This window comes from Mycobacterium sp. IEC1808 (assembly GCF_002101935.1).
Taxonomy (GTDB): domain Bacteria; phylum Actinomycetota; class Actinomycetes; order Mycobacteriales; family Mycobacteriaceae; genus Mycobacterium.
Genome location: NZ_LQPV01000018.1, coordinates 1 through 57,671, shown reverse-complemented (window position 1 = coordinate 57,671; position 57,671 = coordinate 1). Strand labels below are relative to the sequence as shown.

The 57,671-nt window shown below is 68.4% G+C and carries 51 protein-coding genes, 1 tRNA gene and 2 pseudogenes (1 of these 54 running past the window's edge); 31 read left to right on the top strand and 23 right to left on the bottom strand.

From position 1 onward, the window contains the following. The 4 genes from AWB92_RS12005 to AWB92_RS11990 form a co-directional block, all read right to left on the bottom strand. Positions 1-192: the 5' end (the start) of an LLM class flavin-dependent oxidoreductase gene (locus AWB92_RS12005; protein ID WP_085185803.1), read on the bottom strand. 675 nt of this gene lie to the left of the window's left edge; the window shows 192 of its 867 coding nt (coding positions 1-192); its start codon is at positions 190-192; its stop codon lies beyond the left edge, outside the window. 91 nt (positions 193-283) lie between these two features. Further along, entirely contained in the window at positions 284-1,057 is a 774-nt protein-coding gene (locus AWB92_RS12000; protein WP_241523432.1) for an STAS domain-containing protein, read from the bottom strand. A gap of 306 nt (positions 1,058-1,363) precedes the next feature. Then, positions 1,364-2,302 (bottom strand): DUF4873 domain-containing protein, encoded by a 939-nt coding sequence (locus tag AWB92_RS11995; RefSeq protein ID WP_241523435.1) that lies wholly within the window; start codon positions 2,300-2,302, stop codon positions 1,364-1,366. Positions 2,303-2,535: 233 nt separating this feature from the next. Continuing rightward, positions 2,536-3,441, bottom strand: a complete 906-nt coding sequence (locus AWB92_RS11990) for a diiron oxygenase (RefSeq protein ID WP_085185799.1) — start codon at positions 3,439-3,441, stop codon at positions 2,536-2,538. Positions 3,442-3,542: 101 nt separating this feature from the next. Here AWB92_RS11990 and cobF point away from each other — a divergent pair, with 101 nt between their 5' ends. The 4 genes and pseudogenes from cobF to AWB92_RS11975 all read left to right on the top strand — a co-directional run bounded on the left by cobF (position 3,543) and on the right by AWB92_RS11975 (position 5,943). Next, the gene (gene cobF, locus AWB92_RS11985) at positions 3,543-4,295 is read left to right on the top strand and encodes a precorrin-6A synthase (deacetylating) (protein WP_085185836.1); all 753 of its coding nucleotides are present in this window, start codon (positions 3,543-3,545) and stop codon (positions 4,293-4,295) included. A 5-nt stretch (positions 4,296-4,300) separates the two neighbouring features. Next, positions 4,301-4,543 (top strand): annotated as a pseudogene (locus tag AWB92_RS30485) (DNA-formamidopyrimidine glycosylase family protein); the annotation flags it as partial. 150 nt (positions 4,544-4,693) lie between these two features. Then, positions 4,694-5,164, top strand: coding sequence for a zinc finger domain-containing protein (locus AWB92_RS30480; protein ID WP_231982093.1), 471 nt, complete (start codon positions 4,694-4,696; stop codon positions 5,162-5,164). A 29-nt stretch (positions 5,165-5,193) separates the two neighbouring features. Next, positions 5,194-5,943: an SDR family oxidoreductase gene (locus AWB92_RS11975; protein ID WP_085185795.1), complete on the top strand. Its 750-nt coding sequence runs from the start codon at positions 5,194-5,196 to the stop codon at positions 5,941-5,943. A gap of 78 nt (positions 5,944-6,021) precedes the next feature. Here AWB92_RS11975 and pgi read toward each other — a convergent pair whose 3' ends face one another. Together pgi and AWB92_RS11965 are read right to left on the bottom strand one after the other, a co-directional pair. Beyond that, on the bottom strand, positions 6,022-7,686 hold the full coding sequence (pgi, locus tag AWB92_RS11970; protein WP_085185793.1) for a glucose-6-phosphate isomerase: 1,665 nt from the start codon (positions 7,684-7,686) through the stop codon (positions 6,022-6,024). Positions 7,687-7,791: 105 nt separating this feature from the next. Next, on the bottom strand, positions 7,792-8,109 hold the full coding sequence (locus AWB92_RS11965) for a chorismate mutase (protein ID WP_085185791.1): 318 nt from the start codon (positions 8,107-8,109) through the stop codon (positions 7,792-7,794). A 367-nt stretch (positions 8,110-8,476) separates the two neighbouring features. Here AWB92_RS11965 and AWB92_RS11960 point away from each other — a divergent pair, with 367 nt between their 5' ends. Continuing rightward, entirely contained in the window at positions 8,477-11,860 is a 3,384-nt protein-coding gene (locus tag AWB92_RS11960; protein WP_085185834.1) for a pyruvate carboxylase, read from the top strand. A 223-nt stretch (positions 11,861-12,083) separates the two neighbouring features. Then, positions 12,084-14,411, top strand: a complete 2,328-nt coding sequence (gene pcrA / locus AWB92_RS11955) for a DNA helicase PcrA (protein ID WP_085185789.1) — start codon at positions 12,084-12,086, stop codon at positions 14,409-14,411. Here pcrA and AWB92_RS11950 read toward each other — a convergent pair. Then, positions 14,408-14,959 (bottom strand): hypothetical protein, encoded by a 552-nt coding sequence (locus AWB92_RS11950; protein ID WP_173817405.1) that lies wholly within the window; start codon positions 14,957-14,959, stop codon positions 14,408-14,410. The two genes, pcrA and AWB92_RS11950, sit on opposite strands and share 4 nt — an antisense overlap. 1 nt (position 14,960) lies before the next feature. Then, positions 14,961-16,019, bottom strand: coding sequence for a M23 family metallopeptidase (locus AWB92_RS11945; protein ID WP_241523434.1), 1,059 nt, complete (start codon positions 16,017-16,019; stop codon positions 14,961-14,963). Between the two features lie 326 nt (positions 16,020-16,345). On the opposite strand from AWB92_RS11945, the gene sucC reads away from it, so the two are divergent. Together sucC and sucD are read left to right on the top strand one after the other, a co-directional pair. Next, entirely contained in the window at positions 16,346-17,509 is a 1,164-nt protein-coding gene (gene sucC, locus AWB92_RS11940; RefSeq protein ID WP_085185785.1) for an ADP-forming succinate--CoA ligase subunit beta, read from the top strand. 66 nt (positions 17,510-17,575) lie between these two features. Continuing rightward, entirely contained in the window at positions 17,576-18,478 is a 903-nt protein-coding gene (gene sucD, locus AWB92_RS11935; RefSeq protein WP_085185783.1) for a succinate--CoA ligase subunit alpha, read from the top strand. Positions 18,479-18,598: 120 nt separating this feature from the next. Here the strand turns inward: sucD and AWB92_RS11930 are convergent. Then, positions 18,599-19,804, bottom strand: a pseudogene (locus tag AWB92_RS11930) (PE family protein); the annotation flags it as partial. 80 nt (positions 19,805-19,884) lie between these two features. Next, the gene (locus AWB92_RS11925) at positions 19,885-20,733 is read right to left on the bottom strand and encodes an LLM class F420-dependent oxidoreductase (protein WP_085185779.1); all 849 of its coding nucleotides are present in this window, start codon (positions 20,731-20,733) and stop codon (positions 19,885-19,887) included. Between the two features lie 216 nt (positions 20,734-20,949). Here AWB92_RS11925 and AWB92_RS11920 point away from each other — a divergent pair, with 216 nt between their 5' ends. The 7 genes from AWB92_RS11920 (at position 20,950) to AWB92_RS11890 (ending at position 29,861) form a co-directional block, all read left to right on the top strand. Next, positions 20,950-21,855: a DUF5336 domain-containing protein gene (locus AWB92_RS11920; RefSeq protein WP_085185777.1), complete on the top strand. Its 906-nt coding sequence runs from the start codon at positions 20,950-20,952 to the stop codon at positions 21,853-21,855. Between the two features lie 39 nt (positions 21,856-21,894). Then, positions 21,895-23,229 carry a DUF6350 family protein gene (locus tag AWB92_RS11915; protein WP_085185775.1) on the top strand — a complete coding sequence of 445 codons (1,335 nt, stop codon included), beginning with the start codon at positions 21,895-21,897 and terminating at the stop codon, positions 23,227-23,229. A 90-nt stretch (positions 23,230-23,319) separates the two neighbouring features. Further along, a complete protein-coding gene (purN, locus tag AWB92_RS11910) occupies positions 23,320-23,967 on the top strand; it encodes a phosphoribosylglycinamide formyltransferase (protein ID WP_085185773.1) in 648 nt (215 codons plus the stop codon). Beyond that, positions 23,964-25,532, top strand: a complete 1,569-nt coding sequence (gene purH, locus AWB92_RS11905) for a bifunctional phosphoribosylaminoimidazolecarboxamide formyltransferase/IMP cyclohydrolase (RefSeq protein WP_085185771.1) — start codon at positions 23,964-23,966, stop codon at positions 25,530-25,532. The genes purN and purH overlap by 4 nt, the downstream gene beginning before the upstream one ends. Positions 25,533-25,574: 42 nt before the next feature. Beyond that, positions 25,575-26,960 (top strand): ATP-binding protein, encoded by a 1,386-nt coding sequence (locus AWB92_RS11900; protein WP_085185769.1) that lies wholly within the window; start codon positions 25,575-25,577, stop codon positions 26,958-26,960. Next, positions 26,953-28,941, top strand: a complete 1,989-nt coding sequence (locus AWB92_RS11895; protein WP_085185767.1) for a VWA domain-containing protein — start codon at positions 26,953-26,955, stop codon at positions 28,939-28,941. The genes AWB92_RS11900 and AWB92_RS11895 overlap by 8 nt, the downstream gene beginning before the upstream one ends. 71 nt (positions 28,942-29,012) lie before the next feature. Next, positions 29,013-29,861 carry an aldo/keto reductase gene (locus tag AWB92_RS11890; RefSeq protein WP_085185765.1) on the top strand — a complete coding sequence of 283 codons (849 nt, stop codon included), beginning with the start codon at positions 29,013-29,015 and terminating at the stop codon, positions 29,859-29,861. 31 nt (positions 29,862-29,892) lie between these two features. On the opposite strand, the gene AWB92_RS11885 is transcribed toward AWB92_RS11890, so the two are convergent. The 7 genes from AWB92_RS11885 to AWB92_RS11855 all read right to left on the bottom strand — a co-directional run bounded on the left by AWB92_RS11885 (position 29,893) and on the right by AWB92_RS11855 (position 39,002). Continuing rightward, positions 29,893-30,501, bottom strand: a complete 609-nt coding sequence (locus AWB92_RS11885) for a DUF1707 domain-containing protein (protein ID WP_068187686.1) — start codon at positions 30,499-30,501, stop codon at positions 29,893-29,895. Between the two features lie 115 nt (positions 30,502-30,616). Beyond that, positions 30,617-31,387: an enoyl-CoA hydratase family protein gene (locus tag AWB92_RS11880; protein WP_085185763.1), complete on the bottom strand. Its 771-nt coding sequence runs from the start codon at positions 31,385-31,387 to the stop codon at positions 30,617-30,619. Continuing rightward, complete coding sequence (locus AWB92_RS11875) at positions 31,387-32,553, bottom strand: acyl-CoA dehydrogenase family protein (RefSeq protein WP_085185761.1); 1,167 nt, start codon at positions 32,551-32,553, stop codon at positions 31,387-31,389. The genes AWB92_RS11880 and AWB92_RS11875 overlap by 1 nt, the downstream gene beginning before the upstream one ends. Then, positions 32,550-34,547, bottom strand: a complete 1,998-nt coding sequence (locus AWB92_RS11870; RefSeq protein WP_085185759.1) for a biotin carboxylase N-terminal domain-containing protein — start codon at positions 34,545-34,547, stop codon at positions 32,550-32,552. The genes AWB92_RS11875 and AWB92_RS11870 overlap by 4 nt, the downstream gene beginning before the upstream one ends. 5 nt (positions 34,548-34,552) lie before the next feature. After that, positions 34,553-36,148 (bottom strand): acyl-CoA carboxylase subunit beta, encoded by a 1,596-nt coding sequence (locus AWB92_RS11865; protein WP_085185757.1) that lies wholly within the window; start codon positions 36,146-36,148, stop codon positions 34,553-34,555. Continuing rightward, positions 36,145-37,293: an acyl-CoA dehydrogenase family protein gene (locus AWB92_RS11860; RefSeq protein WP_085185755.1), complete on the bottom strand. Its 1,149-nt coding sequence runs from the start codon at positions 37,291-37,293 to the stop codon at positions 36,145-36,147. Before AWB92_RS11860 ends, AWB92_RS11865 begins: the two co-directional genes overlap by 4 nt. After that, positions 37,290-39,002, bottom strand: coding sequence for an acyclic terpene utilization AtuA family protein (locus tag AWB92_RS11855; protein ID WP_085185753.1), 1,713 nt, complete (start codon positions 39,000-39,002; stop codon positions 37,290-37,292). The genes AWB92_RS11860 and AWB92_RS11855 overlap by 4 nt, the downstream gene beginning before the upstream one ends. Positions 39,003-39,230: 228 nt before the next feature. Here AWB92_RS11855 and rpmF point away from each other — a divergent pair, with 228 nt between their 5' ends. The 5 genes from rpmF to AWB92_RS11830 all read left to right on the top strand — a co-directional run bounded on the left by rpmF (position 39,231) and on the right by AWB92_RS11830 (position 43,921). Continuing rightward, positions 39,231-39,404: a 50S ribosomal protein L32 gene (rpmF, locus tag AWB92_RS11850; protein ID WP_066942127.1), complete on the top strand. Its 174-nt coding sequence runs from the start codon at positions 39,231-39,233 to the stop codon at positions 39,402-39,404. A gap of 63 nt (positions 39,405-39,467) precedes the next feature. After that, positions 39,468-40,154 carry a two-component system response regulator MprA gene (gene mprA, locus AWB92_RS11845; protein WP_067013606.1) on the top strand — a complete coding sequence of 229 codons (687 nt, stop codon included), beginning with the start codon at positions 39,468-39,470 and terminating at the stop codon, positions 40,152-40,154. Positions 40,155-40,170: 16 nt separating this feature from the next. After that, entirely contained in the window at positions 40,171-41,763 is a 1,593-nt protein-coding gene (locus AWB92_RS11840) for a HAMP domain-containing sensor histidine kinase (RefSeq protein ID WP_085185751.1), read from the top strand. Positions 41,764-41,852: 89 nt separating this feature from the next. Then, positions 41,853-43,361 (top strand): trypsin-like peptidase domain-containing protein, encoded by a 1,509-nt coding sequence (locus AWB92_RS11835; protein ID WP_085185749.1) that lies wholly within the window; start codon positions 41,853-41,855, stop codon positions 43,359-43,361. Beyond that, positions 43,361-43,921, top strand: a complete 561-nt coding sequence (locus tag AWB92_RS11830; RefSeq protein WP_068104220.1) for a molybdenum cofactor biosynthesis protein B — start codon at positions 43,361-43,363, stop codon at positions 43,919-43,921. Before AWB92_RS11835 ends, AWB92_RS11830 begins: the two co-directional genes overlap by 1 nt. Before the next feature lie 7 nt (positions 43,922-43,928). Here AWB92_RS11830 and mscL read toward each other — a convergent pair whose 3' ends face one another. From mscL to AWB92_RS11810, 4 genes are all read right to left on the bottom strand, one after another. Then, the gene (gene mscL / locus AWB92_RS11825) at positions 43,929-44,396 is read right to left on the bottom strand and encodes a large-conductance mechanosensitive channel protein MscL (protein ID WP_068187652.1); all 468 of its coding nucleotides are present in this window, start codon (positions 44,394-44,396) and stop codon (positions 43,929-43,931) included. Between the two features lie 65 nt (positions 44,397-44,461). Next, positions 44,462-45,130 (bottom strand): SAF domain-containing protein, encoded by a 669-nt coding sequence (locus tag AWB92_RS11820; protein WP_085185747.1) that lies wholly within the window; start codon positions 45,128-45,130, stop codon positions 44,462-44,464. 65 nt (positions 45,131-45,195) lie between these two features. Then, positions 45,196-45,522 carry an FmdB family zinc ribbon protein gene (locus tag AWB92_RS11815; RefSeq protein ID WP_068104226.1) on the bottom strand — a complete coding sequence of 109 codons (327 nt, stop codon included), beginning with the start codon at positions 45,520-45,522 and terminating at the stop codon, positions 45,196-45,198. A 74-nt stretch (positions 45,523-45,596) separates the two neighbouring features. Then, positions 45,597-46,190 (bottom strand): 5-formyltetrahydrofolate cyclo-ligase, encoded by a 594-nt coding sequence (locus AWB92_RS11810; RefSeq protein WP_085185745.1) that lies wholly within the window; start codon positions 46,188-46,190, stop codon positions 45,597-45,599. A 77-nt stretch (positions 46,191-46,267) separates the two neighbouring features. Here AWB92_RS11810 and AWB92_RS11805 point away from each other — a divergent pair, with 77 nt between their 5' ends. The 8 genes from AWB92_RS11805 (at position 46,268) to AWB92_RS11770 (ending at position 53,435) form a co-directional block, all read left to right on the top strand. Next, on the top strand, positions 46,268-47,179 hold the full coding sequence (locus AWB92_RS11805) for a UTP--glucose-1-phosphate uridylyltransferase (RefSeq protein WP_085185743.1): 912 nt from the start codon (positions 46,268-46,270) through the stop codon (positions 47,177-47,179). Between the two features lie 48 nt (positions 47,180-47,227). Continuing rightward, a complete protein-coding gene (gene glp, locus AWB92_RS11800) occupies positions 47,228-48,508 on the top strand; it encodes a gephyrin-like molybdotransferase Glp (protein WP_068187663.1) in 1,281 nt (426 codons plus the stop codon). A 21-nt stretch (positions 48,509-48,529) separates the two neighbouring features. Continuing rightward, positions 48,530-49,183 (top strand): GNAT family protein, encoded by a 654-nt coding sequence (locus tag AWB92_RS11795; protein ID WP_085185830.1) that lies wholly within the window; start codon positions 48,530-48,532, stop codon positions 49,181-49,183. 143 nt (positions 49,184-49,326) lie between these two features. Continuing rightward, the gene (gene glpR, locus AWB92_RS11790; RefSeq protein WP_085185741.1) at positions 49,327-50,340 is read left to right on the top strand and encodes a gephyrin-like molybdotransferase receptor GlpR; all 1,014 of its coding nucleotides are present in this window, start codon (positions 49,327-49,329) and stop codon (positions 50,338-50,340) included. A 50-nt stretch (positions 50,341-50,390) separates the two neighbouring features. Further along, positions 50,391-50,466, top strand: a tRNA-Ala gene (locus tag AWB92_RS11785). 83 nt (positions 50,467-50,549) lie between these two features. After that, positions 50,550-50,768, top strand: coding sequence for a hypothetical protein (locus AWB92_RS11780; RefSeq protein ID WP_142282057.1), 219 nt, complete (start codon positions 50,550-50,552; stop codon positions 50,766-50,768). 182 nt (positions 50,769-50,950) lie between these two features. Beyond that, a complete protein-coding gene (locus tag AWB92_RS11775; RefSeq protein WP_085185737.1) occupies positions 50,951-52,879 on the top strand; it encodes an alpha/beta hydrolase in 1,929 nt (642 codons plus the stop codon). Next, the gene (locus AWB92_RS11770; protein WP_068187669.1) at positions 52,860-53,435 is read left to right on the top strand and encodes a hypothetical protein; all 576 of its coding nucleotides are present in this window, start codon (positions 52,860-52,862) and stop codon (positions 53,433-53,435) included. Before AWB92_RS11775 ends, AWB92_RS11770 begins: the two co-directional genes overlap by 20 nt. 23 nt (positions 53,436-53,458) lie before the next feature. Here AWB92_RS11770 and AWB92_RS11765 read toward each other — a convergent pair whose 3' ends face one another. Next, positions 53,459-53,692, bottom strand: coding sequence for a hypothetical protein (locus AWB92_RS11765; RefSeq protein WP_085185828.1), 234 nt, complete (start codon positions 53,690-53,692; stop codon positions 53,459-53,461). 144 nt (positions 53,693-53,836) lie between these two features. Between AWB92_RS11765 and AWB92_RS11760 the strand changes: the two genes are divergently transcribed. The 3 genes from AWB92_RS11760 to AWB92_RS11750 all read left to right on the top strand — a co-directional run bounded on the left by AWB92_RS11760 (position 53,837) and on the right by AWB92_RS11750 (position 57,091). Next, positions 53,837-54,958 (top strand): M20/M25/M40 family metallo-hydrolase, encoded by a 1,122-nt coding sequence (locus AWB92_RS11760; RefSeq protein WP_085185735.1) that lies wholly within the window; start codon positions 53,837-53,839, stop codon positions 54,956-54,958. A gap of 166 nt (positions 54,959-55,124) precedes the next feature. After that, the gene (locus AWB92_RS11755) at positions 55,125-55,955 is read left to right on the top strand and encodes a glycosyltransferase family 2 protein (protein WP_081665500.1); all 831 of its coding nucleotides are present in this window, start codon (positions 55,125-55,127) and stop codon (positions 55,953-55,955) included. Beyond that, positions 55,952-57,091 carry an aminoglycoside phosphotransferase family protein gene (locus AWB92_RS11750; protein ID WP_085185733.1) on the top strand — a complete coding sequence of 380 codons (1,140 nt, stop codon included), beginning with the start codon at positions 55,952-55,954 and terminating at the stop codon, positions 57,089-57,091. Before AWB92_RS11755 ends, AWB92_RS11750 begins: the two co-directional genes overlap by 4 nt. A 26-nt stretch (positions 57,092-57,117) precedes the next feature. On the opposite strand, the gene AWB92_RS11745 is transcribed toward AWB92_RS11750, so the two are convergent. Then, positions 57,118-57,671: integrase core domain-containing protein (locus AWB92_RS11745; RefSeq protein ID WP_142282056.1), on the bottom strand; the 554-nt coding region annotated here is incomplete at its 5' end.

Sequence of the window (57,671 nt, the reverse complement as noted above, 5' to 3'; positions counted from 1 at the left end):
TTCGATGAACTCCTTGCCGTCCAGGAATTCGCGGTTGCCGTCGGGGGTGTACGGATACTTCGAGTCGGATTCGAAGGGATAGGCGATGCTGTCGGCGATCGTCATGGCGTGGTAGCCGGCGGCCTCGGCCGCCTTGGCTAGCGGGATGTAGTAGCGAAAGTTCGTCATCGCCTCTGCGTAGGTGAACCGCACGTCATCCGCCTTCCTGGAGGGACCGTCTCACGAGATTAGAACGTGTTCTACTTTTACCCGCGCGCGGGTCCCCGAACAAGGTGTCGTCTGGCTAGAGCTGATTCTCGGGCCCGATGACGGCCCAGACGGTCTTGCCCGACGCCGTCGGGGTGCTGCCCCAGGCGCGTGACAACGCGTCGACGATCGCCAGGCCGGACACGTCGATGCCCTTGTCCGGCGACGGCAGCCGCAGGGCGGGTGTGCTGCTGGCGTCGGACACCGCGATGGTCGCCGTTGAGCCGTCGGTCTCGACCCGCATCATCGGCACGCTTCCGGTGTGCTCGAGCACGTTCTCCACGAACACGTTGACGACCACCAGCGCGACCGGGATGAGCGCGGACTGCGACCAAGCGGTCAGCCACTCGCGGACCAGCCGGCGCGACTCGCGAAGACTGGTCAGGTTGGCGGGCAGCTCGGCATCGGCGTGGCGCACGGTGCGGCTGGTGAGCCGGTCGAGCGCCTTCATCGCGGACTTCTCGGTCGCGTACACCGGCATGAAGCGGGCGACCTCGCTCCGGGTGATCGCCTCGCGGGCGGCGCGGTCCGCGCAGACCAGCACGATCGGGACGTCGGGCCGGGTGTGCGCCTGCCAGCGCACGCCGATAAAGCTCGACCAGACCGATTCCTCGGGGACCTGCAGGCGGGAGACGTTGACTAGGACGGCGGACGGCTCGTCCAGCGTCGCCTTCGTGATGATGTCGCGCAGCGCCGGGGAGCTGCTGCCGTCGAGCACGCCCTCGACCGTGAGCACGACGACCGACTGCTCCGTGCGCGTCGCAACGGCCAGCGAGCTCGGTGACTCAGCTACCGCGCTCACCGCAGCCACCCCTTTCCGGTCAGGGCTTTATCCTCGCCGACCGAGCCCCGGCAAGGCGTGTTATCCGGGTGCGCGTGTCTCAATAGCAATTTAGGCCCCCGCGTTCCCACCGTGAAAGACGGCGGATGCGATTTCCTGATCCGGTCCGCTGCCATATCCCCCGCTCCTGGAATTCCCGCCCGCCAATTGTTGGAGAACCCGCCCCTCGGCGGCGAAAACTGCCCATCCGTCGCAGCACACGTGAGATGAAAAGAGACTAACGCGGTTACCCGAACGTCAAGATCGGCAAACCTGCGAAATACCGCGCCGCGCCGGTCAGCTCAGCGCGTATGGCGGAGCGCCGACCCCCGCCACCGTGTGCGTGCCCCACGGGGTCCGCTCGATGATGCGGGCCGGCGCGCTGCGCTCGCCGACCGTTAGGGTCGCGGTGCGTGCCTGCTTGAGCGACTCGTCGGGCAGCGCCGAGGAACCGAAGACCGTGCCTTGCCAGTGGTAATGGCCGTCGATCGGATCCAGGTGGCCGGCGAGACGCACGCGCACCGGATGGTCGGATCCGGCGATCGTCAGCGTCGCCGCGCCCTCGTATGTGGCGTCGGTCCCGGCCGCGCCGGACGTCAACTCGAACGCCGACGCCACCGGCTGGGGCTGGGCCGATTGCACATAGACGCGCTCGTTGAACACCCGCTGGCTGCTGCGGCGCACTTCGATGCGGGTGCTGTCGGTGCGTTCCATCAATGCGATGCACTCGGCGACATAGCGTGCCTGCGCGCCGGTGTCTGGCCCGGTGACGAAGAAGTAGTTGGGCAAGCCGCGAACGGCGACCCCGAAGTAGGGCTCCATGCCGTCGACCAGCGTGGCGCCCGACGTTGGGTCGAGCGCGGCGAACCCGGTCCCGTAGATGATGGCGTCGGCGTCGTGGTCGACCCCGTCGGCGGTTCGGACGCGCGATGCCGTGATGGCGACGACGGGCAATCTCACCAGCGCGGGCCGTGGCGCCGCGTCGGCGGCCGGTCGGATGCGGCGGCGCAGCCAGCGCTTGGCGCGGGTGGCGGGCAGCGGCAGCTCGTCGACGACCCGGCGCGGCGGGTGCGCGAAGACCGTGACCGAGGCCGCCGAATTCATCAGCCGCGGGATGTGGTGACCGGCGGTGGAATCGGCGCCGATGACGGCGACGCGCTTGCCGGTCGGGTCGAAACCTGCCGGCCACTGGGCCGCGTGAAACGACTCGCCGAGGAAGTCGTCGCGTCCGGCGATGTCCGGTAACCACGGGATGTGCGCCGATCGGTCGGCGACGACGACGCCGGCCCGCACGGGTTCGCCACCGGCCGTCGTCAGCAGCCAGGTGTCGGTGGCGTCGTCGAACCCTGACCCGAGCACGTCGCGGTCGAGCGTCGCGACGTCGGTGATCCCAACCGCCCGCAGGGCCGCCCGTGCGCTGTCTCCCGCCCCAACGACGAGCACCCGATGGCAGCGCACGGGCGACTGGGTCACAGGAATCGGCTGCGCTTCCAGCCGCGGCGCGCGATCGGGCCCAGCAGGCCCACCTCGGTCAGAAACGCTGCCAGCGGTGCGAAGCCGGCAACCTGCATCTCGCGGCGGTGCGCGCTGGTGCGCGCGGTCTTTCTTGCCCGCTTCGCGTCTAGGCCCACCCGCGCGTACGGGATCGGGTTGCTGAACAAGTAGTTAAAGAAGTATCCGCCCAGCCCGTTGATGTTGGCCATGAACCAGCGGTTGAGCCGCGGCATCTCCGCGGCGCGCTTGCGGGCGCCGTCGCGGGCGAACTGAATGTGGCGGGCCTCTTCGGTGACGTGGATCCGCATGAGCCGCTGGATGATTGGCTGCAGCTCGGGGTCGTCCATCATCTGCCGTTGCAGCGAGTCGAAGATCTCTTCGCCGATGAGGGCGGCAATCCACAGCATCGAGCCGCGCTGGAACGCCAGCGGCAGCGCGTTGATGATCCACCGGTGAAACAGCCTCGGCCGCACCGGTTTTGCGCCGATGCGCTCGATGGCCTTGCCGAACATGACCATGTGCCGGGTCTCGTCACCCAGCTCGGTGAGCTTGTAATGCGTGGAGGAGCTGGTGGGGTCCTCATGCAAGATGGTCCGCAGCAGCGACTGGTTGAGCATGTTCTCGAACCAGATCCCGGCCGAGAGCGTGTTGACCAGTTCCTGGCGGGACAGGTCGATCTGCTGCTCGCGCGTCATCTCGTCCCACATCGGGGTGTTGTACAACGACACCAGCCGCGGCGGCAGGTAGAACTTGTCGGGGTCCAGCGGCGCGTCCCAGTCGATGTCGACCACCGGCTCGTAGGACTTCTTGACCGAGCCCTTCAGCAATCGGTCTGAGAACTCCTCACGACTCGGCCCACCCGGCTTCACCGCGGTAGTCATAGCTGGCGTCCCTTCGTTGGGTGCTGCAGGCGGTACCCATGGTACTGGGTACTTGAGGGGCCGACTAGGCCTTCCAGGTTTCGATTCGGTTGACTGGCGTGGTGGGTCGGCACATTCACGTCATCGGGATCGGCGCCGGGGACCCGGGCTATGTGACCGTTCAGGCCATCGAGGCGCTCAACGACACCCAGGTTTTCTTCGCGATGGACAAGGGGGAGACGAAAAGCGATCTGGTCGCCCTGCGACGCGAGATCTGTGCCCGGTTCATCCGGCAGCCCGAGTATCGCTTCGTGGAGCTGCCCGATCCCAAGCGCTCGACCGAGGCCGACTACCGGGACGCGGTCGCGGATTGGCACGCCGCGCGGGCGCGGCTGTGGGCGGACGCAATCTCCGCCGAGCTAGGTCCCGACGGCGTCGGCGCCTTCCTGGCCTGGGGCGACCCGTCGCTGTACGACAGCACGCTGCGCATCCTCGACGCCATCAAGGCTGAAGCCGCCGAGCTCGAGTTCAGTTACGACGTCATTCCGGGCATCACCGCGGTCCAGGCGCTGACGGCTCGGCATCGCATCCCGCTCAACGAGGTCGGCGAGCCGGTCCTGATCACCACCGGCAGGCAGCTGCGCAGGAACGGCTTGGCCGGCTCGGCGGTGGTAATGCTCGACGCCGACTGCTCGTTTCAGACGTGCCCGCCCGACACGAAGATCTGGTGGGGCGCCTACCTCGGCACCGGCGACGAGCTGCTGGTTGCCGGCACCGTCGGTGAGGTCGCGGCGCGCATCGTGGCGCTGCGCGCCGACGCCCGCGCGCGGCACGGCTGGATCATGGACACCTATTTGCTCAGAACGGCAGACTGAAGGGCGTGCCCGAACTACCCGAAATCGAAGCGCTGGTCGACCACTTGCGCCGCCACGCCGTCGGATCGACCATCGGTCGCGTCGACGTCGTTGCGTTTTCGGTGCTGAAGACCTTCGATCCGCCGATCAGCGTGCTGCACGGTCAATCGGTGACCGGGGCCCAGCGCTGGGGCAAATACCTGGGGCTGCGGGCCGGGCCGTTGTTCCTGATCGCCCACCTGTCGCGCGCGGGGTGGCTGCGGTGGTCCGACAAGCTGGCGGCGGCCCCGCTGCGGCCCGGCAAGGGCCCGATCGCCATGCGGGTGCACCTGGGCACGCCCGGTGAGGCGCCCGGCTTCGACCTCACCGAGGCCGGCACGCAGAAGCGGCTGGCGGTGTGGCTCGTCGACGACCCGAAGCTGGTGCCCGGCATCGCCGCCCTCGGCCCCGATGCGCTGGAGCTCAGCCCCGAGGACCTGGCCGGGGTGCTGTCCGGCAACACCGGCCGGATCAAGACGGTCATCACCGATCAGAAGGTGATCGCGGGCATCGGCAACGCCTACAGCGACGAGATCCTGCACGTCGCGAAGATCTCGCCGTTCGCCACCGCGGGCAAGCTGTCCGACGAACAGCTCACCGCCCTGCACGACGCGATGATCTCGGTGCTGACCGACGCGGTGAGCCGCTCCGTCGGCCAGGGCGCCGCCATGCTCAAGGGGGAGAAGCGCTCCGGCCTGCGCGTGCACGCCCGCACCGGCCTGCCGTGCCCGGTGTGTGGGGACACCGTGCGCGAAGTGTCGTTCGCGGACAAGTCTTTTCAGTACTGCCCGACATGCCAGACCGGCGGCAAGGTGCTTGCTGACCGCCGCTTGTCGCGGCTGCTCAAGTAGCCGCCGGCAACGGTCGATATGCTGCCCGGGTGACTCGTCAGAAGATCCTCATCACCGGGGCCAGTTCCGGCCTGGGCGCCGGGATGGCGCGCTCGTTCGCCGCCAAGGGCCGCGACCTCGGGCTGTGCGCCCGTCGCACCGACCGGCTCGACGAGCTGAAAGCCGAACTGACGCAACAGTATCCGGGAATCAAGATCGCGGTCGCCGCGCTGGACGTCAACGACCACGAGCAGGTGCCGAAGGTGTTCGCCGAAATCAGCGACGAGCTCGGCGGGGTTGACCGCATCGTCGTCAACGCCGGCATCGGCAAGGGCGCGAAGCTGGGCTCGGGCAAGCCGTGGGCCAACAAGGCGACCCTCGAGACCAACCTGGTTGCCGCCCTGGTGCAGATCGAGACCGCGCTGGAGATGTTCGCCAAAAGCGGGCAGGGCCATCTGGTGCTCATCTCGTCGGTGCTCGGCAACAAGGGGGTGCCGGGCGTCAAAGCCGCTTACGCCGCAAGCAAAGCCGGGATGCGCTCGCTAGGTGAATCGCTGCGCGCTGAATACCGCCGCGGCCCCATCAAGGTTTCGGTGATCGAGCCGGGCTACATCGAGTCGGAGATGACCGCTAAGTCCGCGAGCACAATGTTCATGGTGGACAACGAAACTGGCGTCAAGGCGTTGGTCGACGCGATCGAGCGCGAACCCGGCCGCGCCGTCGTGCCGTGGTGGCCGTGGGCCCCGCTGGTCCAGTTGATGCGGGTGCTGCCGCCCCCGCTGACGAGGGTGTTCGCCTAGAAAACTGCGGCGAGGGCGCGTGTCTGTACGCGACACGCTGGATGAAGGCGCGCATTTGCGCGCCCTCGCCGGGAAACGTCAGCTCGTGCGTCCGCGCTCGGTGCGGTAGCGGCGAACCAGCGCGTCGGTCGAGCTGTCGGTCTGCGGCGCGGGTGAGGCGTCGCCGGTGATCACCGGAAGCAGCGCCTTGGCCTGCGTTTTGCCCAGCTCCACACCCCACTGATCGAACGAGTCGATGCCCCAGATCACCCCCTCGGTGAAGACCTGGTGCTCGTAGAGCGCGATCAGCTGACCCAGCACCGACGGGGTGAGCCGGTCGGCCAAAATCGAAGTGGATGGCCGGTTTCCGGGCATCACCTTGTGCGGCACGACGTCGGCGGGGGTGCCCTCGGCGGCGATCTCCTCGGCGGTCTTGCCGAACGCCAGCACCTGGGTCTGGGCGAAGAAGTTGCTCATCAACAGGTCGTGCATGCTGCCGGTGCCGTCGGCGGTGGCCAGGTCGTCGGTGGGTTGGCTGAAGCCGATGAAATCGGCCGGCACCAGCCGGGTGCCCTGGTGCAGCAACTGGTAGAACGCGTGCTGGCCGTTGGTTCCCGGTTCGCCCCAAAAGATTTCGCCGGTGTCGGTGGTGACCGGCGTGCCGTCGGCGCGGGTCGACTTGCCGTTGGATTCCATGGTCAGCTGTTGCAGGTAGGCCGCGAAGCGGGCCAGGTCGTTCGAATACGGCAGCACCGCGCGCGATTGCGCGCCCATGAAGTTGGAGTACCACAGCCCGATCAGGCCGAGCAGCACCGGCGCGTTCGACCCCAGCGGGGACGTCTGGAAATGCCGGTCGACGATGTGGAATCCGGACAGGAAATCGGCGAACGCCTCCTTGCCGATGACGGCCATCACCGACAGCCCGATCGCCGAGTCGACCGAATAGCGCCCGCCGACCCAGTCCCAGAACCCGAACATGTTGTCGGTGTTGATGCCGAAGTCGTCGACCAGGCGCTTGTTGGTGGAGACCGCCACGAAATGCTTGGACACCGCGGCGTCGCCGAGCGCGTCGGTCAGCCAGCGCCGCGCGGCGGTCGCGTTGGTCAGCGTCTCCAGGGTGGAGAAGGTCTTCGACGCAACGATGAAAAGCGTTGTGGCGGGGTCCAAGTCGGCCAGCTTGGCGACCAGGTCGGCGGGGTCGACGTTGGAGACGAAGCGCGCCGAGATTCCGGCGTCCGCGTAGTGGCGCAGCGCCTGGTAAACCATGGCCGGCCCCAGGTCCGACCCGCCGATCCCGATGTTGACCACGGTGCTGATCTTTTTCCCGGTGGCCCCGGTCCATTCACCGCTGCGTAACCGGTGGGTGAAGTCGCCCATCTTGTCCAGCACGGCGTGCACGTCCTCGACGACGTTCTGGCCGTCGACGATCAGCTCGGCGTCCCGCGGCAGCCGCAGCGCGATGTGCAGCACGGCCCGGTCCTCGGAGGTGTTGATGTGTGCGCCGGAGAACATCTGGTCGCGGCGCTCCTCGAGGTTAGCCGCGCGCGCCAGGTCGACCAGCAGCCCCAGCGTCTCTCGGGTGACCCGGTGTTTGCTGTAGTCGATGTAGAGGTCGCCGACGGTCACGGTGAGCTCGCGGCCGCGATCGGGGTCCTCGTCGAAGAACTGCCGCAGGTGGGTCTGGGCGATTTGTTCGTGATGCCTGCGCAGGGCGTCCCACGCCGGGGTGGCGGTGATGTCGGGGATGGTTTGCACGGATGTCATGAGCGCCGCTCCTCCTCATCGCAAAGCTCTGCATCGTCGCCGACGCGGGTCATGATTTGACCCTAATGCCGCCCGACGGGGCGGAGCCAGGTGTGGCGGGCGGCCTCAGTGGCCGAGCCGGCCCCGACCCAGTCGCAGCAACAGCATCGCCAGGTCCTTACCGTCGGGTCCGAGCTCGCTGTAGCGCTCGATGACCTTCATCTCGCGGCTGTGGACCAGCCGGGTGCCGCCGGACGCCATCCGTACCTTGCCGATCGCGCGCGAAACTTCGGCCCGCCGCTTTACCGCGGCGAGGATCTCGGCGTCCAGTCGGTCGATCTCCTGGCGCAACGCGTCAATGTCGGTGGCCTCTTGGGACTCGACCATCTCGATGTTCATCTCTTCTAGCTCCGCATTCTCTTGATGTGGGGGTTCTGGTCTCATCCGTTATCGGGCCTCACAAAAGAGACGAGCCCCGAATCCGGAAGCGGACCACGGGGCTCTGCGAAAGCAGCTACACCACGGGCACCGCTGGCCGGTACCCATAAAAAAATCGGCGCTGCATGTTGAGCACTCACCGAGTGTGCCACTAAGGGCCGTAACCACGCAAAAAGGGGTCCTAGTGATCATCAACGTCAGTTCGTTGGCCGCCACCCTCGATCTTTCGCGACCGAAGTCCAGCGTCATCGCACCTGTCTGCACCTCATCGAAGGCGGCCCTGAGTTGCGTTCCGGCTCCGGTCGCGAAGCCCAGACATCTGATCACGCCGGGACGGTTCGATGCTCACGGCGTTCGCTCTATGGTGAAAACCGTGCTCACAAAAGTACTGGTCGCTAACAGGGGCGAGATCGCCATCCGCGCCTTTCGGGCGGCCTACGAACTGCAAATGGCCACCGTGGCGATCTATCCGTACGAAGACCGCAATTCTGTGCACCGGCTGAAAGCCGACGAGTCGTATCAGATCGGCGAGGAGGGGCACCCGGTGCGGGCCTATTTGTCGGTTGACGAGATCGTCGCCACCGCCCTGGCGTGCGGAGCGGACGCGATCTACCCCGGGTATGGATTCCTTTCGGAGAATCCAGACTTGGCGGCGGCGTGCGCGGCCGCGGGCATTACGTTCGTCGGCCCGAGCGCTGAGGTGCTCGAGCTGACGGGCAACAAGTCGCGGGCTATTGCGGCGGCGCGGGCGGCGGGTCTTCCGGTGCTGGCCTCCTCTGCACCCTCGACATCAGTGGACGAGCTGGTGTCGGCCGCCGAGTCCATGGCCTTCCCTCTGTTCGTCAAGGCGGTCGCCGGCGGAGGCGGCCGCGGGATGCGCCGAGTTACCGACGCGGCGGTGCTGCCCGAGGCAATCGAGGCGGCAAGCCGCGAGGCCGAGTCCGCCTTCGGCGATGCCTCGGTGTTCCTCGAGCAGGCCGTGCTCAACCCGCGGCACATCGAGGTGCAGATTCTGGCCGACACCCGGGGCAACGTGATGCACCTCTACGAGCGGGATTGCAGCGTCCAACGCCGGCATCAGAAGGTCATCGAAATCGCACCGGCGCCAAACCTGGATCCCGAATTGCGGGAGCGCATCTGCGCGGACGCGGTGAAGTTCGCACAAAGTATCGGCTATACATGCGCAGGCACGGTCGAGTTTTTGCTAGACGAGCGCGGCAACCACGTGTTCATCGAGATGAACCCGCGCATCCAGGTCGAGCACACCGTCACCGAGGAGATCACCGACGTCGACCTGGTGTCCGCCCAGCTGCAGGTTGCCGGGGGGCAGACCCTGGAACAGATTGGCTTGAGCCAGGATTCGCTCGTCCCGCACGGCGCGGCGCTGCAGTGCCGCATCACCACCGAGGATCCGGCCAACGGATTCCGTCCGGACACGGGTCGAATCACCGCCTATCGCACCCCGGGTGGGGCGGGAATTCGGTTGGATGGCGGAACGACGCTGGGGGCGGAGATCAGTGCGCACTTCGATTCGATGCTGATCAAACTGACCTGTCGGGGCCGGGATTTTTCCACGGCCGTGCGGCGTGCGCGGCGCGCGGTTGCGGAGTTCCGCATCCGCGGCGTGTCGACGAACATTCCCTTCCTGCAATCGGTTCTGGACGACGCGGATTTCCAGGCCGGCCGTATCACGACGTCGTTCATCGAGCAGCATCCACAGCTGCTCACGGCGCGCAGTTCGGCGGACCGCGGCACCAAGATCCTCACGTACCTGGCCGACGTAACGGTCAACAAGCCGCACGGTGAACGCCCCTCGGCTGTGTACCCGAATGACAAGCTCCCTGACATAGACCTGTCGACGGATCCGCCAGCAGGATCCAAGCACCGCCTCATCGAACTTGGGCCGGAGCGGTTTGCGGGGTGGCTACGCCAGTCGCCGGGCGTCCGTGTCACGGATACCACGTTCCGCGACGCGCACCAGTCCCTGCTGGCTACGAGGGTGCGCACCAGCGGACTGGTCATGGTGGCGCCATACATCGCCCGGATGATGCCCCAGCTGCTGTCGGTCGAATGCTGGGGCGGGGCGACATACGACGTCGCGCTGCGCTTTTTGAAGGAGGACCCGTGGGAGCGGCTGGCGGCTTTGCGTGAAGCGATGCCCAACATCTGCCTGCAAATGCTGCTGCGCGGGCGCAACACCGTTGGCTACACGCCCTATCCCGAGATCGTCACGACGGCATTCGTCGAGGAGGCGACGGCGACCGGCATCGACATCTTTCGGATCTTCGACGCACTGAACAACGTCGACTCGATGCGCCCCGCGATCGACGCGGTTCGCGAGACCGGTACCGCCGTAGCCGAGGTGGCCATGTCCTACACGGGCGATCTCAGCGATCCGGCCGAGAAGCTTTACACCCTGGACTACTACCTGAAGCTGGCCGAACAGATTGTGACGGCGGGCGCACACGTGCTGGCGATCAAGGACATGGCCGGGCTGTTACGCGCCCCCGCCGCGACCACACTGGTTACTGCGCTCAAGGCGCGGTTCGACCTGCCGCTGCACGTACATACGCACGACACCCCCGGCGGGCAACTGGCAACCTATGCGGCGGCCTGGCGCGCCGGAGCCGATGCCGTCGACGGCGCAGCAGCCCCGCTGGCCGGGACCACCAGCCAGCCAGCACTGTCCTCCATCGTGGCCGCCGCAGCGCATACCGAATACGACACCGGCCTGTCCCTGACCTCCGTGTGCGACCTGGAGCCGTACTGGGAGGCGTTGCGCAAGGTGTACGCGCCGTTCGAATCCGGGCTGCCGGCCCCGACAGGGCGGGTGTACCGCCATGAGATCCCGGGTGGGCAATTGTCTAACCTGCGTCAGCAGGCGATCGCGCTGGGTTTCGGTGACCGGTTCGAGGAGATCGAAGACGCCTACGCCGGGGCCGATGCCATCCTCGGGCATCTGGTCAAGGTGACCCCGTCGAGCAAGGTGGTCGGGGACCTGGCGCTGGCGCTCGTCGGCGCGGGCGTCAGCGCGCAGGATTTCGCCGATGACCCGGCGCGTTACGACATCCCGGACTCGGTCATCGGTTTCCTGCGTGGGGAACTTGGTGACCCGCCCGGCGGTTGGCCCGAGCCTTTACGCACCAAGGCATTACAGGGGCGCGGTCCGGCGAAGGCGGAGCAACAGCTGTCAGCCGAGGATGAAAAGGCTTTGGCCGCAAGGGGCGTCGAGCGCCAGGCAACGCTGAATCGGCTGCTGTTCCCCGGACCGACCATAGAATTCGAGGACCATCGTGAGCAATACGGCGACACCTCCCGGCTGAGCGCCAATCAGTTCTTCTATGGACTTCGGCAGGGGGACGAGCACCGTGTCGAGCTGGAGCGCGGTGTGGAGTTGCTCATCGGTCTAGAGGCGATTTCCGATGCCGACGAACGCGGCATGCGGACGGTGATGTGCATCCTCAACGGGCAGTTGCGTCCGGTCGTGGTGCGTGACCGCAGCATCGCCGCCGATGTGCCGAATGCTGAGAAGGCTGACCGTAACAATCCGGATCACGTCGCGGCCCCATTTGCCGGGGTCGTCACCGTGACTGTGGCCAACGATGAGGAAGTCGCTACGGGACAGACGATTGCGACGATCGAAGCGATGAAGATGGAGGCTGCCGTTACTGCTCCGAAGGCGGGCAAGGTCGCACGGATAGCGGTGTCTCACACCGCACAAGTTGAGGGTGGCGACCTGTTGGTGGTTATCAGCTAACGGGCGCCTCGAGGCAGCCGTCCGCCATGGCGGATGACGTCCAAAGCTCCGTGGCCCCGGGCGCCGACCGCGGCGCCCTGTGCTGCGATTCAGGGTTCGTCGCCGCTATCGCAGGGTTGCGTGGCTCATAGGTGTCGCCGGGGAGTCCGGCACCGCTGGTCGCGCCGCGCCGGAGGCCCTGGCCAGCGAGGTCGTCGGTGGTCGGCGGTAAATTTGGACCGACATGAGTGTGCACGCGACCAGTAGTACTGATGCCAAGTCCGCCCCCGAAGCAGAGCAGCTGCTCGACGGGCTCAACCCGCAACAGCGTCAGGCGGTGGTGCATGAGGGTTCGCCCCTGTTGATCGTGGCGGGCGCGGGCTCGGGCAAGACGGCCGTCCTGACCCGGCGCATCGCCTACCTGATCGCGGCGCGGGGCGTCGGCGTCGGCCAGATCCTGGCGATCACCTTCACCAACAAGGCCGCGGCGGAGATGCGCGATCGGGTGGTGCGGCTGGTGGGCCCCAGGGCCCGCGCGATGTGGGTGTCGACGTTCCACTCGACCTGCGTGCGCATCCTGCGCAACCAGGCGTCGCTGATCAAGGGCCTCAACTCCAATTTCTCGATTTACGACGCCGACGACTCGCGGCGCCTGCTGCAGATGATCGGCCGCGACATGGGGCTCGACATCAAGCGCTACTCGCCGCGGCTGCTGGCCAACGCCATCTCCAACCTGAAGAACGAGCTGATCTATCCGGACGAGGCCGTCGCCAACCTGACCGACGATTCCGACGAGTTGAGCCGCACGGTGGCCTCGGTGTACGGCGAATACCAGCGGCGGCTGCGGGCGGCCAACGCGTTGGACTTCGACGACCTGATCGGGGAGACCGTCGCGGTGCTGCAGACGTTCCCCGAAATCGCGCAGTACTACCGGCGGCGGTTCCGGCACGTGCTGGTCGACGAATACCAGGACACCAACCACGCGCAGTACGTGTTGGTCCGGGAATTGGTCGGCACCGAGACCGTCGACGACGTGCCGCCCGGCGAGCTGTGCGTGGTCGGCGATGCCGACCAGTCGATCTATGCGTTCCGCGGCGCGACCATCCGCAACATCGAGGACTTCGAGCGCGACTACCCGGACGCGAGAACCATTCTGCTGGAACAGAATTACCGCTCCACGCAGAACATCCTGTCGGCCGCCAACTCGGTGATCGCCCGCAACTCCGGGCGCCGCGAGAAGCGGCTGTGGACCGACGCCGGCGCCGGCGAGCTGATCGTCGGCTACGTCGCCGACAACGAGCACGACGAGGCCAGGTTTGTGGCCGAGGAGATCGACGCGCTCGCCGAGCGCGGCGAGATCACCTACAACGACGTGGCGGTGTTCTATCGCACCAACAACTCATCGCGGTCGTTGGAGGAGGTCTTCATCCGCGCCGGAATCCCGTACAAAGTCGTTGGGGGAGTGCGGTTTTACGAACGCAAGGAGATCCGCGACATCGTCGCCTACCTACGGGTGCTGGACAACCCCGGTGACGCGGTCAGCATGCGGCGCATCCTCAACACGCCGCGCCGGGGGATCGGGGATCGCGCCGAGGCGTGCGTGACGGTGTACGCCGAGAACACCGGCGCCAGCTTCGCCGACGCGCTGGTGGCCGCGGCCGAGGGCAAAGTGCCGATGCTGAATACGCGCGCGGAGAAGGCGATCGCGGGTTTCGTCGAGCTGCTGGACGACCTGAGGGGACACCTCGACGACGACCTCGGCGACCTCGTCGAGTTGGTGCTCGAACGCTCCGGGTACCGCAACGAGCTGGAGTCCTCCACCGACCCGCAGGAACTGGCCCGGCTGGACAACCTCAACGAATTGGTCAGCGTCGCACATGAATTCAGCGCCGATCTGGCCAACGCGGCCGCGCTGGACGAGTCGGCGCCGGAGGACGAAGACGTGCCGGACACCGGTGTGCTGGCGGCGTTTCTGGAGCGCGTGTCGCTGGTCGCCGACGCCGACGACATCCCGGAGCACGGCGCCGGGGTCGTCACGCTGATGACGCTGCACACCGCGAAGGGTCTGGAGTTCCCGGTGGTGTTCGTCACCGGCTGGGAGGACGGGATGTTCCCCCACATGCGGTCGCTGGACGATCCGACCGAGCTTTCCGAGGAGCGGCGGCTGGCCTACGTCGGCATCACCCGGGCGCGTCAGCGGCTCTATGTGAGCAGGGCCATCGTCCGGTCCTCGTGGGGCCAGCCGATGCTCAACCCGGAATCGCGCTTCCTGCGCGAGATTCCGCAGGAGCTGATCGACTGGCGGCGCAGCGCGCCCGCGCCGTCGTTCAGTGCCCCGGTGAGCGGCGCCGGACGGTTCGGGGCGCCGCGGCCGTCGCCGAGCCGCTCGGGCGCAAGCAAACGCCCGCCGCTGGTGTTGCAACCCGGCGATCGGGTGACCCACGACAAGTACGGGCTCGGCCGGGTCGAGGAGGTCTCCGGCGTCGGCGAATCGGCCATGTCACTGATCGATTTCGGCAGCGCGGGGAGGGTGAAGCTGATGCACAACCACGCCCCGGTCAGCAAGCTTTAGGCCGGCAGCCAGCGTTTGGTCTGCGGGTGAAACGCCAGCACCACGCTGGCGACCGGCAGCAGCCACAGGGTGTAGACGATCCACGCCACCCGCGCGCCCGCGATGAACACGCCCCCGTAGGTCAGTACCGCGACCACCGCCCCGGCCGCGATGAGGTAGCGCCCCACGGGCCGATGCTGCAGCAACAAGATCACGCCCGACACCGTGGTGATCGCGAACACCAGCGCCAGAAACGCGACCGCGATGCAGAACAGGCGGTCGGTTCGCCACCACCCGGCGATCAGGTCGGTGGTCACCACGGACGTGGCCCAGCCGCTGACAATACTGACCGCAGCGGCGGCGACGGCCGTCCGGCCGCTCGGTTCGGGGCCCGGCAGAACCCGGGGCCGGGCGGGAGTTGCCTGGTACGGGGGGATCTGCGTGGTCGGCGACTCCGGCACAACGGGCATCGGCCCGGTCGGTGCCCGGCGAATGATCCGAGTCTGCGATTCCGAGGGGGGTGTCGCGGTCTCGGGTGGTGGGGCAGGCGGGTCGTTCGGCGAAGTCACCTCAGCCAGCGTAATTGCCGACGTTAAGTCCCCGCTTTGCGAGCCACGGCACCGGGTCGATCCGCTCCGTGCCGCCCTGCAGCACCTCGAAATGCAGGTGCGGTCCGGTGGAATTGCCGCGGTTGCCCATGGTCGCGATCTGGTCGCCAGCCATCACGCGCTGGCCGACGCTGACCAGCGTCGTGTTGACGTGGCCGTAGAGCGTGACCGTGCCGTCGGCGTGGCGGAGCTTGACCAACGCCCCATAACCGGCGGCCGGCCCGGAGTCGATAACGACGCCGTCGGACACCGCATAGATCGGTGTGCCGATCGAGTTGGCCAGGTCGATGCCGGCGTGCAGCACACCCCAGCGGTAGCCGAAGTTCGAGGTGAAGATCCCCTTCGTCGGCATCACATAGAGCGGTTGCTGCAACCGCGCCTCGCGCTGCGCGCGATCGTTGGCGAAGGCCACGCCCCGCGCGAATTCCTCGTTGTGCACCGCGGCATTCGCCGCCGGCGCGACCGCGATCACCTGGGCGCCGCGGATGGTGTTCGGCCCCGTCCCGCCGTCGAGCGCCGACGCGTTGGCCGTCAGCACGGCCTCCGTCTTGGGGGTGTCGGCGTGGCTGGTCGCCGTGTGGGCCGCCGCGGCGGCCGCGCCGGCCGCCATCGCGGAGATCAGCAGGCGGCCCCTAGCCGCGCTGGTCGGCTGCTTGCGGTGCTGCCCGCCGCGCCGGATCACCGGAATGACGTCCGTGATGTCCGAGTGGTTGTGACGACGCTCCTCTATGCCGAGAGCGTCGGGTTGAAACCGCGCGGGGACCGGCACGGCGGCGGGCGCCGCCAGCAACAGCGGGGCCAGGTCGTCTACGTCGTGCAGGTCATCGAGCTCCGGAGCCAGCAGCACCTGAGCCTCGTTGTCGAAGGTCGAGTCGTTGCTGAAGTCCAGGTCTTTGAGATCGCCCGACTCGTCGGCGAATTCCAGGTCGTCGAAGTCGAATCCGTCGAGCGGAAGGATCTCGGTGACTTCGTTTCGGTGGGTCTCCGTCCACCGGCCGCCGGCTGCGCGACCGACCCTCACGACGCCGGTTGACACGGCTGAATGACGGGCTAAACGGTGCTGCGACAAGCTGAATTGTCCTCGTATCGTGACCATAACGTTATCTGGACCCTAGGAAGGTATCCGCTAACCGACGGGCCTTGCAACCTCGGGCTAAGAAGCCAACCGATATTGTGATTCGCATCACTTTGGCGGCGTGCCGGTATGCCGTGAGCTGTGCCACAACGGTGGACGCGACGGTAGCAGGAATTCGACGGGTGGATACAGTGCCAGCGTGCGAGTTGCCGATTCCGGCGCCGCCGCCAACGTATAGGCCTAGCAGCAAGCCGACCGAAGACAGTGAGGCCATGGACCTTTTCGAGTATCAAGCCAAAGAATTGTTCGCCAAGCACAACGTACCGAGCACGCCCGGGCGAGTGACCGATACCGCCGACGGCGCCCGGGCCATCGCCGAGGAGATCGGCCGCCCGGTGATGGTCAAGGCGCAGGTCAAGATCGGCGGTCGCGGCAAGGCGGGCGGTGTCAAGTACGCCGCCACCGCGGAAGACGCGTACGAACACGCCAAGAACATCCTCGGCCTGGACATCAAGGGCCACGTCGTGAAGAAGCTGCTGGTCGCCGAGGCCAGCGACATCGCCGAGGAGTACTACATCTCCTTCCTGCTCGACCGCGCCAACCGCACCTACCTGGCGATGTGCTCGGTCGAGGGCGGCATGGAGATCGAGGAGGTGGCCGCCACCAAGCCCGACCGCCTGGCCAAGGTGCCGGTGAGCGCCGTCAAGGGTGTCGACGTGGCGACCGCGCGGTCCATCGCCGAGCAGGGCCACCTGCCGGCCGAGGTGCTCGACGCCGCCGCAATCACCATCTCCAAGCTGTGGGAGCTTTTCGTCGCCGAGGACGCGACCCTGGTGGAGGTCAACCCGCTGGTGCGTACGCCGGACGACCGGATCCTGGCGCTGGACGGCAAGGTCACCCTGGACGCCAACGCCGACTTCCGCCACCCCGACCACACCGAGTTCGAGGACCGCGAGGCCACCGACCCGCTGGAGCTCAAGGCCAAGGAACACCACCTCAACTACGTCAAGCTCGACGGCCAGGTCGGCATCATCGGCAACGGCGCGGGCCTGGTGATGTCGACCCTCGACGTCGTCGCGTACGCCGGGGAGAAGCACGGGGGCGTCAAGCCGGCCAACTTCCTCGACATCGGCGGCGGCGCCTCGGCGGAGGTGATGGCCGCCGGGTTGGACGTGGTCCTGGGTGACCAACAGGTCAAGAGCGTCTTCGTCAACGTCTTCGGCGGCATCACGTCGTGCGACGCGGTGGCCACCGGCATAGTCAAGGCCCTAGAAATTCTCGGCGGCGAGGCCAACAAGCCGCTGGTGGTGCGCCTCGACGGCAACAACGTCGACGAGGGCCGTCGCATCCTGACCGAGGCCAACCACCCGCTGGTGACGCTGGTGGCCACGATGGACGAGGCCGCCGACAAGGCCGCCGAGCTGGCGAGCGCCTGACGTGGCGATCGCAAGAGCGGCGACGCCGGTCGCAGCGGATCGCCACTAGAGAAAGGACTTGGAACCATGTCGATCTTTTTGAACAAGAACAACAAGGTCATCGTCCAGGGCATCACCGGCAGCGAGGCCACCGTGCACACCGCCCGAATGCTCAAGGCGGGCACCCAGATTGTCGGCGGTGTCAACGCGCGCAAGGCGGGCACCACCGTCACGCACGAGGACAGGGGCGGCCGGATCACCAAGTTGCCGGTGTTCGGCAGCGTCACGGAGGCGATGGAAAAGACCGGCGCGGACGTGTCGATCATCTTCGTGCCGCCGAAATTCGCCAAGGACGCCATCATCGAGGCCATCGACGCCGAGATCCCGCTGCTGGTCGTCATCACCGAGGGAATTCCGGTGCAGGACACGGCATTTGCGTGGGCCTACAACGTGGAAAAGGGCAGCAAGACGCGCATCATCGGGCCGAACTGTCCCGGCATCATCACGCCGGGCGAGGCGTTGGTGGGCATCACCCCGGCCAACATCACCGGTTCGGGTCCCGTCGGGCTGGTGTCCAAGTCCGGCACGCTGACCTACCAAATGATGTACGAGCTGCGCGATTTCGGGTTCTCGACGTCAATCGGCATCGGCGGGGACCCGGTGATCGGCACCACCCACATCGATGCCATCGAGGCATTCGAAAAGGACCCCGACACCAAGGTCATCGTGATGATCGGTGAGATCGGCGGCGACGCCGAGGAGCGCGCGGCCGACTACATCAAGGCCCACGTCTCCAAGCCCGTCGTCGGCTACGTCGCGGGATTCACCGCGCCGGAGGGCAAGACGATGGGCCACGCCGGCGCCATCGTGTCCGGCTCGTCGGGCACCGCGGCCGCCAAGAAGGAGGCCCTGGAGGCGGCCGGCGTCAAGGTCGGCAAGACCCCCTCGGAGACGGCTGCGCTGGCCCGGGAGATCCTCAAGAGCCTGTAGAGGTCTTCGGCGAGCAGACGCAGAATCGCACGCCGCTCCGCGGATTTGCGCGATTCTGCGTCTGCTCGCGCTAGACGAGAGCGGCAATCACAGTCCAGGTTGACCGTCGAGGCCAAGCAGACCGCCGGCCCCACCCTGACCGCCGGCGCCCCGGAACACGGGAGCCGTGCCGCCGTTGCCGCCGTTACCTCCGTTGCCGACCGCCACGGCGTTGCCGCCAGCGCCGCCGGCGCCGCCCTTACCCGCGAGGGCGGTGCTGTTGCCGCCGTCGCCGCCGGCGCCTCCCTGGCCGAACAAGATGCCGGTATCGCCGCCGACCCCGCCGGCGCCCCCGGTTCCGCTGCCGCCGACCGTGCCGCCGGCGCCACCGGCGCCACCGGAGCCGGACAGCACCCCGCCATGCCCGCCTCCTCCGCCGGCCCCGCCGTTGAACCCGGTGCCGCCCGAGCCGCCGGTGCCGCCTGTGCCGTTGAGGAAGCCGCCGGCGCCTCCGTTCCCGCCGTTCCCGCCGTCACCCGTGGCGGCGACGCTGGCGCCGCCGAAGCCGCCGGCGCCGCCGGTGCCGAGAAGCAGGCCGCCGGCCCCGCCGGCGCCGCCCGCCCCGCCGTTATTCGTATTTGATACGCCGCCGGCGCCGCCGACACCGCCGGTGCCGAACAGCCCGCCGGCCCCGCCCATGCCGCCCGTGCCGCCGTTGCCAGCTAGACCCGGCCCGCCCATGCCGCCCGCGCCGCCGGTGCCGAACAGGCCCGCGGCCCCGCCGTTCCCGCCGTTGGCGCCGCTCGGGCCGTTCGCGCCGGCTCCGCCGGCCCCGCCCGTGCCGAAGAGCCCGCCGGCCCCGCCGTTCCCGCCGGCCGGGTGCGTGGGACCGCCGGACCCGCCGTTGCCGCCGCTACCGATCAGGAATCCGCCGGGCGCGCCGTCCGCCCCGCTGAGAGGTGCGGCGTTGGCGCCGTTACCGATCAGCGGGCGGCCGAACAGCACCTGGGTAGGCGTATTGATCACGCCGAGGATTTCCTGCTCGACGGCCTGCAATGGCGAGGAGCTGGCCGCCTCCGTGGCCTCGTACGAGGCGGAGCCGGCGCTCAGCAGCTGTACGAACTGGGCGTGGAAGGTGGCCGCCTGGGCGCTGAGCGCCTGATAGGCCTGGCCCTGCGCGCCGAACAACGCCGCGATGCCTGCCGACACCTCGTCGGCCCCGGCCGCCAGCAGTTCGGTTGTCGTGGCCGCGGCGGCCGCGTTGGCCGTGCCGAGTGCCGCCCCGACATTCGCCAGATCCGTTGCGGCCGCTGTCACCAGTTCCGGCGTCGCGATCAAGAACGACATGGGACACCTCCCAGCACGTCACGATCCGACGTGAAGGAGCAAATCGTATCGGCTCGGACGTGCGAGCCGCTGGGCTTTTGCTAGACCGCGGCGGCCAGCTTGCCGGCCAACCGCTCCACATAGGCGGCGATCTCGTCTTCGGGGCGGTCCGGCAAACCGAACAGCACCTCGGTCACCCCCAACTCGGACCAGCGCGCCAGCTTCTCGGGGATCGGCTTGAAGTCCAGCGCGACGATCTGCGGGGCGCCGTCGCGCCCCGCGGCGGCCCAGGTGTCCTGCAGCAGCTTGACCGGCTCGTCGATGTCGAAGTCGCGCGGCGTGGTGATCCAGCCGTCGGCGCTGCGCGCGATCCACTTGAAGTTCTTCTCATTGCCGGCCGCGCCCACCAATACCGGAATGTGTGGCTGCACCGGCTTCGGCCAGGCCCAGCTGGGACCGAACTTGACGAATTCGCCGTCGTAGGCGGCCTCTTCTTCCGTCCACAACGCGCGCATCGCCTCGATGTACTCGCGCAACATGGTGCGCCGCCGGCCGGCCGGCACCCCGTGATCGGCGAGCTCGTCGGTGTTCCACCCGAACCCGACGCCGAGGCTGACCCGGCCCCCCGATAGATGGTCAAGGGTGGCAATGCTTTTCGCCAGCGTGATCGGGTCGTGCTCGACGGGCAGTGCGACGGCGGTCGAGAGCCGCACCCGGGAGGTGACGGCGCATGCCGCGCCCAGGCTTACCCATGGGTCTAGCGTGCGCATGTAGCGGTCGTCCGGCAGCGACGCGTCGCCCGTAGTGGGATGGGCCGCCTCACGCTTGACCGGGATGTGGGTGTGTTCCGGCACGTAGAAGGTGTGGAAGCCGTTGTCGTCGGCAAGCTTGGCGGCGGCCGCCGGGGAGATGCCACGATCGCTGGTGAAAAGCACGAGCCCGTAATCCATGCACAGGATTAGAACGTGTTCTACCGACGCGGGGCAAGCTCCCGGGGCGCGGCGTCGAGGCGCGGCCGTCCGGACGTGCGCTAGCGTGGGTGATCGATCGCGCCGCTAGGCAACATGGGGAAGGTGTTTCGAGCGGCGTGCCCAGCGGCACCGCGTCGCGCTTGAATGTGACACCGCCGAGACACTTCAAGACCACGGGAAGCAACAGGAGGAGTCATGACCTACTCGCCCGGTAGCCCCGGATATCAACCCCAGCAGCCAAGCGGGTCCTACGCGGGCAGCACGCCGTCGTTCGCCAAGACCGACGACGGCGAAAGCAAGCTTCCGCGGATCCTGAACATCGCGGTCGTGGTGCTCGGCATCGCGGTGTATCTGCTGAACTTCGGCCCGACGTTCACCATCGGCGCCGACCTGGGCCCGGGCGGTGGACGCGCCGGCGATGCCGGCACCGCGGTCATCGTCGCGGTGCTGGCTTCCCTGCTGGCCGCAATCAGCTTGCTGCCCAAGGCCAAGAGCTACGTGGGAATCGTCGCGGTGATCGCGACGCTGGGTGCGCTGCTGGCCATCACCGAGACCGTCAACACCCCCGCCGGTTTCGCGATCGGCTGGGCGATGTGGCCCCTGGTGGCCTGCAGCATTTTCCAGGCGATCGCCGCCATCGGTGCGTTGCTGCTGGACGCCGGCGTCATCACCGCACCGGCCCCGCGGCCCAAGTACGACCCGTACGCGCAGTATGGCCAGTACGGGCAATACGGCCAGTACGGGCAGTACGGACAGCAACCGTCCTACTACGGGCAGCAGCAGGCGGGACACCAGGAGCCGCCGCGGCCGTCCGGGTACGGCGCGCAATACGGGGGCTACCCGTCCAGCCAGGACGTGACCCAGCAGGCGATCCCCACGTCGACCGGTGGCTTCGGTGCACAGCCCTCGCCGCAGTCGGGTCCGCAGCCGACCGCGCAGCATCAGCAGGGACCGTCGACGCCACCCACCGGTTTTCCCAGCTTCAGCCCGCCTCCGTCGTCCAACGAGTCGCAGACGGGTTCGGCCCCGGCCGAGCAGTCCAGCCACACCGGCGGCCAGGAGCAGCAGTCGCCGTCGTCCGGGCCGGCGGCACCGGCCTAAACGTGCGCTCTCGCGCGTAGTCGGGCACGTGCGCCAAGAGTGACAAGGGTGTCGGAAAGCGCGGACAACCGGGCGGCAGGCGCTCGCCAGGCGCGGGACCTTGTCCGGGTGGCGTTCGCGCCGGCCGTGGTGGCGTTGGGCATCATCGCCGCGGTCACGTTGCTGCAGTTGCTGATCGCCAACAGCGACATGACGGGTGCGCCGGGCGCCATCGCCAGCATGTGGCTCGGGGTGCACCAGGTGCCGATCTCGATCGGTGGCCGCGAGCTGGGCGTGCTGCCGCTGCTGCCGGTCCTGTTGATGGTGTGGGGTACCGCGCGCACCAGCGCACGGGCGACGTCCCCCTCCTCGTCATGGCTGGTCGTCCGGTGGGTGATCGCCTCCGCGCTGGGTGGGCCTCTCCTGATGGCGGCGATCGCGCTGGCGGTCATCCACGACGCGTCGTCGGTGATCACCGAGCTGCAGACGCCCAGCGCCCTGCGGGCATTCGCCAGCGTGCTGGTGGTGCACGCCCTCGGCGCCGGGATCGGCGTGTGGTCGCGGGTGGGCCGGCGCGCGCTGGCGGCATCGCCGCTGCCCAACTGGCTCGGTGATTCGCTGCGCGCGGCGGTGGCCGGTGTGCTGGCGCTGCTCGGGCTTTCCGGCCTGGTGACCGCGGGCTCGCTGGTCGTGCACTGGTCGACGATGCAAGAGCTCTACGGGATCACCGATTCGATATTCGGAGAGTTCAGCCTCACGGTGCTGTCGGTGCTGTACGCACCGAACGTCATCGTCGGCACGTCGGCGATTGCGGTCGGGTCTTCGGCGCACCTCGGTTTCGCGACGTTCAGTCCGTTCACCGTGTTCGGCGGTGACATGCCCGCGCTGCCGATCCTGGCCGCGGCCCCCTCGCCGCCACTGGGTCCGGTCTGGGTCGCGTTGCTCATCGTGGGCGCCTCGTCCGGGGTTGCGGTGGGACAACAATGCGCCCGGCACGCGCTGCCGGTGCTGCCGGCGCTGGCCAAACTGCTGGTCGCATCGGTCGCCGGCGCGTTGGTGATGTCGTTGCTCGCTTACGGCGGCAGCGGCCGGCTGGGCAACTTCGGTGACGTCGGCGTCGACCAGGGGGCCCTGCTGATCGGCGTGTTCTTCTGGTTCGCGGTGGTGGGCTGGATAACCGTGGTGATGGCCGGCGGGATCCGCCCCATCCGGCTCAGGAGGCCCCGGCGACCGAGAGCCGCGCCGGTCGAGGAGCCGGTGCTGTTCGAGGACCCGGAGGACGAGATCGACGACGAGCCGGTCGGCGAGTCCGTCGAGGAGGAGCCGACGGTCAGCGAGGACGACGAGCCGGCCCGCGAGTCGGCTGAGGGCGACGAGGCTCCGCGCTCGGAGTGATCGAGACTGCGCTGAGCGCGCCGACACGCCGAGCGAACCAGCGCTGGACGCAGAGTCGGCGCGGCGATTCGCCCGACTAGGCTCCCCGTTGTGCCCCAACCGCTTCACGTGCCCCCGAGCGCGCCGGCGCGGGTGGTGGTGCTGGCGTCCGGCACCGGTTCGTTGCTGGGCTCGCTCATCGAAGCCGCCACGGGTGACTATCCGGCGCGCATAGTCGCGGTCGGCGTGGATCGCGAATGTCGGGCCAACGAGGTCGCGGCGGCGGCGTCGCTGCCGGCGTTCACGGTCCGCCTCGGCGACTATCCCGACCGCACGGCCTGGGACGCGGCCATCACCGAGGCGACGGCCGCGCACTCGCCCGATCTCATCGTCTCCGCGGGGTTCATGAAAATACTTGGGCCGCAATTTCTTTCACGATTCTGCGGGCGAACGCTCAACACCCATCCGGCGCTGCTGCCGGCCTTCGCGGGGGCGCATGCGGTGCCCGACGCGCTGGCTTACGGTGTGAAGGTCACCGGCTGTACGGTGCACCTGGTAGACGCCGGCATGGATACCGGGCCGATATTGGCGCAGGAGCCCGTTCCGGTGCTCGACGGCGACAACGAAGAGACACTGCATGAGCGCATCAAGGTCATCGAGCGGCGACTGTTGGTGGATGTGGTGGCCGCGATCGCAACCCGCGGCGTGACAGTGGTCGGAAGAAAAGCGGCGATCGGACGAAAGGCGAGCATAGGATGAGCGACGAGTCAAGAAGGGCGATTCGCCGCGCGTTGATCAGCGTGTACGACAAGACGGGGCTGATCGAGCTCGCCGAGGGCCTGAGCGCGGCGGGCGTGGAGATCGTCTCCACCGGTTCCACCGCGAAAACCATTGCCGACAAAGGAATTTCGGTCACCCCGGTGGAGGAGCTGACCGGCTTCCCCGAGGTGCTCGACGGGCGGGTCAAGACGCTGCACCCGCGGGTGCACGCCGGGCTGCTGGCCGACCTGCGCAAGCCCGAGCACGCCGCGGCGCTCGAGGAGCTCGGGATCGCGGCGTTCGAACTGGTCGTCGTCAACCTGTATCCGTTCAGCGAGACCGTCGACTCCGGCGCGGGCATCGACGAATGCGTCGAGCAGATCGACATCGGCGGGCCGTCGATGGTCCGGGCGGCCGCCAAGAACCATCCCAGCGTGGCGGTCGTCGTCGACCCGCTTGGGTATGACGGGGTACTCGCGGCGGTGCGCAACGGCGGATTTACCCTCGCCGAGCGCAAAAGGCTGGCATCGCTGGCGTTTCAGCACACCGCGGACTACGACATCGCCGTGGCCGGCTGGATGGAGTCGACGCTGGCGCCCGAGCATCCGCCCACGGCGTTCCCGCAGTGGCTCGCCGGCAGCTGGCGGCGCACGACGATGCTGCGCTACGGCGAGAACCCGCACCAGCAGGCGGCGCTCTACAGCGACCCCGGCGCCTGGCCGGGCCTGGCCCAGGCCGAGCAGCTGCACGGAAAAGAGATGTCCTACAACAACTTCACGGACGCCGACGCGGCGTGGCGGGCCGCCTTCGATCATGAAGAGACGTGCGTGGCAATCATCAAGCATGCCAACCCTTGTGGGATCGCGATCTCGTCGGTGTCGGTCGCCGACGCGCACCGCAAGGCCCACGAGTGCGATCCGCTGAGCGCCTTTGGCGGCGTGATCGCGTCCAACACCGAGGTCAGCGTCGAGATGGCGGAATACGTCAGCACCATCTTCACCGAGGTGATCGTGGCGCCGGCCTACGCGCCGGGTGCCGTCGACGCGTTGACGCGCAAGAAGAACATCCGCGTGCTGGTGGCCTCCGAGCCGCTGGCCGGCGGCACCGAGCTGCGACCGGTCAGCGGGGGACTGCTGGTGCAGCAGCGCGACCAGCTCGACGCGCACGGCGACAACCCGGTCAATTGGACCCTGGCGACCGGGTCACCGGCCGACCCGAACACCTTGACCGATTTGGTGTTTGCGTGGCGAGCCTGCCGCGCGGTCAAGTCGAACGCGATCGTGATCGCCGCCGACGGCGCCACCATCGGCGTCGGCATGGGGCAGGTCAACCGCGTCGACGCGGCCCGGCTGGCCGTCGAACGCGGTGGCGACCGGGTGCGCGGCGCCGTCGCGGCCTCGGACGCGTTCTTCCCGTTCCCCGACGGCCTCGAGACGCTGACGGCCGCGGGCGTGAAGGCCGTTGTGCACCCGGGCGGATCGGTGCGCGACGACGAGGTCACCGCGGCGGCGGCCAACGCCGGCATCACCCTGTACCTCACCGGGGCCCGTCACTTCGCGCACTAGGCCGCTTAGCGGGTGGCCGTAGCGGGTTACGCGTAGCGTGGAGTGGTGCCATCACCGAGCAACTTGCCCCGCACGGTCGGCGAACTGCGCGCCGCCGGCCACCGCGAGCGGGGAGTCAAACAGGAAATCCGCGAAAACCTGCTGACCGCGCTGGCTGAGGGGGACGAGGTCTGGCCCGGCATCCTGGGCTTCGACGACACCGTGTTGCCCCAGCTGGAGCGCGCGCTGATCGCCGGTCACGACTTCGTGCTGCTGGGCGAACGCGGCCAGGGCAAGACCCGGCTGTTGCGGGCGCTGGTCGGCCTGCTCGACGAGTGGACACCCGTGATCGACGGGGCCGAGCTGGGCGAGCACCCGTACCGGCCGATCACGCCGGAGTCGATCCGGCGGGCCGCGACCCTGGGCGACGACCTGCCGGTGGCGTGGAAGCACCGCAGCGAGCGCTACACCGAGAAGCTGGCCACGCCGGACACCAGCGTCGCCGACCTGGTCGGTGACATCGACCCGATCAAGGTCGCCGAGGGCCGCAGCCTCGGTGACCCGGAGACCATCGCCTACGGGCTGATCCCGCGCGCGCACCGCGGCATCGTCGCGGTCAACGAGCTGCCCGATCTGGCCGAGCGCATTCAGGTGTCCATGCTCAACGTCATGGAGGAGCGCGACATCCAGGTCCGCGGCTACACGCTGCGCCTGCCGCTGGACGTGCTGGTGGTCGCCAGCGCCAATCCCGAGGACTACACCAACCGTGGCCGCATCATCACCCCGCTCAAAGACCGGTTCGGCGCCGAGATCCGCACCCACTACCCGCTGGAGCTCGACGCCGAGGTGGGCGTCATCGTCCAGGAGGCGCACCTGTCCGCGCAGGTGCCCGACTATCTGATGCAGGTGATGGCGCGGTTCGCCCGATACCTGCGCGAGTCCAACTCGATCGACCAGCGATCCGGGGTGTCGGCGCGGTTCGCGATCGCGGCGGCCGAGACCGTCGCCGCCGCCGCCCGGCACCGCGGCGCGGTGCTGGGGGAGACCGACCCGGTGGCCCGGGTGGTCGACCTCGGCACCGTCATCGACGTGCTGCGCGGCAAGCTGGAATTCGAGTCCGGCGAGGAGGGCCGCGAACAGGCCGTGCTGGAGCACCTGTTGCGTCGCGCGACCGCCGACACCGCGGCACGCGTGCTGGGCGGCATCGACGTCGGCGCGTTGGTGGCCGCGGTCGAGGGCGGCTCCGCGGTCACGACGGGCGAGCGGGTGTCGGCCAAGGACGTGTTGGCCGCCGTGCCCAACCTGCCCGTCGTGGACAAGATCGCCGCCAAGCTGCACGCCGAATCCGAGGGCGAGCGGGCGGCGGCATTGGAATTGGCGCTCGAGGCGTTGTATCTGGCCAAGCGGATCGACAAGGTGTCCGGGGAGGGCCAAACGGTCTATGGGTAGGGGGCACTCCTCGCGCTACTCCGCGTACACCGGCGGGCCCGACCCGCTGGCGCCGCCGGTAGATCTGCGCGAGGCGCTCGAACAGATCGGGCAGGACGTCATGGCCGGCACCTCGCCGCGGCGCGCGCTCTCGGAGTTGCTGCGCCGCGGCACCAAGAACATGCCCGGCGCCGATCGGCTGGCGGCCGAGGCGAACAAGCGCCGACGAGACTTGTTGCGCCGCAACAACTTGGACGGCACCCTGCAGGAGATCAAGAAGCTGCTCGACGAGGCCGTGCTGGCCGAGCGCAAGGAGCTGGCCCGCGCGCTGGACGACGACGCCCGCTTCGGCGAGCTGCAGCTGGACGCGCTTCCGGCGTCGCCCGCCAAGGCAGTCCAGGAGCTTTCGGACTACGACTGGCGCAGCGCCGAGGCCCGCCAAAAGTACGAGCAGATCAAGGATTTGCTTGGCCGCGAGATGCTGGACCAGCGTTTCGCCGGGATGAAGCAGGCCCTGGAGGGCGCCACCGACGAGGATCGCCAGCGCGTCAACGAGATGCTGGACGACCTGAACGAACTGCTGGACAAGCACGCCAAAGGCCAGGACACCCAGCAGGACTTCGAAGACTTCATGGACAAGCACGGCGAGTTCTTCCCGGAGAACCCGCGCAACGTCGACGAACTGCTGGACTCGCTGGCCAAGCGCGCGGCGGCGGCGCAACGATTCCGCAACAGCCTGAGCCCCGACCAGCGTGCCGAGCTGGATGCGTTGGCGCAGCAGGCATTTGGTTCACCGGCGTTGATGGAGGCGTTGGGCCGACTCGACGCCCATCTGCAGGCGGCGCGGCCGGGCGAGGACTGGACCGGCTCCGAGCAGTTCTCCGGCGACAACCCGTTCGGCATGGGCGAAGGGACGCAGGCGATCTCGGACATCGCCGAGCTGGAACAGCTGGCCGAGCAGCTGTCGCAGAGCTATCCGGGCGCCACCATGGATGACGTCGACCTGGACGCGCTCGCGCGCCAGCTCGGCGACGAGGCGGCCATCGACGCGCGCACACTCGCCGAATTGGAGCGCGCCCTGGTCAATCAGGGCTTCCTGGACCGTGGTTCCGACGGCCAGTGGCGGCTCTCCCCGAAGGCGATGCGCCGGCTCGGCGAGACGGCGCTGCGCGATGTGGCGCAACAGCTTTCGGGTCGCCACGGCGAGCGCGACCACCGGCGCGCGGGCGCCGCGGGCGAGTTGACCGGCGCGACGCGGCCCTGGCAGTTCGGTGACACCGAGCCGTGGAACATCCCACGCACACTGACGAACGCGGTGTTGCGGCGGGCGGGAACCGCTCCGGGCAAGGGGGCGGACGGCGCTGTCTCGCTGCGGATCACGGTCGACGACGTCGAGGTGTCCGAGACCGAGACCCGCACCCAGGCCGCCGTGGCGCTGTTGGTCGACACGTCGTTTTCGATGGTGATGGAGAATCGCTGGCTGCCGATGAAGCAGACGGCGCTCGCTCTCAATCACCTGGTGTGCACGCGTTTTCGCTCGGATGCCTTGCAGATCATTGCCTTTGGGCGGTACGCCCGGACGGTGACGGCCGCCGAGCTGACCGGCCTGGAGGGTGTCTACGAGCAGGGCACCAACCTGCATCACGCGCTGGCGCTGGCGGGTCGCCACCTGCGCCGGCACCCCAACGCACAGCCCGTCGTGCTGGTGGTGACCGACGGTGAGCCGACCGCTCACCTGGAGGACTTCGACGGCGACGGTTCGGCGGTGTTCTTTGACTACCCGCCGCATCCGCGGACCATCGCCCACACAGTGCGCGGATTCGACGACATGGCACGGCTCGGCGCCCAGGTGACGATCTTCCGGCTGGGCGACGACCCCGGTCTGGCCCGGTTCATCGACCAGGTCGCGCGGCGCGTAGAGGGCCGCGTCGTGGTGCCCGACGTCGACGGCCTGGGGGCCGCCGTGGTGGGCGACTACCTGCGGTCGCGGCGGCGTCGGTAAGCCCCTGAGTGGAATAGATACTTCCACGACCGGGTAGTCGGGCGGAGAGGTGCGAAGAGGTAAGGAGACGCATGAGCAACGTTCCAACGATCGAACTCAACGACGGTGTGCGCATCCCACAGCTGGGCTTCGGCGTATTCCAGATCAAGCCGGACGAGACGGCTGCGGCCGTCAAGCGTGCCCTCGACATCGGATATCGGCACATCGACACCGCGGAAATGTACGGGAACGAAAGGGAAGTCGGCCAAGGGATCCGCGACGCCGGCTTGGACGGCGGCGACGTTTTCGTTACCAGCAAGCTCAACAACGGCTTCCACAAGCCCGACGATGCGCGCCGCGCATTCGACAAAACGCTGGAGGCCCTGGACTCCGACTACGTGGACCTGTTTCTCATTCACTGGCCGCTGCCCACCCTCTACGGCGGGGACTTCGTCTCCACCTGGAAGGTCCTCGAGGAATTCGCGAAAGACGGCCGTGCTCGCAGCATCGGCGTCTCGAACTTCCAGGTCGAGCACCTGGAGCGCCTAGCCGCGGAAACCGAAACGGTCCCGTCGGTCAACCAAATTGAGGTTCATCCCTACTTCACCAACGAGCAGGTCCGCGGCTACGGGCGCGATCACGGCATCGTCACCGAGGCGTGGTCGCCGATCGCCCAGGGCAAGGTGCTCGGCGACCCGGTGATCAACCGCATCGCCGACGCGCGCGGCAAGTCGCCGGCGCAGGTGGTGTTGCGCTGGCACGTTCAGCGCGGCGACATCGTCTTCCCGAAATCGGTCACGCCGGAACGGATCAGGGAGAACTTCGAGCTGTTCGACTTCGAACTGGACGGCTCCGACATGGACGCGATCACGGCATTGGACAAGGGGGAAGCGGGCCGCAGGGGTCCCAATCCCGACAAGTTCGATTACATTCCGGGCTAGAATCGCTCAGAGCGGTTGGGATGCAACGCGTTCAGCGGGGCCGGCGGGCCTTGCGCTTGATGCCCACCCCGCCCCAGAGCGAGAAGCCGCGAATGTTCACCTTCGGCGCGCCGGGCGTGCCTTGGCCCAGTACCGTGTGGTCGAAGCCGCCCATCACGCCGCGGCCATGGATCTCGACGTTGACCTCGGGTGGCAGCAAGATGTTCTGCGCGCCCATGATCGAGATCGCATGGATGTCGACCTCGGTGGAGGTGAAGTCCGCGTAACGCAGGTCCACCACCCCGGTGCCCCAAAAGGTGAAGGTGGTGAGCTTCTTCGGGACGTTCCACCGGCCGCGCCGCTCGAAATTGCTCATCAGGGCGAGCAGCAATGTCGACGGCGCGGGGTTGGGCTTGCCGCCTCGGCGGGGGCTTAGCATCGTGCCCGGCAGGTCGGCCCTGAGCTCGTCGAGCTCCTCATAGGTGGTAGCCGCGTAGGCCTTCGTCAGGCGGTCTTCGTAGTCCTTCATCTGCAGGCGGCCCTGCTCGGCCGCATAGGTGAGCAACTGCGCGACCTGGATGCGATCCGTGTCGGCCGCGCGGGACGGTACGTCGCGCGCGGCCTGCGTCTCGCCGGCGTCACGCTGCGCTGAGTTGCTCATCATCCACGAGCGTACGACGTAGAAGTTTTGCTGCAAGGGGGTTGGCTAAACTGCAACGTTCATCCCAGGTCAAGCCCGGGCCTGGCGGCTGGTTGCCGCAGGTCGCGCCGCCCCGTTAGACGTTTGCCCAACTGGGTGGGCGCTTCTGCAGGAACGCCAGCATGCCTTCGCGGGCTTCGTCGGAGACGAACAGTCGGGCCGATTCCTCCGTGAGACGGTCGGCGTCGCGGTCGAACCCGTTCAGGACGGCGGCGGTGGTCAGCGCCTTCGACGCGGCGAGGCCCTGCGGCGAACCGCGGCTCACGTCGGCGACGACCTTCGCCACCGCGGCGTCCACGTCTTCGGCCGCGATGGTGACAAGACCGATCTCGGCGGCCACGGCCGCATCGAACGTCTCGCCGGTTAGGTAGTAGCGCGCCGCTGCGCGCGCCGACAGCTTAGGCAGCAGCGTCAGCGAAATGATCGCCGGCGCCACACCGATCCGGGCCTCGGTCAGCGCGAAGGTGCTGCGCGGCCCGGCGATCACAACGTCGCAGGCGCCGACCAACCCGAACCCGCCGGCGCGGACGTGCCCGTCGATCGCGCCGATCACCGGCAGCGGCGAGGAGACGATGGCGCGCAGCAGCGCGGTCATTTCGCGGGCCCGGGCGACGGCCATGTCGTATGCCGCGCCCTCGCCGGCCTCGCTGAGGTCCGCCCCAGCGCAGAAGGTGCCACCGGTGTGGCCCAGCACGACCACCCGCACGTGTGGATCCGTGGCGGCGTCGCGGAGTCCCCGATGCAGTTGATCGACAAGGGCCGTCGACAGCGCGTTGCGGTTATGCGGCGAATTCAGCGTCAGCCGGGCGACATGCCCGTCGACCGAGTATTCGACGACGGCGTCCATCAGTACGACCGGGGCAGGCCCAACGACGTCTGCGCGACGAAGTTCAGCACCATCTCGCGGCTGATCGGGGCGATCCGTCCAAGCCGGGCCGAGGCGAGCATCGCGGCCACCCCGTACTCCTTGGTCAACCCGTTGCCGCCCATCGATTGCACGGCCTGGTCGACCGAGCGGGTGGCCGCCTCGGCCGCGGCGTACTTGGCCATGTTGGCGGCCTCGGCCGCGCCCCCGTCGTCGCCGTTGTCGTAGAGCGTCGCGGCCTTCTGCATCATCAGCTTGGCGAGTTCGACCTCAATGTGGCACTGCGCCAACGGGTGTGACAGACCCTGGTGCGCCCCGATCGGCGTGGACCAGACCTGTCGCGTCTTGACGTAGTCGACGGCCTTGCTCAGCGCGCACCGCGCCATGCCCACCGAGCTGGCCGCGCCCATGATCCGCTCGGGGTTCAGCCCCGCGAAAAGCTGTGCGATGGCGGCATCTTGGGCTCCGACGAGCGCATCGCTGGGCAGCCGGACGTCGTCCAGAAAAACCTGGAACTGGCGCTCGGGGCTGATCAGCTCCATCTCGATCGGGGTATAGGTGAAACCCGGTGCGTCGGTGGGCACCACGAACAACGCCGGGCGCAGCTTGCCGGTCTTCGCCTCCTCCGTGCGGGCCACCACCAGCACTGCCTGCGCTTGGTCGATGCCGGAAATGTAAACCTTCTGGCCCTTGAGGATCCAGTCGCCACCGTCGCGCCGGGCGGTCGTGGTTATCTTGTGCGAGTTGGACCCGGCGTCGGGCTCGGTGATCGCGAAGGCCATCGTCAGGGTCCCGTCGGCGATGCCGGGAATCCAGCGCTTCTTCTGCTCCTCGGTGCCGAACTTGCTGATGATGGTGCCGTTGATGGCCGGTGACACCACCATCAGCAGCAGGGCGCTGCCCGCGGCCGCCATCTCCTCCATCACCAGCGACAGCTCGTACATGCCGGCGCCGCCGCCGCCGTATTCCTCGGGCAGGTTCACCCCGAGGAAGCCCAATTTGCCCGCCTCGGACCACAATTCGTTGGTGTGTTCGTGGGCGCGGGCCTTCTCCAGGTAATACTCGGCGCCGTAGTTGGACGCCCACTCGGACACCGCCTTGCGCAGCGCCCGGCGCTCCTCGCTTTCGATGAAGCTGCTGTCGGTCACTGTGAATCTCCTTCTGCTTCGGGCGCTTCCACTCTTGCCAAGACGGCGCCCACTTCGACTTGTTGGCCGGTTTCGACGTTGAGCTCGGCGAGCACCCCGTCGGACGGCGCGGTGATGGTGTGTTCCATCTTCATCGCCTCCAGCCAGATCAGCGGCTGGCCGATCGCGACGGTGTCGCCGACGGCGGCACCGACGCGGATGACGTTGCCAGGCATGGGCGCCACCAGGGAACCCTTTTCGACGGTCGAGCCCGGCTCCGGGAAGCGCGGCAGCGCGAGCAGGTGAACGGGCCCGCGGGCCGAATCGACGTAGACGTCTTGAAGGTTGGGACCGTACCGCCGCACCGCGAAGGTGAGTTCCACCCCGTCGGCGGCGAGCACCACCCGATCCGCCGCGGCGGAGATCAGCCCCACGGACGGGTGGTCAGGCAGCGTCAAACCAGTTCTGGTGAACCGGTATTCGACGTGGTGCTCGGTGTCGTCGTCGTCGCGGTAGGCCTTGACCTGATAGCCCGAAGCCAGGTTGCGCCAGCCGCTGGGCAGAGATCCGAGGACCCCGGAGGTCTTCGCGGTGGCGCGGTTGTGCGCGGCGTCGGCAAGGGCTGCGGCGACGGCAGATAGCCGGATCGCGGCGTCGTCGGCCAGCCGTGCGGACAGTTCCGCCAGGCCGTGCGTGTCGAAGAACGCGGTGTCGGTGGCGCCGTCGAGGAACGCCGGATGGCGCAACACGTTCACCAGCAGTTCGCGGTTGGTGCGCACGCCGTGCAGGCGGGCGCGGGCCAGCGCGTCGGCCAGCACCAGCGCGGCTTGCCGCCGCGACGGGGCGTAGGAGATGACCTTGGCGAGCATCGGGTCGTAGTGGATCGACACCACCGATCCGTCGACGATCCCGGCGTCCAGCCGGATCCCGGTCCGGTGACCTAGCGTCCCGAACTCGGCCCGGACCGCCGGCACGTCGATCGCGTGCACCGGCCCGGCCTGCGGCTGCCAGCCGTGCGCGGGGTCCTCGGCATAGAGCCGGGCCTCGATCGAATGCCCCTGGGCCACCGGGGGTTCTGCCGGTAGGCGACCACCGGCGGCGACGTCCAGCTGCAGTTCGACCAGGTCCAGCCCGGTGGTCTCCTCGGTGACCGGGTGCTCGACCTGCAGGCGCGTGTTCATCTCGAGGAAGTAGAACTCGCCGTCGTCGTCGGCGAGGAACTCGACCGTCCCGGCGCCGGTGTAGCCGATCGCGCCGGCGGCCAGCCGGGCCGCGTCGAACAGCTTGGCGCGCATGCCCGGCGTGCGTTCCACCAGGGGTGAGGGCGCCTCCTCGATGATCTTCTGGTGGCGGCGCTGGATTGAGCATTCCCGTTCGCCCACCGCCCACACGGTGCCGTGGGTGTCGGCGAGGACCTGGACCTCGACGTGGTGTCCGGTGGGCAGGTAGCGCTCGCAGAACACGGTCGGGTCGCCGAACGCCGATTGGGCCTCGCGCCGTGCCGCCGCGACTTCGCCTGCCAGGGCGGATAATTCGCGCACCACCCGCATGCCGCGACCGCCGCCGCCCGCCGACGCCTTGACCAGCACCGGCAGCTGAGCGTCCGTGACCGTGTCGGGGCCCAGTTCCTCGAGCACCGGAACGCCGGCCGCGGCCATCAGCTTCTTGGACTCGATCTTGGAGCCCATCGCGCGCACCGCATCCACCGGCGGCCCCACCCAGGTCAGGCCCGCGGCCTGCACTGCGGCGGCGAATTCAGCGTTCTCCGAGAGGAATCCGTAGCCGGGGTGGACCGCGTCGGCGCCGGCCGCGCGGGCCGCGGCGATGATCGCCTCGGCGTTCAGATAGTCGTTGGTGTTGGGTAGCCGCACCCGGGCGTCGGCCTCGGCGACGTGCGGCGAGGCGGCGTCGGGTTCGGTGTAGACGGCGACGGTGCCCAGGCCCAGCCGACGGCAGGTGGCGAACACCCGTCGGGCGATCTCGCCCCGGTTGGCGACCAGCACTCGAGTGACCATGGGGCTCACATCCGGAAGACGCCGAAGTTCGACGTCCCTTTGATCGGGCCATTGGCGATGGCGGACAAACACATTCCCAGCACGGTGCGGGTGTCGCGGGGGTCGATCACGCCGTCGTCGTAGAGCATGCCGGAGAGCACCAGGGGGAGCGACTCGGCCTCGATCTGGCCCTCGACGGCGGCCCGCATCGCGGCGTCGGCCTCCTCGTCGACCTGTTGCCCGCGGGCTTCGGCGGCCGCCCGGGCCACGATCGACAGCACGCCGGCGAGTTGCGCGCCGCCCATCACCGCGGATTTGGCGCTGGGCCAGGCGAACAGGAATCGAGGGTCGTAGGCGCGCCCGCACATGCCGTAATGTCCGGCGCCATAGGACGCGCCGATGATCAGCGAGATGTGCGGCACGGTCGAGTTGGACACGGCGTTGATCATCATTGAGCCGTGCTTGATCATCCCGCCCTCTTCGTAGTCCTTGCCGACCATGTAGCCGGTGGTGTTGTGCAGGAACAACAATGGCGTGTCCGAGCGGTTCGCCAGCTGGATGAACTGGGTGGCCTTCTGGGACTCCTCGCTGAACAGCACCCCGCGCGCGTTGGCCAAAATGCCGAGCGAGTAGCCGTGCAGCCGGGCCCAGCCGGTCACCAGCGACGACCCGTACATGGGCTTGAACTCGTCGAAATCCGAACCGTCGACGATGCGGGCGATCACCTCACGCGGGTCGAAGGGGATGCGCAGGTCGGCGGGCACGATGCCGATCAGTTCCTCGGCGTCGAACAGCGGCTCGGTGATCGGCCCGGGCGCGGGCCCCTGTTTGACCCAGTTCAGCCGCGACACGATGCGCCGCCCGATGCGGATCGCGTCGAGCTCGTCGACGGCGAAGTAGTCCGCCAATCCCGAAGTGCGGGCGTGCATTTCGGCACCGCCGAGCGACTCGTCGTCGGACTCTTCCCCGGTGGCCATCTTGACCAGCGGGGGACCGGCGAGGAACACCTTCGAGCGTTCCTTGATCATCACCACGTGGTCGGACATGCCGGGGATGTAGGCGCCGCCGGCGGTGGAGTTGCCGAAGACCAGCGCGACGGTCGGGATGCCGGCCGCCGAGAGCCGGGTCAGGTCGCGGAACATCTGCCCGCCGGGGATGAAGATCTCCTTCTGGGTGGGCAGGTCGGCCCCGCCGGATTCCACCAGCGAAATCACCGGCAGCCGGTTCTGGAAGGCGATCTGGTTGGCGCGCAGGATCTTTCGCAGCGTCCACGGGTTGCTGGTGCCGCCCTTGACGGTCGGGTCGTTGGCGACGATCAGGCATTCCACGCCCGACACCACGCCGATGCCGGTGACGGTGCTGGCACCGATCTGAAACGCACTGCCGTACGCGGCCAGCGGGCTGAGCTCCAGGAACGGCGAGTCCGGGTCGACGAGCAGCTCGATGCGTTCCCGGGCGGTCAGCTTGCCGCGGGCGTGGTGACGCTCGACGTACTTCGCGCTCCCGCCGGCGAGCGCCTTGGCCAGCTCGGCGTCGATCTCCTCGAGCCGTTCGGCCGCGGTCGACGCTGCGTCCGTGAAGGCGGTGGAGTTGGGGTCGAGGGTGGACTTCAGAACGGTCACGATTGGAATCCCAGTGTTTTGGCGGCCAGTGCGGTCAGGATCTCGGTGGTTCCCCCGCCGATGCCCAGGATCCGCATGTCCCGGTATTGGCGTTCGACTTCGGATTCGGCCATGTAGCCCATGCCGCCGAACAGCTGCACGGCCTGGTTGGCCACCCATTCGCCGGCCTCGACGGCGGTGTTCTTGGCGAAACACACGGACGCGATCAGGTTCGTCTCGCCCGCGAGCTCGCGCTCGACCACATTGCGGGCATACACCCGCGCCACGTCGATGCGGCGGGCCATCTCGGCCAGCGTGTTCTGCACCGACTGCCGCGAGATCAGCGGGCGGCCGAACGTCTCCCGGTCGCGGCACCAGGCCACCGTGATGTCCAGGCACCGCTGGGCGCTCGAATACGCCTGCGCGGCAAGGCCGATCCGCTCGGAAACGAACGCCTGGGCGATCTGGGCGAATCCGCTGTTCTCCGCGCCGATCAGGTTGGCCGCCGGCACCCGCACGTCGGTATAGGACAGCTCGGCGGTGTCGGAGGACCGCCAGCCCATCTTGTCGAGCTTGCGGGTCACCTCGAAACCGGGCGTTCCCTTCTCCACCACCAGCAGCGACACCCCTGCGGCGCCAGGGCCTCCCGTGCGCACCGCGGTCACGACGTATTCGGCGCGGACCCCGGAGGTGATGTAGGTCTTGGCGCCGTTGACGACGTAGTGGTCGCCGTCACGCACGGCGCTGGTCCGCAGGTGCCCGACGTCCGAACCGCCGCCGGGCTCGGTGATGGCCAGCGAACCGATCTTCTCGCCGGCCAACGTGGGCCGGACAAAGGTGTCGATCAGCCGCGCGTCGCCGGAGGCGATCATGTGCGGCACCGCGATGCCCGAGGTGAACAGCGACGCGAAGACGCCGCCGGGGGCGCCGGCCTGGTGCACCTCCTCGCAGATGACCAGCGCGTCGGCGCCGTCGCCGCCACCGCCGCCGACCGATTCGGGAAAGCTCGCGCCCAGCAGCCCGGCCGCCCCGGCCCGACGGTGCAGGTCGCGCGGCAGGTCGCCGGTGCGCTCCCACTCGTCTGCGTGCGGCAGGATCTCGCGTTCGGTGAAGGCGCGCACCGTCTTTCGCAGCTGTTCGCGCTCGGGGGTGGTCCAGATACTCACAAGAGGCTCTCCGGGATGTCTAGGTAGCGGCCGCGCAGCCATTCGCCCAGCCCCTTGGCCTGCGGATCGAATCTCGCGTTGTAGGCGACGCCCTGGCCCAGGATGCCGTCGATGACGAAGTTCACCGCGCGCAGGTTGGGCAGCACGTGGCGGGTGACGTCGAAGTCGGCCGCCTCGGGCAGCAACTCCTTGAGCTTCTCGACGGTCAGGGTGTGGGCCAGCCAACGCCATTGGTCGTCGGTGCGCACCCAGACGCCGACGTTGGCCGACCCGCCCTTGTCGCCGCTGCGGGCCCCCGCGATGCGGCCCAGCGGCGCCCTGCGCACCGGACCGGCCGGCAACGGCTCGGGCAGCGGCGGGGGGTCGGCGGGAGCAAGCTCCAAAGTGTCGGTGGCGGAGGGAATGTCGACGCGGGCGCCGTCGGCGTGCACGGCGATGTGCGGGACCTCCTTGGCGTCGACGTAGCCCGGGGTGAACACGCCGTAGACCTGACCGTCGCCGGGTGGGGCCGTCACGTGGAAGCCGGGGTAGCTGGCCAGCGCCAGTTCCACTGCCGCGGAGGAGAACTGGCGTCCCACGTTGGCGGGGTCGGGGTCGCGGACCACGCAGTGCAGCAAGGCGCTGGCGGCCTCTTCGGTGTCGGCGTCGGGTTTGTCGGTGCGCGCCAGCGACCACTGGAGTTCCGCCGGCTTCACCGTCAAAGCGGACTCGAGTTGCCGGCGCATCAGGTCGGCCTTGGCCTCGATGTCCAGGCCGGTCAGCACGAACGTCATGGCGTTGCGGAACCCGCCGATGCTGTTCAGCGAGACCTTCAGCGTGGGCGGCGGCGGTTCGCCGCGCACGCCGCTGATGCGCACCCGGTCGGGGCCGTCCGCGGTCAGTTCGACGGTGTCCATGCGGGCGGTGACGTCGGGATTGGCGTAGCGGGCCCCGCTGATTTCGTAGAGCAATTGCGCGGTGACGGTGTCGACGCTGACCAGGCCGCCGGTGCCGGGATGTTTGGTGATGACCGAGGAGCCGTCGGCGTGGACCTCGGCGAGCGGGAAGCCGGCGTGGGTCAGGTCCGGAATCTCCGTGAAGAACGAGTAGTTGCCGCCGGTGGCCTGAACGCCGCATTCGATCACGTGGCCCGCGACGACGGCGCCGGCGAGCCGGTCGTAGTCGGTGGGGGCCCAGCCGAAGTGGGCCGCCGCCGCCCCGACGATCACCGAGGCGTCGGTGACCCGGCCGGTGACGACGACGTCGGCGCCGTCGTTCAGGCAGTCCACGATTCCCCACGCGCCGAGGTAGGCGTTGGCGGTCAGCGGGGTGCCCAGGCCCAGCTCCGCAGCGCGGGGCAACAGGTCGTCGCCCTCGACGTGCGCGATGCGGGCCGGGACGCCCAGCCGCTCGGCGAGCGCGCGAATCGCGTCGGCCAGGCCGGCGGGGTTGAGGCCGCCGGCGTTGGCGACGATCCGCACCCCGCGGTCGCGCGCCTCACCCAGGCAGTCCTCGAGCTGTGTCAGGAAGGTCTTGGCGTAGCCGCGCTCCGGGTGCTTCATCCGGTCGCGGCCCAGGATCAGCATGGTCAGCTCGGCCAGGTAGTCGCCGGTGAGGTAGTCGACGTCGCCGCCGGTGAGCATCTCGCGCATGGCCGAAAGCCGGTCGCCGTAGAAGCCCGAACAGTTCGCGATGCGGACAGCGCCGGAAGCACCGGGAGGAGGGGCCATGCGTGTCCTCCATTCGTGGGCATACCGGTGACCGCGAACCAACCAACCACTCGGTAGGTTAGCGGGTACCCGCGGTGCCGCGTCAAGGACGCCCGGTCGACGGCGGGCGCCGTTTTGGCGACCAGCAGGCCACCGACTATCCTGATAGGCAATCGTCGCACGTTCGGCCCCACCGGCCACGCCCCGCGACATGCCCCAGCAAGCCCGAACGAGGAGTTAGGCCCGACCATGGCCACACCCAAGCGCAGGATGTCGCGCGCGAATACCCGAAGCCGGCGCTCGCAGTGGAAGGCCACGAAGACCGAACTCGTCGGCGTGAACGTCGCAGGCCAGAAGCACAAGGTGCCCCGCCGGCTACTCAAGGCGGCCCGCCTCGGCCTCATCGATCTCGACAAGCGCTAATCTCGGCAACTACCCGGCGCGCCTCTCAGCCCGCTCTCAGGCGCTAGGACGAAACTAGTGGCCGTGCGCATACTTGTCGTCGACGACGATCGCGCGGTGCGCGAGTCGCTGCGCAGGTCGCTTTCGTTCAATGGCTATTCGGTAGAGCTCGCCCACGACGGGGTCGAGGCCCTCGACATGATCGCCAGCGACCGGCCCGACGCCCTCGTCCTGGATGTGATGATGCCGCGTCTGGACGGCCTCGAGGTATGCCGCCAGCTCCGCAGCACCGGAGACGACCTGCCGATCCTGGTGCTCACCGCCCGCGATTCGGTTTCCGAGCGGGTCGCGGGCCTGGACGCCGGCGCCGATGACTACCTGCCGAAGCCGTTCGCGCTCGAAGAGCTGCTGGCCCGCATGCGGGCGCTGCTGCGACGCACCAAGCCCGACGATGCCGCCGAGTCGGTGGCCATGACGTTCTCCGACCTGAGCCTGGACCCGGTGACCCGCGAGGTCACCCGCGGGCAGCGCTGCATCAGCCTGACCCGCACCGAGTTCGCGTTGCTGGAAATGCTGATCGCCAACCCGCGCCGGGTGCTCACCCGCAGCCGCATCCTCGAGGAGGTCTGGGGATTCGACTTTCCCACCTCGGGCAACGCGCTGGAGGTCTACGTCGGCTACCTGCGCCGCAAAACGGAAGCCGACGGTGAGCCGCGACTGATCCATACTGTCCGAGGGGTGGGATACGTCCTTCGGGAGACGCCACCGTGATGAGCCAGCACCAACGATGATCCGGCTTCGTCGGCACCGGCGCGCACCGCTGCGCCCCACCAGCTCCTTGTCGCTGCGGTGGCGGGTGATGCTGCTGGCGATGTCGATGGTCGCGATGGTCGTCGTGCTGATGTCGTTCGCCGTGTACGCCGTGATCTCGGCCGCGCTCTACAACGACATCGACAACCAACTGCAGAGCCGGGCGCAGCTGCTGATCGCCAGCGGCTCGCTGGCCGCCGACCCCGGCAAGGCCATCGAGGGCACCGCGTACTCGGACGTCAACGCCATGCTGGTGAACCCGGGCCGGTCCATCTACACCGCCAACCAGCCGGGCCAGATCCTGCCCGTCGGAACCGCCGAGAAGGCCGTGATCAACGGTGAGCTGTTCATGTCCCGCCGCACCGCCTCGGACCAGCGAATCCTGGCCATCCACCTGCCCAACGGCAGTTCACTGCTGATCTCCAAGAGCCTCAAGCCCACCGAGGCGGTCATGACCAAGCTGCGCTGGGTGCTGCTGATGGTCGGCGGCGTCGGCGTCGCGGTCGCGGCGGTGGCCGGGGGCATGGTCACCCGCGCCGGACTGCGTCCGGTGGCCCGGCTGACCGAAGCCGCCGAGCGGGTGGCGCGCACCGACGACCTGCGGCCCATCCCGGTGTTCGGCAGCGACGAATTGGCAAGGCTCACAGAGGCTTTCAACTTGATGCTGCGGGCGCTGGCCGAATCGCGGGAGCGGCAGGCGCGGCTGGTCACCGACGCCGGCCACGAATTGCGCACCCCGCTGACCTCGCTGCGCACCAACGTCGAGCTGCTGATGGCCTCGATGGAACCGGGGGCGCCGCGGCTGCCCGACCAGGAGATGGTCGACCTGCGCGCGGACGTGATCGCGCAGATCGAGGAATTGTCCACGCTGGTGGGCGATTTGGTCGACCTCACGCGCGACGACGCCAGTCAGGTGGTACACGAGGTCGTCGACATGTCCGAGGTGATCGATCGCAGCCTCGAACGAGTCAGGCGGCGGCGCAACGACATTCGCTTCGACGTCGAGGCGATCGGCTGGCAGGTCTACGGCGACGCCGCGGGGCTGTCGCGCGCGGTGCTGAACCTGATGGACAACGCGGCCAAATGGAGCCCCTCCGGCGGGCACGTCGGCGTCAGGCTGAGGCAACTCGACCCGACGCACGCCGAGCTGGTGGTCTCCGACGAGGGCCCCGGCATCCCGGTGCACGAGCGCCGCCTGGTGTTCGAGCGCTTCTACCGGTCGACGACGGCGCGGGCGATGCCGGGCTCGGGTCTGGGGCTGGCGATCGTCAAGAAGGTGGTGCAGAGCCACGGCGGGTTGCTCCGCGTCGAGGACACCGTGCCGGGAGGCCAACCCCCGGGCACATCCATCTATGTGCTGCTTCCCGGCCGCCCGGTGCCGGTTTCGGGATACCCGCCGGCCGATGCCGACACTTCGGTTCTTGGTGCGGAAGCAAATCTCGGTGCGGAAGCGAATCTCGGTGCGGAAGCCGAGACAGAACCGGCCGTGCCGGTCGCGAGGAGGGCGGAGAACTCTCGGGATTCGGCGAACGTTATCTCAGTGGACTCTCAGTCCGCGCGGGCAAGGTAGTTGTGCGGCTAGGGTTGGAACCTAGCCACGTCGAGCCGAAGAGCCCGAACGCCGATAACGCCGAGATAGAGGAAGAGCGACGTAGCGACATGACGAATGACCCGAGGTATTCGCCACCGCCGCAGCAGCCGGGATACCGTACGGGGCCTAATCAGCCTCTGCCCCCCGCGTATGCCCAGGGGCAGCAGCCGTACAACCAGCAGTTCGACTGGCGCTACCAGCCGTCCCAACCTGCCCAGCCGTCGCAGCCGACCGCGCAGTACCGCCGGCCCTACGAGCCGTTCACCGGCACCGGGCCGGGCCGGGTTCCCGGCGGTACCGGGCCGGTTCCGCTCACCGGGGGCACCGGGCCGGGCCCGATCCCCGGGGGCACCGGGGCGGGGTCCATTCCGCCGGGCACCGGCACCGGGCCGATTCACATGCTGCCACCGATGCCCCCGGGGCCCCCGCCGGTTCCCCAGAAGCGTTCCCGCGCAGGGCTATTGACCGCGGGCGCGCTGGCGATCGCGGTGGTGTCGGCCGGTATCGGTGGTGCCGCGGCCACGGCCGTCGAGCTGAGCACGCACTCCGCGGGCAATAACGGAGGCAGGATATTCGCGGGCGCTCCCAGTGTCCCGGCCGCGAACATGCCGCCGGGGAGCGTCGAACAGGTCGCCGCCAAGGTGGTGCCCAGCGTCGTGATGTTGGAGACCGACATGGGCCGGCAGTCCGAGGAGGGCTCCGGCGTCGTGCTGTCGGCCGACGGGCTGATTTTGACCAACAACCACGTGGTCGCGGCCGCGGTCAAGCCGGGCGGTCCGGGTGGACCGCCGGGTGCGCCGCCGGGCGCTCCGCCACCGAAGACGACCGTGACCTTCTCCGACGGCCGCACCGCGCCGTTCTCGGTGGTCGGTGCGGACCCCACCAGCGACATCGCCGTGATCCGGGTGCAGGGCGTCTCGAACCTCACGCCGATCACGATGGGTTCCTCGTCGGACCTGCGGGTGGGCCAGCCGGTGGTGGCGATCGGGTCACCGCTGGGGCTGTCGGGCACCGTGACCACAGGGATCATCAGCGCGATGAACCGGCCGGTGTCCACGACGGGCGAGTCGGGCAACCAGAACACCGTGCTGGACGCGATTCAGACCGACGCCGCGATCAACCCCGGTAACTCGGGGGGCGCGCTGGTCAACATGCAGGGTCAGCTGGTCGGCGTCAACTCGGCGATCGCCACCCTGGGCGCCGATTCGCCGGATTCCCAGAGCGGGTCGATCGGCCTCGGCTTCGCGATCCCGGTCGACCAGGCCAAGCGCATCGCCGACGAGTTGATCGCGACCGGCAAGGCGACGCACGCCTCGCTGGGTGTGCAGGTGACCAGCGACAAGGGCACCCCGGGTGCCAAGGTCGTCGACGTCATCGCGAACGGCGCGGCCGCGACGGCCGGAGTGCCCAAGGGTGTGGTGGTCACCAAGGTCGACGACCGCCCGATCAACAGCGCCGACGCGCTGGTCGCCGCCGTGCGGTCAAAAGCGCCGGGCGACAAGGTATCGCTGACGTTTCAGGATCCCGGCGGCGGCAGTCGCACCGTGCAGGTCACCCTCGGCAAGGCGGATCAGTAATGAGAGTCGATGAGCCCTCGGCGGCCGGCCTGTCGGAGCTCGGATATACCGTTGCACCCATGGAAGCGGGTGCGGAGTTGGTAGTGGGCCGGGCGCTGGTCGTGGTCGTCGACGATCGCACCGCCCACGGGGACGAGGAGGACCACAGCGGGCCGCTCGTCACCGAGCTGCTGACCGAGGCGGGGTTCGTCGTCGACGGCGTCGTGGCGGTCGCTGCCGACGAGGTCGAGATCCGCAACGCGCTGAACACCGCGGTGATCGGCGGCGTGGACCTGGTGGTCTCTGTCGGCGGGACGGGCGTCACCCCGCGGGATGTCACGCCCGAGGCCACCCGCGAGATCCTGGACCGGGAAATCCTGGGCATCGCCGAGGCCATCCGCGCCTCCGGGCTGTCCGCGGGCATCACCGACGCCGGGTTGTCCCGGGGTCTGGCCGGAGTGTCGGGGAGCACACTTGTGGTCAACCTCGCGGGTTCCCGCTACGCGGTGCGTGACGGGATGGCGACGCTGAATCCGCTCGCCGCCCAGATCATCGGCCAGCTGTCGAGCCTCGAGATTTAAGGTCGGGTCAGCGCGATTCGGCCTCCGCACGCGGGCCGTATTCCGGCGGCGGTGTCGTGGCCACAGAGCCCCCGTGCCTACCGGACGATGAGTCGCCGTTGGTGGTTTGCGCCAGCAGGTCGCGGATCTCGGTGAGCAGGATGACCTGCGCGTCGTCCGCCTGCTCGACCTCGCCGCGCTTGAGCAGCGTGTTGTAGGGGAGCACGACGAAGAAGTACACGACGGCCGCGATCAGGACGAAGTTGATCGCGGCGGACAGCAGGATGTTCAGGTCGATCGTCTGGCCGCCGCCGATGCCGATCTTCAGGGCGCCGACGTTGGACTGCTGATTGACCCCGACCCGATTGATCAGCGGCGTGATGATGCTCTCCGTGAACTTGGTGACCAATCCAGTGAAGGCAGTACCGATAACGACCGCGACCGCCAGGTCGACGATATTGCCCCGCGAGAGAAACTCCTTGAACCCCTTGAGCATGAGGACGCCCTTTCTGGTCTGGACCGAGTTTGCTATCGGTCACGTGCCCAACAGCGGCCAGATACTCAATGCAGGGTGAGCGTCACCGTCTGACCCAGCGTCGAGCCTGCCACCGTATTCGCCACGCGAGCCGGCAGCGCAACCAACACTACGCGGTCGGCGTCGGCGGCCTGGCCCTTCTGCTTGGCCGACACGACGACGATGACGGCGTCGGTGGCCACCACCCTGCTCGCCGGCGGACCGGCCGCGGGTGGGTCGGTGGCGGGGGCGGCCAGCACGTCCACGACGTCGCCGACGCGGACCAGGTCGAGCAGGGCGCCGTCCGCGAGGTGCAGCGGCACGATGCGGGCGCCGGGCCCGGCCGTCGACTCGGCCAGCCGGCTGCCGAGCAGCCGGACGTCGGTGAGCACCTCGCCGCGCCGGGTGGGGCTGGCCAGCGTCGAACCGACGACCGCGGCGAGGTCCGCCTTCGATCCGTCGGGAACCGTTGTGGCCGAACGCTTTTCGATCAGGACATCATCGGTGGTCAATGCGGCGCCCGGGGCCAGGTCGCGGGCCGCCACCACCACCTCGGCGTAATCGCCGTCGGGATTGGACCGCAGGGTCGCGACGCCGGCCAGCACGACGAGTCCTCCGGCGGCCACCCGCCGGGCCACCACGGTGCGCGTCCAGTCGGGGCATAACGACGCCGACAGGCGCCTGAAAACGTTGGGGTTCAGCGAGGATTCGCCCACGCCGCAACGGTAGGCGCGGCCGAGCGCCGAGCGTTCCGGTCGGTGGTGGCGCTGTGGATAACCGGTTAGCTCGAGGCGCCCGCGGTGGCCGGGGCGGCGCTGCTGGACGACTTGTCGCTCGACGTGCTCTTGTCGGACCCGTTCTTCTCGCTCGAGCCCGAACTCGACGCCGCTTCGCCGGAGCCGTTGGACGAGCTCGTCGACTTCTTGCGGTCCTCGCGGCTGTCGGTGCGGTAAAAACCGCTGCCCTTGAACACCACGCCGACGGAGTTGAACAACTTGCGCAGCCGGCCCTGGCACTTCTCGCACGTGGTCAGCGCGTCGTCGGTGAAGGCCTGCACGACGTCGAAGCGGTCGTCGCACTGGGTGCACGCGTAGCTGTATGTCGGCACGAAAACCTCCGAATGATTACGGGTTGGATTAGCACTCTACCGTCTCAAGTGCTAGAACCGCCACGTGATCGCGATCATTCCCGCTCGGGAAGCGCGATCAGGCCCCGCTCCGGTGTCAGCGCGTGCGTCATCGGCACGTCGTGCGGTTCGGCGGGCAGCTCGTCGACGAATTCGGCGTCGCGCACCACCGCGATCAGCCGCGCCTGCGGGTTTCGCAGGCCCAGCGAGCGGTCGTAAAAGCCGCGGCCCCGGCCCAGCCGCACGCCGCGACGGTCGACCGCCAGCGCCGGCACGATCACCAGGGCGGCCTCGGCCAGGGCCGGCGCCGCCAACAGCGGCCCGGCCGGCTCGAGCAGCCCCCACGGCCCGGGGACCAGCGCGCCCGGCCGGTATTCACCCCACCGCAGCGGCAACGGTGCCTTATCCGAGCCGGTGCGCGCGACCGGCAACAGCACCCGCGCCGACCGACGCAGCAACGGCTCAAGCAGCTCGGTCGACCCCGGCTCGGTGCCCACCGGCACGTACGCGCAGACCGTGGTCCCGCCCTCGACCACCGGCTCCAGGTGCTCGCGCAGCGCGCGCGCCTCGGCGGCGCGAACGTCGTCGGCGACGCAACGCCGGGCCGCCAGCAGGCGTTCGCGCAACGCGGCCTTGGTCGCGGTTGGCATGCCCTCAACCATGACAGGCCGGGGTTTCGCGCCGCCACATCGCGGTGGCGTGCCTCCTGGGGGTTATGGTTTGAACAATGTCACGCCCGGATGTTCCGATCCCATTCACGGCGATCGTCCCTGCGGCCGGCCTGGGTACGCGATTTTTGCCTGCGACGAAGACGGTGCCCAAGGAGCTGCTGCCCGTCGTCGACACTCCCGGCATCGAGCTGGTCGCCGAGGAGGCGGCCGCGGCCGGGGCGGAACGCCTGGTGATCATCACTTCCGAGGGCAAGGACGGCGTCGTCGCGCACTTCGTCGAGGACCTGGTGCTGGAGGGAACCCTCGAGGCGCGCGGCAAGAAGGCCATGCTCGACAAGGTGCGCCGGGCGCCGCAGCTGATCAAGGTGGAGTCCGTGGTGCAGGCCGAGCCGCTCGGGCTGGGGCACGCCATCAGCTGCGTGGAGCCAAGGCTGGCGGCGGACGAGGACGCCGTCATGGTGCTGCTGCCCGACGACCTGGTGCTGCCGACCGGCGTCCTGGAGACGATGGCGAAGGTGCGCGCCGACCACGGCGGCACGGTGCTGTGCGCGATCGAAGTGACACCGGAAGAGATCAGCTCCTACGGCGTTTTCGACGTCGAACCCGTTGCGGGCGGCGACAATCCGGACGTGCTGCGGGTCAAGGGCATGGTCGAAAAGCCCAAGGCCTCCGACGCCCCGTCGATGTACGCGGCGGCGGGCCGGTACGTGCTCGACCGCGCCGTTTTCGACGCGCTGCACCGCATCGACCGCGGCGCGGGAAACGAAGTACAGCTCACCGACGCGATCGCGCTGCTGATCAAGGAGGGCCACCCGGTGCATGTCGTCGTGCATCGCGGATCCCGACACGACTTGGGAAATCCCGGCGGCTACCTCAAGGCTGCGGTTGACTTTGCATTGGATCGTGACGACTATGGCCCGGATTTGCGGCGATGGTTGGTGGCGCGGTTAGGCCTGACCGAGCAGTAGCCGGGCGCCATCAAGGTCGCCGCCCGCCAAGGTCAGAGAGGCGCGCTCGTGCGTTCTGTTGAGGAGCAGCAGGCCCGGATAACGGCCGCCGCGGTGGCCCCGCGGCCGATCCGGGTCGCCATTGCCGAGGCCCAGGGTTTGATGTGCGCAGAGGAAGTGGTGACCGAGCGGCCCATGCCCGGGTTCGATCAGGCCGCCATCGACGGTTACGCGGTGCGCAGCGTCGACGTGCTGGGGGTCGGTGAGGTGGGCGCCGAAAGCCTCGGCGGGCCCTCGGACGATGAGGACCTGCGCGACGGGCTGGTGTTGCCGGTGATGGGGACGATCGAGGCCGGCTCGCGCACGCCAAGCCGGCTGCAGCCGCGGCAGGCGGTCCGGGTGCAGACCGGGGCCCCGCTGCCCACCCTGGCCGACGCCGTCCTGCCGGTGCGATGGACCGACGGCGGGATGTCGCGGGTGCGGATCCTGCGTGGAGCCCCGTCGGGCGCCTACGTGCGCCGCGCCGGCGACGACGTCCAGCCCGGCGACGTCGCCGTGCGCTCCGGCACCATAGTCGGCGCCGCGCAGGTCGGTCTGCTGGCGGCGGTGGGACGGGAACGGGTGCTCGTGCATCCGCGTCCGCGCCTGTCGGTCATCGCGGTGGGTGGCGAGCTGGTCGACATCTCCCGCACCCCGGGCAACGGGCAGGTCTACGACGTCAACTCCTATTCGCTGGCGGCGGCGGGCCGCGACGCCGGCGCCGAGGTCAACCGCGTCGGCATCGTCAGCAACGACCCGAAAGAGCTGCGCGAGGTCGTCGAAGGTCAGCTCAACCGCTCCGAGGTCGTGGTGATCGCCGGCGCGGTCGGGGGCGCGGCCAACGAGTCGGTGCGGTCGGTGCTGTCCGAGCTCGGCGAGATGGAAGTGGTCCGGGTGGCCATGCACCCGGGCTCCGTGCAGGGTTTCGGGCAGTTGGGCCGCGAGGGTGTTCCGACATTCCTGCTGCCGGCCAACCCCGTCAGCGCGCTGGTGGTCTTCGAAGTGATGGTCCGGCCGCTGATCCGGTTGTCGCTGGGCAAGCGCCAGCCGATGCGCCGCATCGTGCAGGCCCGCGCGCTCTCGCCGATCACGTCGGTCGCCGGGCGCAAGGGGTACCTTCGCGGGCAGTTGATGCGGGACCAGGACAGCGGTGAGTATTTGGTACAGGCACTGGGCGGGGCACCGGGGTCGTCGTCGCACCTGTTGGCCACCCTCGCCGAGGCGAACTGTTTGGTCGTGGTTCCCAGCGGCGCCGAGCAGATCCGCACCGGCGAGATCGTGGACGTCGCGTTCCTGGCCCAGCGCGGCTAGGCGAAGCTACTGCACATGCTCGTGAACCTGTTGCGTGCGAATCCCCGGCACCCGGGTTGGCCCTTGGATGTGGGGCCGCTGCGGGTCCCGGGTGGTGTCGTCCGGTTGCGTGCGGTGCGCATGCGCGACGGCGCGCAGTGGAGCCGGATCCGGTTGGCCGACCGCGCGCATCTGGAGCCGTGGGAGCCCAGCACGGATGGCGACTGGACGATCCGGCACACGGTCGCGGCGTGGCCGGCGTTGTGTTCCGGGCTGCGCGCGGAGGCCCGCAAGGGCCGCATGCTGCCCTATGTGATCGAGCTCGACGGGCGTTTCTGCGGGCAGCTGACCATCGGCAATGTGACCCACGGGGCGTTGCGGTCGGCCTGGATCGGCTACTGGGTGCCCAGGTCGGCCACCGGCGGTGGGGTGGCGACGGCGGCGTTGGCGCTGGGCCTGGACCACTGCTTCGGCCCGGTCATGCTGCATCGCGTCGAGGCGACCGTGCGTCCCGAGAACGCCGCGAGCCGGGCCGTGCTGGCAAAGGTGGGGTTCCGCGAGGAGGGGCTGCTGCGCCGCTACCTCGAGGTGGACCGGGCCTGGCGCGACCACCTGCTGATGGCCATCACGGTCGAAGAGGTGCAGGGGTCGGTCGCGGCGACCCTGGTCCGCTCCGGTCACGCGAGTTGGGCGTGAACTGTGGCTATCGCGACACGAGTGACATGTGGTGCTTGTGAGAGGCAAATTACAGGTGTGTAATTGTGCTGGTCACCTCGGCCCAGCCGCATCGGCCACAGACGAGCCTCGCGGGGGTCGGGTCCAGTAAGGAGCAAGTCATCATGCCAAGCATCCCGCAGTCGCTGTTGTGGATCTCGCTCGTGGTGCTCTGGCTGTTCGTCCTTGTTCCGATGCTGATCAGCAAACGCGACGCCGTGCGTCGCACGAGCGACGTCGCGCTGGCCACCCGGGTACTCAACGGCGCCGGCTCCCGGCTGGTCAGGCGCAGTGGGCCCGCCGCGGGCCATCGCAGCGACCCCGACTGGAAGCCGGAGGAGGACGCGGTCGACGACGAGCTCGCCGAGCCCGAGCACGACGAGGACGACGCCGAAACCGAGGAGGTGGCGCGTCCCGTCGTCGTGCGGGCCGCGGCCACCGAAGCGGCCGAGCCCGACTACCTGGACGTCGACGTCATCGAGGATTCCGGTGCGCTGCCGGCGGGGGCCACGGCGGACGAGGCCGCCGAGGCCGCCGAGGACGCCGACGCCGACGAGACCGAGCCCGTCGCCGAGCACTCCGAGACCGACGAGGACCTGGACGACCGGTACGAATACGTCGAGGACTCTTCGGGTTTGGAGCCCGAGGCGGACCGCGAGGAGGACGAGGATCCGCGGGCGTACGTCGCAGCGGGCGCCTCGCGGCGGCGCCGGTTCGACCCCAAAGCCGCAGCCGCGGTCAGCGCGCGCAAGTACGCCTTTCGCAAGCGGGTGCTGATTGTGATGGCCCTCGTGCTGACCGGCTCGGCCACGGCCGCGTTCGAGGTGACGCCGACGGCCTGGTGGGTGTGCGGAAGCGCGACCGCGGTGACCGTGCTGTACCTCGCCTACCTGCGTCGGCAGACCCGAATCGAGGAGCGGGTGCGACGCCGCCGGATGCAGCGGATGGCGCGGGCCCGGCTTGGCGTGGAGAACACATACGACCGCGAATACGACGTGGTGCCCTCGCGGCTGCGGCGGCCCGGCGCGGTGGTGCTCGAGATCGACGACGAGGACCCGATCTTCGAGCACTTGGACTACGCGATGCCCATGCGGACCTTCGGGTGGCCCAGGGACCTGCCGCGCGCGGTCGGCGAGTAGCGCCGGCAGTTCGGCGGTTCGCCGCGCGGCTGGTAGCCTGCTAGCGGTCAGGGGCTATGGCGCAGTTGGTAGCGCGACTCGTTCGCATCGAGTAGGTCAGGGGTTCGAATCCCCTTAGCTCCACCAGGTTTGACCACCGGTTTTGTCATTCAATGGGCGTCACCCGGCGGGTCCGGTCCGCAGCGGGTGCGCAGGGAGGGGTTAAGAGGATGGCTGTTGATTCGGACAGGATCCGCGAATGGCGCGAGACTGCCCAAAAGTATGCCGACATGACTGTCGCCGTCGCCCAGGCGTTGCCCGAGGAACCGACTGAACGCGATTACTCGAGGGTCGCGATGCTCGCGTCGATATCTTCGATGTATTACGCCACGGCGTTGGATGCCGATCACTTCGTTGACGCGCCGACTGACGGCGGAGCAAAAGCTTAGCTCCACCACATTTGGGCAGGTCAGCGCGATTTCGGGCCGCGCTACCCAGCCCCAATTTCCGCTGCGGGCACGCTTTGGCGAGCTGTCCGACTGGAGACGCGGTAGTAGCGTTGTCACCAGCTCGGAAAGGGGATCGCGATGCGTGTCGACACAGATCCTCCGTACTCCGGACGGGCAGTGCGGTGCAGCTGCGCTACATAAGCGTGCCGGCCTTGATCGCCGAGGCCGGGGGAGATCCGTGGCTGATCAATCAGAGCCTCCAGGTCGGTCGCCCGGCGCAGATCTCCGAGTTGGCGGAGGCGTTTCACGCAGCGGGTCGGTGCACCGCTGAGTCCGACGCTTCGTTCCAGGAAGCGCGCCGCCGCTTCGACGCGGCCTGGAACCACCAGAACGGCGACCACCCGATCAACGACTCCGCCGAGGTGCAGCGGGTGACCACGGCGCTGGGCGCGCAGTCGTTGCAGCTGCCCAAGATCGGCGCCGGCTTGGAAAACATCGCTGCCGCGTTGGCCGAGGCGCAGCGAACCGGCGCGGCGCTGATCTCGACGCTGGAGGGGCAGTTGCAGCAGCTCGACAACGAGATCGGCCAGGCGGTGGAGGCGGAGAAAGACATCCACCTCACCGCGGGTGAGAGAAAGCTCTTGGAGCTGCACATCGCCGACCTTGAAAACGAAGCCATCGCCGACACCAAATCCGCTCTGACGCAGATCAATTCGGTACGCGACGGCTATTCGACCTACCTGCATGCAGCGATGGGCACCCTGCGGGCCGACGGCTACGAGCCCAACGTTCTCCAGGCGGTGGACGCCAAACCCGAGATTCCGCCGCCGGGAACGAGTCCGGAGGACGTGAACAGGTGGTGGACATCGTTGACGCCGGGGGAGCGCCAGCAGCTCATCGCCGAGCACCCGGATCAGGTCGGCAACCTCAACGGTGTCCCGGTGCTCGCGCGCAGCGACGCCAACATCGCGGTGATGACGGCCGATCTCAACCGAATTCGCGACATCGCCGGCCGCAACGGCGTCTCCCCGGCCGACGTGCTGCGCGATCCGGCGAAGTACGGCCTGTCGGCCGCCGACGTCACCCGCTACCAGAACGCCGATCAGACCCAGCAGGGGCTCGATCGCGACGCCGACCATGGCCACAACCCGGTATTCCTATTCGCCTACGACCCAATGGCTTTCGGCGGCAAGGGGCGAGCAGCGATCGCGATCGGCAACCCCGACCTTGCGAAGAACACCGCGGTGATCGTCCCGGGCACCAGCAGCAGCGTGAAGGGTGGCTGGCTGCACGACGGCCACAACGATGCGCTCAACCTGTACGGCCAGGCCAACGCCGCCGACCCGAGAAACCCCACGGCGGTGATCGCGTGGATGGGATACGACGCCCCCAACGACTTCAAGGACGTCCAGCGGATTTCCACCCCGGCGCTGGCGCGGACCGGCGGTCAGGCGCTGGCGCAAGACGTCAACGGTTTGTGGGCCACGCACCTCGGGGCCGGCCAGCATGTCACCGTGCTGGGCCACTCGTACGGCTCGACCACGGTCGCCGACGCGTTCGCGTTGGGCCACATGCACGCCAACGACGCGGTGCTCATCGGTTGCCCGGGCACCGACCTGGCGCCCAACGCCGCGAGCTTCCATCTCGACGGCGGGCACGTGTACGTGGGCGACGCGTCGACGGATCCGGTCGGCATGCTCGGGGAGCTGAATGGCTTGAGCCACTACGTGAACCGGGACAACCTCGGCGGTCAGGTGCTCGGCTTGACCCCCGGCCTGGGCGCCGACCCCGCGGCCGACGGATTCGGATCGGTGCGCTTCCGGGCCGAGGTGCCCGGCTCCGATGGCGTTAACCCGCACGACCATTCGGACTACTACCACCCCGGAAGTGAGGCGCTACACAGCATGGCCGACATCACGTCGGGCCACGGTGACGCGCTGGAATCCGACGGCCTGACGGCCCAACACCGTTACCAGCCGGGCAAGGTCACCATCCCGGGCCTGGGTCCGGTCGGACCGGGCATAGGCGGGCTCGTCATCGACCCGGAGTGGGACCGCGCGCCGGGAACTGTTACCGATGATCATGTCTTCGATGACCAACACCATCACTGAGCGGCAACGCATTTGGCCCCGGCAAGCGCGGCTTGCCGCGTTAGTCGTCGCCGTCATGTTGCTAGGAGGGTGTTCGCTGGTGTTTCCGAAACCGCATTCGTCGGGCTCTTCCAACCCCTTTGACGATTCCGCCCACCCGCTGACGGACGATCAGACCAAGGCCCAGGTGATCGAGCCGGCCAAAGAGATCGTCGCCGCCGCGGACCTGCAGGGCGTCGACGGCGGGTTTTCCTTCGCCTCCTGCAATGACCAAGGCGATCCGCCCTATCAGGGCAGGGTGACGATCGGGTTCCTGCTGCAGGGCGACCCGGATGCCTACTTCCAGCACATCCGCGCCGCGATGGTCGCGCACGGCTGGAGCGAGGGCGCTCCGCCGGGGCAGCACTACCACGGCACCACCCTGAACAAGAACGGTGTGACGGCAAACATGAGCTTGTTGCCCTCGGACCACAGCCGCGGGCAAATCATCCTCTACGGCGAGTGCCGGGACACCACCGACCACCACCACGACCCGGGTGCCGGACTCGATATCACGAGCCAGCTGACCGCCCGCTAAGCTCCGCTCTCCGGGTCATCGGGCTAGCTGGACTTCTTGCCGCCCTTGCGCCCTGCGGCCTTCTTCTGGGACTGGTTACCACCGCTGCCGCTACCGCTGCTACGGCTGCTTTGGCTGCTGCCCGAACTCTTGCCGCCCCTGCTGGAGGCGCCGGGCGAATTCGATATCGCCGCCGCCCTGGACTTGCTCATCCCTTTCTTGCGCAGACCCTCGTACTGCTTGTCGTTCTTGACGCTCGACCCATGATCTTTCGCCACTTTGGTCTCCTTTGCACCGTGCAACCCGAATACCCACTTTTCGACCCTGGATCCGCGCGCGGGGCCGCGATCAGCCACCGCGTTGCCGGCGCGCGATTTGGGTACTGATCCAGGTGTCGACCCGGCAACGAGCGAGAGGACCCGATGGCGCCCCGCGATCCCGATGCGACCGAAGCCCTGCTGAAAGAACTTCTGTGGACCTACGGCCCGTGCGGCCAGGAGGACGAGGTCCGAGCCGTCTGCGCCCGCGAACTGGAACCCGTCGTCGACGACATGTGGACCGACGACGCCGGCAACCTGGTCGGCTACATCGCCGCGGGAGGTCCCCCCGACGACGCCGCCCACCGGTCGGCCGCAATAGCCGGGCCCAGCACCGCGACGCGCGTCATGGCGCACATGGACGAACTGTCCATGCTGGTCAAGCGGATCGAGCCGGACGGCTCGCTGCACGTGACGCAACTGGGCACCATGTATCCCGGGAACTTCGGACTCGGCCCGGTCGCCGTCCTCGGCGAGCACGAGACGCTCACCGCGGTGCTGACGCTCGGCTCCGAGCACACCACCAAGGAGAGCCCGCGGATCTGGCAAACCAAACCCGATGCGGGTGATCAGGCGCTGGACTGGGAGCACGTCTACGTCTTCACCGGCCGCACCGAAAAGGAGCTTGCCGACGCGGGCGTGCGGCCCGGGACGCGGGTGTGCGTCGAGCGGAGCAAGCGGACGCTCGTCGAGATCGCGGACTATGTCGGCTGCTACTTTCTCGACGACCGAGCCGCGGTGACCGCGCTGCTGCGCGCGGCGCAATTGCTGCGCGAGCGCGGACAACGGCCCGCCGACGACGTCTACCTGGTGTTCACGACCAATGAGGAGATCGGCGGGGTGGGCGGCTCCTACGCCAGCGCCTCACTGCCGGGCACGCTCACCCTCGCCCTCGAGGTCGGACCCACCGAGCGGGAGTACGGCACCACCGTCACCGGCGGTCCGATCGTCGGCTACAGCGATGCCCTCTGCGTCTACGACAAGGACGTCGCCGACCGGCTGATGGCCATCGCCTCCGACCGGGGGCTGGAGCCGCAGGCCGCGGTGCTGGGCGCGTTCGAGTCGGACGCCTCCCATTCCAAGGCCAACGGGCTGTCGCCGCGGGCGGCCCTGCTGTGCCTGCCGACGCTGAGCACGCACGGGTACGAGGTCACGTCTCGGGGCGCCATCGACGCCATGGCCGACATCGTCGCCGACTTCGTGCTGCAGCCCGACGGCCACGCCTGACCTCCTGGGACCTGCTCGAAAGTCAGAGACCAAAAGTTGAGTAAATCTTTTGCGGTGTAATCCAATGGTATGTAAACTCGCCAATCAAGTGCATCGCCGGTATACGCCGACGGCCCGCACCAGGGGGTGACGCGCAGCACTTCATATAGAGATTGGCGGCCCGAAGATGACCAGCGTTTCATCCTTAGACTCAGTCCAGACGTCCCTCTCTCGACGTCCTCGCTCTCGCCCGAAATCGAGCCCTTCGGCCCCGACGGTCAGCCTGGTCATTCCAGTGCGGAACGAGGCGCGCAACATCGGCTGGGTGCTCGAGCAGCTCGCTGATGAGGCGACCGAGATCATCATCGTCGACGGCGATTCGACCGACGTCACGCTGATCACCGCGCGCCGATCCCGGCCCGACATCCGGGTCGTGCCGCAGCAGGGTCCCGGTAAAGGCAGCGCCTTGCGCACGGGGTTCCTGGCCGCCACCGGTGACATCATCGTGATGATGGACGCTGACGGCAGCATGTCGCCTAGCGAGATCCCGCACTACGTGCATTTCATCGCGAACGGCTACGACTTCGTCAAAGGGTCGCGGTTCATCAGCGGCGGATCGTCGTTGGACATCACGTGGTTCCGCCGGTTCGGCAACTGGTTCTTGCTCTCCGTGTTCAACTCGCTGTACCACGGCAACTTGACCGACCTCTGCTATGGGTTCGTGGCTTTCGACCGTCGCTATCTCGATCACCTCCACCTCTCGGCGACCGGCTTCGAAATCGAGGCCGAGATGACGGTGCGGGCCATGCAGGCGGGGTTGCGAATTGCGGAGGTTCCCAGCGTGGAACTGCCCCGGCGCAGCGGAGCGTCGAATTTGCATGCCATCCGCGATGGCATCCGCGTGCTGCGGACGGTGCTGCGTCACCACCGCTCGGGTGTTTCTGGGCACCTGTACCAGGCGGCACGCCAGGCTGCAGGGCGACCGGCTGTCGGTATGTCAGCCGAAGTGACGGCGTGACTGGCAATGCCCGCCCGCCCGACCGGCTGATTGATGTCAACGACCTGCCGATCGGTTTCATTGACGTCGCGCTGAGCATGCCGCCGGCCGAGCTGGTCGGCGAAACGGTTGTGGTCCTGCTGCGTCCCGAGAAGGGACCCCCGACGGCGGTATTGAAGGTGGCGCGTGGCCAGCTCAGAGCCGCGAAATTGCGCATGCAGCGGCGCGTGCTCGCCGAACTGGCTGTCCACCAAGGACTTAACGACGAATGGCGCAAACTGCTACCGCGGATCCTGGCATTCGACGAGCGCGCTAATGCGGCCGTGTCCGTCGAGTCCTATCGCCGTGGGACAGACCTGGCCGAGGTTCTGGCGCGCCGCCCGAACCGTGTCGAGGAGCTGACCGCGGCGGCCCTGAGAGCCATCGGGCCCCTGCACCGCGGAACCGCGACGCCCGCCGTCGTCGACAACTTCTGCTTATTGCGTCGATGGGTCGTCGAACCCCTGGCGGCCCTGACGGACGCGTGCCGGCGACTGGATCCCCATCGGGTTCCCGACATGAACCGGCTTGGCACCGTGCTACGGCAAGCCCTTGTCGGCTGGCGCATGCCGGTGAGTTGGACGCACGGCGACTACACGCCCACCAACGTTCGGGTCGCCGGCATTCGCGGCCCGGTTACCGGGATCGTGGATTGGGGCGGTGCGCGGCCGGGCCAGCCTGCCTTCGTCGACGAGTACCTGATGATCCTGACGGCGAGTTCGCTGGTGGAGCGAACCGATCTGGGCACGGTCGTCGCTGACCGGCTGAGATCGGGCGGTCTCTCGGTTCGCGAGCGTTCGGCGCTGCGTGCCGCGCACGACGAAGCGGAAGCGGACATCGAGCACAGTGAGCGCATCGACGAGCGCATTGCCATCGTGTTGACCTGGCTGCGCCATGCTGCCGGCTCATGGCGCAAGCGTCAAACTCCGCCAGACCACCACACCTGGTGGGCCACCGACGTGGCTCCGGTGCTCGACGCCGTCGCCGCGTGGCTCGAATTCGATGTTCCGAGCGTGGGTTCCCGCGCGGGCCGAGGCGCGGCGAGCGTCGTACCGATGACAAAGCCAACGCACGTCGGGGACGCCCCGCAGGCGCGGAGGAACCGGACCGATGGCTGACGGTGCAAAACGGAGACAGTGGTGGGCTAGTTGTACTGACCTGAGAGGTTAGGTACGCGGCTGGCGGGTGGTTGGCCGCCGAGTGCGGTGTGGCCGCGGTGGTGATTGTAGGTGTGGAGCCAGATGGCGAATTCCGCGCATCGTTCAGCGTCACTGCGGTAGAGCCGGGCGTAGGCCCATTCGTCGGCCAGGGTGCGGTGGAATCTCTCCACTTTGCCGTTCGTCTGGGGGCGATACGGTCGGGTGCGGCGGTGCTCGATCCCGCCAAGAGCGTCGCGGAACACATAGGATCGATAGCAGGATCCGTTGTCGGTCAATATTTTTCGAACGCAGATGCCGCACTGTGCGAACCAGGCGTTGGCGCGTAGCCAAAACGCTGCTGCGGTCTCTTTGCGCTCATCGGTCAGCAGCTCGCTATAGGCCAGCCGCGAGTGCGCATCGATAGCGGTGTGCAGGAAGTGATAGCCGCGCACGGGCCGGTAGTGCTTGTCGAGGACGCCGGTGCTGCGATCGGCCCGGGCGTTGTGCTTGCCTGCGCTGCGACCCAGCATGCGCCAACCGCCGCCGGCAGGGATCTTGC

Excerpts from the sequence above, each read along its gene's own strand:
- AWB92_RS11990 (WP_085185799.1), bottom strand. The coding sequence starts at position 3,441 with ATGACTACCGCGGTGAAGCCGGGTGGGCCGAGTCGTGAGGAGTTCTCA.
- pgi (WP_085185793.1), bottom strand. The coding sequence starts at position 7,686 with ATGACATCCGTGCAAACCATCCCCGACATCACCGCCACCCCGGCGTGG.
- AWB92_RS11965 (WP_085185791.1), bottom strand. The coding sequence starts at position 8,109 with ATGAGACCAGAACCCCCACATCAAGAGAATGCGGAGCTAGAAGAGATG.
- pcrA (WP_085185789.1), top strand. The coding sequence starts at position 12,084 with ATGAGTGTGCACGCGACCAGTAGTACTGATGCCAAGTCCGCCCCCGAA.
- sucC (WP_085185785.1), top strand. The coding sequence starts at position 16,346 with ATGGACCTTTTCGAGTATCAAGCCAAAGAATTGTTCGCCAAGCACAAC.
- sucD (WP_085185783.1), top strand. The coding sequence starts at position 17,576 with ATGTCGATCTTTTTGAACAAGAACAACAAGGTCATCGTCCAGGGCATC.
- AWB92_RS11925 (WP_085185779.1), bottom strand. The coding sequence starts at position 20,733 with ATGGATTACGGGCTCGTGCTTTTCACCAGCGATCGTGGCATCTCCCCG.
- AWB92_RS11920 (WP_085185777.1), top strand. The coding sequence starts at position 20,950 with ATGACCTACTCGCCCGGTAGCCCCGGATATCAACCCCAGCAGCCAAGC.
- purH (WP_085185771.1), top strand. The coding sequence starts at position 23,964 with ATGAGCGACGAGTCAAGAAGGGCGATTCGCCGCGCGTTGATCAGCGTG.
- AWB92_RS11895 (WP_085185767.1), top strand. The coding sequence starts at position 26,953 with ATGGGTAGGGGGCACTCCTCGCGCTACTCCGCGTACACCGGCGGGCCC.
- AWB92_RS11890 (WP_085185765.1), top strand. The coding sequence starts at position 29,013 with ATGAGCAACGTTCCAACGATCGAACTCAACGACGGTGTGCGCATCCCA.
- AWB92_RS11885 (WP_068187686.1), bottom strand. The coding sequence starts at position 30,501 with ATGAGCAACTCAGCGCAGCGTGACGCCGGCGAGACGCAGGCCGCGCGC.
- AWB92_RS11880 (WP_085185763.1), bottom strand. The coding sequence starts at position 31,387 with ATGGACGCCGTCGTCGAATACTCGGTCGACGGGCATGTCGCCCGGCTG.
- AWB92_RS11870 (WP_085185759.1), bottom strand. The coding sequence starts at position 34,547 with ATGGTCACTCGAGTGCTGGTCGCCAACCGGGGCGAGATCGCCCGACGG.
- AWB92_RS11855 (WP_085185753.1), bottom strand. The coding sequence starts at position 39,002 with ATGGCCCCTCCTCCCGGTGCTTCCGGCGCTGTCCGCATCGCGAACTGT.
- rpmF (WP_066942127.1), top strand. The coding sequence starts at position 39,231 with ATGGCCACACCCAAGCGCAGGATGTCGCGCGCGAATACCCGAAGCCGG.
- AWB92_RS11840 (WP_085185751.1), top strand. The coding sequence starts at position 40,171 with ATGATCCGGCTTCGTCGGCACCGGCGCGCACCGCTGCGCCCCACCAGC.
- AWB92_RS11835 (WP_085185749.1), top strand. The coding sequence starts at position 41,853 with ATGACGAATGACCCGAGGTATTCGCCACCGCCGCAGCAGCCGGGATAC.
- AWB92_RS11830 (WP_068104220.1), top strand. The coding sequence starts at position 43,361 with ATGAGAGTCGATGAGCCCTCGGCGGCCGGCCTGTCGGAGCTCGGATAT.
- mscL (WP_068187652.1), bottom strand. The coding sequence starts at position 44,396 with ATGCTCAAGGGGTTCAAGGAGTTTCTCTCGCGGGGCAATATCGTCGAC.
- AWB92_RS11810 (WP_085185745.1), bottom strand. The coding sequence starts at position 46,190 with ATGCCAACCGCGACCAAGGCCGCGTTGCGCGAACGCCTGCTGGCGGCC.
- AWB92_RS11805 (WP_085185743.1), top strand. The coding sequence starts at position 46,268 with ATGTCACGCCCGGATGTTCCGATCCCATTCACGGCGATCGTCCCTGCG.
- glpR (WP_085185741.1), top strand. The coding sequence starts at position 49,327 with ATGCCAAGCATCCCGCAGTCGCTGTTGTGGATCTCGCTCGTGGTGCTC.
- AWB92_RS11780 (WP_142282057.1), top strand. The coding sequence starts at position 50,550 with ATGGCTGTTGATTCGGACAGGATCCGCGAATGGCGCGAGACTGCCCAA.
- AWB92_RS11770 (WP_068187669.1), top strand. The coding sequence starts at position 52,860 with ATGACCAACACCATCACTGAGCGGCAACGCATTTGGCCCCGGCAAGCG.
- AWB92_RS11760 (WP_085185735.1), top strand. The coding sequence starts at position 53,837 with ATGGCGCCCCGCGATCCCGATGCGACCGAAGCCCTGCTGAAAGAACTT.
- AWB92_RS11755 (WP_081665500.1), top strand. The coding sequence starts at position 55,125 with ATGACCAGCGTTTCATCCTTAGACTCAGTCCAGACGTCCCTCTCTCGA.